This window comes from Rhizobium subbaraonis (assembly GCF_900220975.1).
GTDB classification, from domain to species: domain Bacteria; phylum Pseudomonadota; class Alphaproteobacteria; order Rhizobiales; family Rhizobiaceae; genus Mycoplana; species Mycoplana subbaraonis.
This window is the reverse complement of record NZ_OBQD01000011.1, coordinates 171,654-226,551: the sequence shown is the minus strand read 5'-3', so window position 1 is coordinate 226,551 and position 54,898 is coordinate 171,654. Positions and strand designations below refer to the sequence as shown.

At 63.9% G+C, this 54,898-nt stretch carries 56 protein-coding genes, 1 tRNA gene and 1 pseudogene (1 of these 58 running past the window's edge); 34 read left to right on the top strand and 24 right to left on the bottom strand.

Annotated elements, in window-relative coordinates:
• The 8 genes from CRO48_RS18365 to CRO48_RS18330 all read left to right on the top strand — a co-directional run.
• Positions 1-437 carry the 3' portion of a rhomboid family intramembrane serine protease gene (locus CRO48_RS18365; protein ID WP_097141314.1) on the top strand. 349 nt of this gene lie to the left of the window's left edge, so only the last 437 of its 786 coding nucleotides appear in the window; the start codon falls outside the window, past its left edge; its stop codon occupies positions 435-437.
• A gap of 189 nt (positions 438-626) precedes the next feature.
• Complete coding sequence (locus tag CRO48_RS18360; protein ID WP_097141313.1) at positions 627-1,376, top strand: electron transfer flavoprotein subunit beta/FixA family protein; 750 nt, start codon at positions 627-629, stop codon at positions 1,374-1,376.
• 163 nt (positions 1,377-1,539) lie between these two features.
• Positions 1,540-2,469: an electron transfer flavoprotein subunit alpha/FixB family protein gene (locus CRO48_RS18355; protein WP_097141312.1), complete on the top strand. Its 930-nt coding sequence runs from the start codon at positions 1,540-1,542 to the stop codon at positions 2,467-2,469.
• A 132-nt stretch (positions 2,470-2,601) separates the two neighbouring features.
• Positions 2,602-3,480 carry a 3-hydroxybutyryl-CoA dehydrogenase gene (locus CRO48_RS18350; RefSeq protein ID WP_097141311.1) on the top strand — a complete coding sequence of 293 codons (879 nt, stop codon included), beginning with the start codon at positions 2,602-2,604 and terminating at the stop codon, positions 3,478-3,480.
• Positions 3,481-3,639: 159 nt separating this feature from the next.
• A complete protein-coding gene (gene cysP / locus CRO48_RS18345; RefSeq protein WP_097141310.1) occupies positions 3,640-4,623 on the top strand; it encodes a thiosulfate ABC transporter substrate-binding protein CysP in 984 nt (327 codons plus the stop codon).
• 67 nt (positions 4,624-4,690) lie between these two features.
• Positions 4,691-5,518 (top strand): sulfate ABC transporter permease subunit CysT, encoded by an 828-nt coding sequence (cysT, locus tag CRO48_RS18340; RefSeq protein ID WP_097141309.1) that lies wholly within the window; start codon positions 4,691-4,693, stop codon positions 5,516-5,518.
• Positions 5,519-5,522: 4 nt separating this feature from the next.
• Positions 5,523-6,419 (top strand): sulfate ABC transporter permease subunit CysW, encoded by an 897-nt coding sequence (gene cysW / locus CRO48_RS18335; protein ID WP_097141308.1) that lies wholly within the window; start codon positions 5,523-5,525, stop codon positions 6,417-6,419.
• A complete protein-coding gene (locus CRO48_RS18330) occupies positions 6,416-7,438 on the top strand; it encodes a sulfate/molybdate ABC transporter ATP-binding protein (RefSeq protein WP_097141307.1) in 1,023 nt (340 codons plus the stop codon). The genes cysW and CRO48_RS18330 overlap by 4 nt, the downstream gene beginning before the upstream one ends.
• Positions 7,439-7,462: 24 nt before the next feature.
• On the opposite strand, the gene tlpA is transcribed toward CRO48_RS18330, so the two are convergent.
• Complete coding sequence (gene tlpA / locus CRO48_RS18325) at positions 7,463-8,149, bottom strand: thiol:disulfide interchange protein TlpA (protein WP_245423565.1); 687 nt, start codon at positions 8,147-8,149, stop codon at positions 7,463-7,465.
• Between the two features lie 25 nt (positions 8,150-8,174).
• On the opposite strand from tlpA, the gene argH reads away from it, so the two are divergent.
• From argH to CRO48_RS18300, 5 genes are all read left to right on the top strand, one after another.
• Positions 8,175-9,578: an argininosuccinate lyase gene (argH, locus tag CRO48_RS18320; RefSeq protein WP_097141305.1), complete on the top strand. Its 1,404-nt coding sequence runs from the start codon at positions 8,175-8,177 to the stop codon at positions 9,576-9,578.
• A gap of 117 nt (positions 9,579-9,695) precedes the next feature.
• A complete protein-coding gene (gene lptM / locus CRO48_RS18315; protein WP_097141304.1) occupies positions 9,696-9,875 on the top strand; it encodes an LPS translocon maturation chaperone LptM in 180 nt (59 codons plus the stop codon).
• Positions 9,876-9,887: 12 nt separating this feature from the next.
• A complete protein-coding gene (gene lysA / locus CRO48_RS18310; RefSeq protein ID WP_097141303.1) occupies positions 9,888-11,156 on the top strand; it encodes a diaminopimelate decarboxylase in 1,269 nt (422 codons plus the stop codon).
• Between the two features lie 170 nt (positions 11,157-11,326).
• A complete protein-coding gene (locus CRO48_RS18305) occupies positions 11,327-13,966 on the top strand; it encodes a TIGR02302 family protein (protein WP_407071938.1) in 2,640 nt (879 codons plus the stop codon).
• A gap of 118 nt (positions 13,967-14,084) precedes the next feature.
• On the top strand, positions 14,085-14,657 hold the full coding sequence (locus CRO48_RS18300; protein WP_210201999.1) for a DUF1349 domain-containing protein: 573 nt from the start codon (positions 14,085-14,087) through the stop codon (positions 14,655-14,657).
• Between the two features lie 2 nt (positions 14,658-14,659).
• Here the strand turns inward: CRO48_RS18300 and CRO48_RS18295 are convergent, their stop codons facing one another.
• The 3 genes from CRO48_RS18295 to CRO48_RS18285 form a co-directional block, all read right to left on the bottom strand.
• Positions 14,660-15,019: a response regulator gene (locus tag CRO48_RS18295; RefSeq protein ID WP_097141301.1), complete on the bottom strand. Its 360-nt coding sequence runs from the start codon at positions 15,017-15,019 to the stop codon at positions 14,660-14,662.
• A 137-nt stretch (positions 15,020-15,156) separates the two neighbouring features.
• Positions 15,157-15,702: a hypoxanthine phosphoribosyltransferase gene (gene hpt / locus CRO48_RS18290; RefSeq protein WP_097141355.1), complete on the bottom strand. Its 546-nt coding sequence runs from the start codon at positions 15,700-15,702 to the stop codon at positions 15,157-15,159.
• Between the two features lie 63 nt (positions 15,703-15,765).
• Entirely contained in the window at positions 15,766-16,458 is a 693-nt protein-coding gene (locus CRO48_RS18285; protein ID WP_141402071.1) for a hypothetical protein, read from the bottom strand.
• Between the two features lie 192 nt (positions 16,459-16,650).
• Between CRO48_RS18285 and ftsE the strand changes: the two genes are divergently transcribed.
• The 4 genes from ftsE to CRO48_RS18265 all read left to right on the top strand — a co-directional run bounded on the left by ftsE (position 16,651) and on the right by CRO48_RS18265 (position 19,959).
• A complete protein-coding gene (gene ftsE, locus CRO48_RS18280; protein ID WP_176526802.1) occupies positions 16,651-17,310 on the top strand; it encodes a cell division ATP-binding protein FtsE in 660 nt (219 codons plus the stop codon).
• Positions 17,303-18,310, top strand: coding sequence for a cell division protein FtsX (locus CRO48_RS18275; protein ID WP_097141298.1), 1,008 nt, complete (start codon positions 17,303-17,305; stop codon positions 18,308-18,310). The genes ftsE and CRO48_RS18275 overlap by 8 nt, the downstream gene beginning before the upstream one ends.
• 75 nt (positions 18,311-18,385) lie before the next feature.
• Complete coding sequence (locus CRO48_RS18270; protein WP_097141297.1) at positions 18,386-19,099, top strand: YdcF family protein; 714 nt, start codon at positions 18,386-18,388, stop codon at positions 19,097-19,099.
• 68 nt (positions 19,100-19,167) lie between these two features.
• Positions 19,168-19,959 carry a lysophospholipid acyltransferase family protein gene (locus CRO48_RS18265; RefSeq protein WP_097141296.1) on the top strand — a complete coding sequence of 264 codons (792 nt, stop codon included), beginning with the start codon at positions 19,168-19,170 and terminating at the stop codon, positions 19,957-19,959.
• Between the two features lie 40 nt (positions 19,960-19,999).
• Here the strand turns inward: CRO48_RS18265 and CRO48_RS18260 are convergent, their stop codons facing one another.
• On the bottom strand, positions 20,000-20,539 hold the full coding sequence (locus tag CRO48_RS18260; protein ID WP_280952676.1) for a gamma-glutamylcyclotransferase: 540 nt from the start codon (positions 20,537-20,539) through the stop codon (positions 20,000-20,002).
• Between the two features lie 196 nt (positions 20,540-20,735).
• On the opposite strand from CRO48_RS18260, the gene CRO48_RS18255 reads away from it, so the two are divergent.
• Positions 20,736-21,731, top strand: coding sequence for a DUF2125 domain-containing protein (locus tag CRO48_RS18255; RefSeq protein ID WP_176526800.1), 996 nt, complete (start codon positions 20,736-20,738; stop codon positions 21,729-21,731).
• A gap of 6 nt (positions 21,732-21,737) precedes the next feature.
• Here CRO48_RS18255 and CRO48_RS18250 read toward each other — a convergent pair whose 3' ends face one another.
• The gene (locus CRO48_RS18250) at positions 21,738-22,667 is read right to left on the bottom strand and encodes a prephenate/arogenate dehydrogenase family protein (RefSeq protein WP_097141294.1); all 930 of its coding nucleotides are present in this window, start codon (positions 22,665-22,667) and stop codon (positions 21,738-21,740) included.
• Positions 22,668-22,728: 61 nt separating this feature from the next.
• Positions 22,729-23,508 (bottom strand): class I SAM-dependent methyltransferase, encoded by a 780-nt coding sequence (locus tag CRO48_RS18245; RefSeq protein ID WP_097141293.1) that lies wholly within the window; start codon positions 23,506-23,508, stop codon positions 22,729-22,731.
• Between the two features lie 88 nt (positions 23,509-23,596).
• Between CRO48_RS18245 and gloB the strand changes: the two genes are divergently transcribed.
• A complete protein-coding gene (gloB, locus tag CRO48_RS18240; RefSeq protein ID WP_097141353.1) occupies positions 23,597-24,367 on the top strand; it encodes a hydroxyacylglutathione hydrolase in 771 nt (256 codons plus the stop codon).
• Positions 24,367-24,792: a cupin domain-containing protein gene (locus CRO48_RS18235; RefSeq protein WP_097141292.1), complete on the top strand. Its 426-nt coding sequence runs from the start codon at positions 24,367-24,369 to the stop codon at positions 24,790-24,792. The genes gloB and CRO48_RS18235 overlap by 1 nt, the downstream gene beginning before the upstream one ends.
• A 96-nt stretch (positions 24,793-24,888) precedes the next feature.
• Here the strand turns inward: CRO48_RS18235 and yddG are convergent, their stop codons facing one another.
• Both yddG and CRO48_RS18225 read right to left on the bottom strand, forming a co-directional pair.
• On the bottom strand, positions 24,889-25,779 hold the full coding sequence (yddG, locus tag CRO48_RS18230; protein ID WP_097141291.1) for an aromatic amino acid exporter YddG: 891 nt from the start codon (positions 25,777-25,779) through the stop codon (positions 24,889-24,891).
• A 33-nt stretch (positions 25,780-25,812) separates the two neighbouring features.
• Positions 25,813-26,583, bottom strand: coding sequence for a DUF3108 domain-containing protein (locus tag CRO48_RS18225; RefSeq protein ID WP_097141290.1), 771 nt, complete (start codon positions 26,581-26,583; stop codon positions 25,813-25,815).
• 280 nt (positions 26,584-26,863) lie between these two features.
• Between CRO48_RS18225 and rpmB the strand changes: the two genes are divergently transcribed.
• Positions 26,864-27,148 (top strand): 50S ribosomal protein L28, encoded by a 285-nt coding sequence (gene rpmB, locus CRO48_RS18220; RefSeq protein ID WP_097141289.1) that lies wholly within the window; start codon positions 26,864-26,866, stop codon positions 27,146-27,148.
• Between the two features lie 117 nt (positions 27,149-27,265).
• Positions 27,266-27,907: a queuosine precursor transporter gene (locus tag CRO48_RS18215; protein WP_097141288.1), complete on the top strand. Its 642-nt coding sequence runs from the start codon at positions 27,266-27,268 to the stop codon at positions 27,905-27,907.
• A gap of 57 nt (positions 27,908-27,964) precedes the next feature.
• On the opposite strand, the gene CRO48_RS18210 is transcribed toward CRO48_RS18215, so the two are convergent.
• Genes CRO48_RS18210 through CRO48_RS18195 form a run of 4 tightly spaced genes read right to left on the bottom strand, consistent with a single transcriptional unit; the run spans position 27,965 to position 32,624 of the window.
• Complete coding sequence (locus tag CRO48_RS18210) at positions 27,965-28,966, bottom strand: esterase-like activity of phytase family protein (RefSeq protein ID WP_097141287.1); 1,002 nt, start codon at positions 28,964-28,966, stop codon at positions 27,965-27,967.
• A 52-nt stretch (positions 28,967-29,018) separates the two neighbouring features.
• Positions 29,019-30,923, bottom strand: a complete 1,905-nt coding sequence (cobT, locus tag CRO48_RS18205) for a cobaltochelatase subunit CobT (RefSeq protein ID WP_097141286.1) — start codon at positions 30,921-30,923, stop codon at positions 29,019-29,021.
• 18 nt (positions 30,924-30,941) lie between these two features.
• Positions 30,942-31,940: a cobaltochelatase subunit CobS gene (cobS, locus tag CRO48_RS18200; RefSeq protein ID WP_097141285.1), complete on the bottom strand. Its 999-nt coding sequence runs from the start codon at positions 31,938-31,940 to the stop codon at positions 30,942-30,944.
• A 60-nt stretch (positions 31,941-32,000) separates the two neighbouring features.
• On the bottom strand, positions 32,001-32,624 hold the full coding sequence (locus CRO48_RS18195; RefSeq protein WP_407071937.1) for a J domain-containing protein: 624 nt from the start codon (positions 32,622-32,624) through the stop codon (positions 32,001-32,003).
• Positions 32,625-32,748: 124 nt separating this feature from the next.
• On the opposite strand from CRO48_RS18195, the gene CRO48_RS18190 reads away from it, so the two are divergent.
• Positions 32,749-33,030: a BolA family protein gene (locus CRO48_RS18190; protein WP_097141284.1), complete on the top strand. Its 282-nt coding sequence runs from the start codon at positions 32,749-32,751 to the stop codon at positions 33,028-33,030.
• A gap of 53 nt (positions 33,031-33,083) precedes the next feature.
• Here the strand turns inward: CRO48_RS18190 and CRO48_RS18185 are convergent.
• The 3 genes and pseudogenes from CRO48_RS18185 to CRO48_RS18175 form a co-directional block, all read right to left on the bottom strand.
• Positions 33,084-33,827, bottom strand: a pseudogene (locus tag CRO48_RS18185) (transporter associated domain-containing protein); the annotation flags it as partial.
• A 107-nt stretch (positions 33,828-33,934) separates the two neighbouring features.
• On the bottom strand, positions 33,935-35,068 hold the full coding sequence (gene aroB / locus CRO48_RS18180; RefSeq protein ID WP_097141282.1) for a 3-dehydroquinate synthase: 1,134 nt from the start codon (positions 35,066-35,068) through the stop codon (positions 33,935-33,937).
• A 9-nt stretch (positions 35,069-35,077) separates the two neighbouring features.
• Complete coding sequence (locus CRO48_RS18175; RefSeq protein WP_097141351.1) at positions 35,078-35,662, bottom strand: shikimate kinase; 585 nt, start codon at positions 35,660-35,662, stop codon at positions 35,078-35,080.
• A 124-nt stretch (positions 35,663-35,786) separates the two neighbouring features.
• Between CRO48_RS18175 and CRO48_RS18170 the strand changes: the two genes are divergently transcribed.
• The 8 genes from CRO48_RS18170 (at position 35,787) to CRO48_RS18135 (ending at position 43,010) form a co-directional block, all read left to right on the top strand.
• Positions 35,787-35,936, top strand: a complete 150-nt coding sequence (locus tag CRO48_RS18170) for a hypothetical protein (protein WP_097141281.1) — start codon at positions 35,787-35,789, stop codon at positions 35,934-35,936.
• A complete protein-coding gene (xerD, locus tag CRO48_RS18165) occupies positions 35,933-36,886 on the top strand; it encodes a site-specific tyrosine recombinase XerD (RefSeq protein WP_097141280.1) in 954 nt (317 codons plus the stop codon). The genes CRO48_RS18170 and xerD overlap by 4 nt, the downstream gene beginning before the upstream one ends.
• 77 nt (positions 36,887-36,963) lie before the next feature.
• Positions 36,964-37,917 carry an acetyl-CoA carboxylase carboxyltransferase subunit alpha gene (locus CRO48_RS18160; protein ID WP_097141279.1) on the top strand — a complete coding sequence of 318 codons (954 nt, stop codon included), beginning with the start codon at positions 36,964-36,966 and terminating at the stop codon, positions 37,915-37,917.
• Between the two features lie 203 nt (positions 37,918-38,120).
• A complete protein-coding gene (locus tag CRO48_RS18155; protein ID WP_342588281.1) occupies positions 38,121-39,710 on the top strand; it encodes a L,D-transpeptidase family protein in 1,590 nt (529 codons plus the stop codon).
• Positions 39,707-39,958, top strand: a complete 252-nt coding sequence (locus tag CRO48_RS18150) for a sulfurtransferase TusA family protein (protein ID WP_097141278.1) — start codon at positions 39,707-39,709, stop codon at positions 39,956-39,958. Before CRO48_RS18155 ends, CRO48_RS18150 begins: the two co-directional genes overlap by 4 nt.
• 87 nt (positions 39,959-40,045) lie before the next feature.
• A complete protein-coding gene (locus tag CRO48_RS18145) occupies positions 40,046-41,536 on the top strand; it encodes a sensor histidine kinase (RefSeq protein WP_097141277.1) in 1,491 nt (496 codons plus the stop codon).
• Positions 41,536-41,973: a response regulator gene (locus CRO48_RS18140; protein WP_097141276.1), complete on the top strand. Its 438-nt coding sequence runs from the start codon at positions 41,536-41,538 to the stop codon at positions 41,971-41,973. Before CRO48_RS18145 ends, CRO48_RS18140 begins: the two co-directional genes overlap by 1 nt.
• A complete protein-coding gene (locus tag CRO48_RS18135; protein ID WP_097141275.1) occupies positions 41,970-43,010 on the top strand; it encodes a histidine kinase dimerization/phosphoacceptor domain -containing protein in 1,041 nt (346 codons plus the stop codon). Before CRO48_RS18140 ends, CRO48_RS18135 begins: the two co-directional genes overlap by 4 nt.
• Before the next feature lie 51 nt (positions 43,011-43,061).
• On the opposite strand, the gene CRO48_RS18130 is transcribed toward CRO48_RS18135, so the two are convergent.
• Positions 43,062-44,240 carry a CobW family GTP-binding protein gene (locus CRO48_RS18130; protein WP_097141274.1) on the bottom strand — a complete coding sequence of 393 codons (1,179 nt, stop codon included), beginning with the start codon at positions 44,238-44,240 and terminating at the stop codon, positions 43,062-43,064.
• Positions 44,241-44,254: 14 nt separating this feature from the next.
• Complete coding sequence (locus CRO48_RS18125) at positions 44,255-45,349, bottom strand: D-alanyl-D-alanine carboxypeptidase family protein (protein WP_097141273.1); 1,095 nt, start codon at positions 45,347-45,349, stop codon at positions 44,255-44,257.
• A gap of 149 nt (positions 45,350-45,498) precedes the next feature.
• Here CRO48_RS18125 and CRO48_RS18120 point away from each other — a divergent pair, with 149 nt between their 5' ends.
• Both CRO48_RS18120 and CRO48_RS18115 read left to right on the top strand, forming a co-directional pair.
• Positions 45,499-46,671, top strand: coding sequence for a M20 aminoacylase family protein (locus CRO48_RS18120; protein ID WP_097141272.1), 1,173 nt, complete (start codon positions 45,499-45,501; stop codon positions 46,669-46,671).
• Between the two features lie 113 nt (positions 46,672-46,784).
• A tRNA-Arg gene (locus CRO48_RS18115) sits at positions 46,785-46,861 on the top strand.
• A gap of 233 nt (positions 46,862-47,094) precedes the next feature.
• On the opposite strand, the gene CRO48_RS18110 is transcribed toward CRO48_RS18115, so the two are convergent.
• Entirely contained in the window at positions 47,095-47,475 is a 381-nt protein-coding gene (locus CRO48_RS18110; protein ID WP_097141271.1) for a CAP-Gly domain protein, read from the bottom strand.
• 47 nt (positions 47,476-47,522) lie between these two features.
• Positions 47,523-48,239 (bottom strand): META domain-containing protein, encoded by a 717-nt coding sequence (locus CRO48_RS18105; RefSeq protein ID WP_245423564.1) that lies wholly within the window; start codon positions 48,237-48,239, stop codon positions 47,523-47,525.
• 183 nt (positions 48,240-48,422) lie between these two features.
• Here CRO48_RS18105 and dxr point away from each other — a divergent pair, with 183 nt between their 5' ends.
• Positions 48,423-49,616 carry a 1-deoxy-D-xylulose-5-phosphate reductoisomerase gene (dxr, locus tag CRO48_RS18100; RefSeq protein WP_097141269.1) on the top strand — a complete coding sequence of 398 codons (1,194 nt, stop codon included), beginning with the start codon at positions 48,423-48,425 and terminating at the stop codon, positions 49,614-49,616.
• A 39-nt stretch (positions 49,617-49,655) separates the two neighbouring features.
• Here dxr and hemA read toward each other — a convergent pair whose 3' ends face one another.
• From hemA to CRO48_RS18080, 4 genes are all read right to left on the bottom strand, one after another.
• Positions 49,656-50,870, bottom strand: a complete 1,215-nt coding sequence (hemA, locus tag CRO48_RS18095) for a 5-aminolevulinate synthase (protein ID WP_097141268.1) — start codon at positions 50,868-50,870, stop codon at positions 49,656-49,658.
• 241 nt (positions 50,871-51,111) lie between these two features.
• Positions 51,112-51,909, bottom strand: a complete 798-nt coding sequence (locus CRO48_RS18090) for an FAD binding domain-containing protein (protein WP_097141267.1) — start codon at positions 51,907-51,909, stop codon at positions 51,112-51,114.
• Between the two features lie 14 nt (positions 51,910-51,923).
• The gene (locus CRO48_RS18085; protein WP_097141266.1) at positions 51,924-54,275 is read right to left on the bottom strand and encodes a xanthine dehydrogenase family protein molybdopterin-binding subunit; all 2,352 of its coding nucleotides are present in this window, start codon (positions 54,273-54,275) and stop codon (positions 51,924-51,926) included.
• A 133-nt stretch (positions 54,276-54,408) separates the two neighbouring features.
• Entirely contained in the window at positions 54,409-54,897 is a 489-nt protein-coding gene (locus CRO48_RS18080; protein ID WP_097141265.1) for a (2Fe-2S)-binding protein, read from the bottom strand.
• Position 54,898: the final 1 nt, after the last annotated feature.

Here is a 54,898-nt window from a genome sequence, read left to right as displayed (position 1 = left end):
TCGCCTGTGCTGCAGCCGGCGCGCTCGTCCACGGGCTGTTCCAGCCCGCCTCCGAAGCGCCGCTGATTGGCGCTTCGGGCGCGATTTCCGGCGTGGTGGCAGCCTATCTGCTGCTGCATCCGAAGGTGCGCGTCTGGGTGCTCGTCTTCTTCCGCTTTCCCCTGCCGCTGCCGGCAGCCGTTCCGCTGGTGCTTTGGGTCGGTCAGCAGTTCTACATGCTGTTTCTCGATCCGAACGGCGACGTCTCGTGGGGCGCCCATGTCGGCGGCATCATCGCCGGCGCTGTTCTTGTCGTCTTTCTCAGGCGGCGTGGGGTGCCGCTGTTCGACCGTACCATCGTGACGCCGGATGCGGTGCGACACAAGGAAACGACCCCGACGAAGGAACAGGAGGAACGTCAGGCCTCCTCCGCGCCGCCCATCCGGTGGGGCAGATAACTCTGCCGCCCGGCAACGCGCCATTTATTGACGTTGACGTGAACGTCAATAATATGTCATCAGGTTTCTCCGCGAGAGCCCGTCGAAAGATTTGAACTTGCGAAAAAAACGCGTATCGATGTCGCCAACCGACAATCGGACCGCGCCCCGATGGCGCATTTTCCCACCCGGGCATTGGAAGGAGAAGCCATGAAGATTCTGGTCCCTGTAAAGCGGGTCGTCGACTACAACGTGAAGATCCGTGTGAAGGCGGATGGTTCGGGTGTCGAGCTTGCGAATGTGAAGATGTCGATGAACCCGTTCGACGAAATCTCGGTGGAAGAAGCGTTGCGGCTGAAGGAAGCCGGCAAGGCTGCGGAAGTGGTGGTCGTGTCCATCGGCCCGGCCAAGGCCGAAGAGACGCTGCGCACGGCACTTGCCATGGGCGCTGACCGCGCCGTCCTGATCGAGACCGACGACGCCGTCGAGCCGCTGGCCGTGGCGAAGATCCTGAAAGGCGTGGCCGAGGCCGAGCAGCCCGGCCTGATCATCGTCGGCAAGCAGGCGATCGACGACGATTCGAACCAGACCGGCCAGATGCTGTCGGCGCTGTTGGGCTGGGCCCAGGGCACGTTCGCCTCGAAGATCGAGCTCGGCGACGGCAGCGCCAAGGTCACCCGCGAGGTCGATGGCGGCCTGCAGACGATCGAGATCAAGCTGCCGGCGGTCGTCACCACCGACCTGCGCCTGAACGAGCCGCGCTATGCTTCGCTGCCCAACATCATGAAGGCGAAGAAGAAGCCGCTCGACAAGAAGACCCCCGGCGATTTCGGCGTCGACACCGCGCCGCGGCTGAAGGTGCTCAAGACCGAGGAGCCCTCGGGCCGCAAGGCCGGCGTCAAGGTCAAGTCGGTGGCCGAGCTGGTCGAGAAGCTGAAGAGCGAAGCCGGCGTGCTTTGACACCCTCCGTCATCCCGGCCTTGAGCCGGGATCCAGCCGCGCCGCGTCGGTGGACTTGCGCGCGCTGGATGCCGGAGCAAGTCCGGCATGACGGGATGAACAAGATTGTCGCGCGCCGGCCCCAAGGGAACCGTTGAGCGCAAACAGATAGGGAGACATCATCATGGCCATTCTTCTTCTGGCTGATCACGACAACGCCCATCTTTCCGACCAGACGGCCAAGGCGCTGACGGCGGCAACGAAAATCGGTTCCGACGTGCACATCCTCGTCGCCGGTGCCGGTGCCAGGGCCGCTGCCGAGCAGGCGGCCAAGCTTGCCGGCGCCTCCAAGGTGCTCGTCGCCGAGGACGCAAGCCTCGAAAACAACCTCGCCGAGCCGCTGGCAGCCCTGATCGTTTCGCTTGCCGGCAGCTACGACACGATCGTCGCCGCCGCCACCTCGGTCGGCAAGAACGTGCTGCCGCGTGTGGCAGCGCTCCTCGACGTCGCCCAGGTCTCCGAGATCGTCGAAGTGGTAGCACCCGATACCTTCAAGCGGCCCATCTATGCCGGCAACGCCATCCAGACGGTGCAGTCGACCGATGCAAAGAAGGTGATCACCGTGCGCACGGCAAGCTTCGCCGCCGCATCCGAAGGCGGCTCCGCTGCGATCGAGACGGTGGCCGCCGCCGCCGATCCGGGCCTTTCGACCCATGTGGGCGACGCACTGTCGTCGTCGGACCGCCCCGAGCTGACCTCGGCCAAGATCATCATCTCCGGCGGTCGCGCGCTCGGTTCGGCGGAGAAGTTCAAGGAGGTGATCCTGCCGGTGGCCGACAAGCTCGGCGCCGCCGTCGGCGCCTCGCGCGCCGCCGTCGACGCCGGCTATGCGCCGAACGACTGGCAGGTCGGCCAGACCGGCAAGGTGGTCGCCCCGCAACTCTACATCGCCTGCGGCATTTCCGGCGCCATCCAGCACCTCGCCGGCATGAAGGACTCGAAGGTCATCGTCGCCATCAACAAGGACGAGGAGGCCCCCATCTTCCAGGTTGCCGACTACGGCCTCGTCGCCGACCTCTTCGAAGCCCTGCCGGAGCTTGAGAAAGCGCTCTGAGCGGTTACGGCGACTGCGGCACCGGCGACGAATAATCGCTGGAAAAAAACGTCGCACACCATTATCACTTCACCGGGTCGACATTCGTCGGCCCGGTTTCCTTTTGGGCTTCGGCCAGTCGGTGAGCGGAAAATGAGCACGATCAGGAATGTCGGTATCGTCGGAGCGGGCCAGATGGGCTGCGGCATCGCCCATGTCTGCGCCTCCGCCGGCTACAAGGTCCAGATGTACGATCTTTCGATGGAGCGCATCGAGGCGGGCCTCGCGACGATCCACGGCAACCTGGCAAGGCAGGTATCCTCCGGCAAGATGACCGACGAGCAGCGCAAGGATGCGCTGTCGCATATCAAGGGCTCCAACGACGTCAACGATCTCTCCCAGGCCGACCTCGTCATCGAGGCTGCGACCGAAGACGAAACCGTCAAGCGCAAGATCTACGGACAGGTCTGCCCCGTCCTGAAGCCCGACGCGATCCTGGCCACCAACACGTCTTCACTTTCCATCACCCGCCTCGCCTCCGCGACCGACCGCGCCGAGCGCTTCATGGGCATTCATTTCATGAACCCGGTCCCCGTCATGAAGCTGGTGGAACTGGTTCGCGGCATCGCGACTGAAGAGGAAACCTTCAAGACCGCCAAGGAATTCGTGGCGAGCCTCGACAAGACGGTTACCGTTGCAGAGGACTTCCCGGCGTTCATCGTCAACCGCATCCTGCTGCCGATGATCAACGAGGCGATCTATACGCTCTACGAAGGCGTGGGAACGGTGGATGCGATCGATACCGCCATGAAGCTCGGCGCCAACCACCCGATGGGTCCCCTGCAGCTTGCGGACTTCATCGGCCTCGACACCTGCCTCTCGATCATGCAGGTGCTCTATGAAGGCCTGGCGGACTCCAAATACCGACCCTGTCCGCTGCTTGTGAAGTATGTCGAGGCCGGCTGGCTCGGACGCAAGTCCGGCCGCGGCTTCTACGACTACCGCGGCGAAGTGCCCGTCCCCACCCGCTGATATCCGCTGCGCTTATGTTGCGCATTTTCGCCGGCAGGCCTGGAGCGAAAAGATTTTCGCCGTATGCGCCCGTGATTGGTGACTGATTTCTCGGAAGCCCGCGTTCTGCCCGCTAGTTTGCGGACAGACAACGCACATGCCTTCCGGAGTAACATCACAATGAAGCGCCTTCTTTTGATCGGTGCCGCGCTCGCGGCCCTGGCGGTCCCGCTTTCGGCAAACGCTGCAGACAAGCTCCTCAACGCCTCCTACGACATCGCCCGCGAGTTGTTTGCCGCGGAGAACGAGGCCTTCGTCAAGCAGCATCCCGGCGTCACCGTCGATCAGTCGCATGGCGGCACCTCGAAGCAGGCGCGCGCGATCGTCGAGGGCCTCGAGGCCGACGTCGTCACCTTCAACCAGGTCACCGACATCGACTTCCTCGTCAAGAACGGCTTTGTCGCCGAGGACTGGCAGAAGAAATTCCCCAACAACGCCTCGCCGTTCTATTCCTTCCCGTCCTTCCTGGTTCGCGCCGGCAACCCGAAGAACATCAAGGACTGGGATGACCTCGCCCGCGACGACGTAAAGGTGATCTTCCCCAACCCGAAGACCTCTGGAAACGCCCGCTACACCTATCTCGCCGCCACCGCCTATGCCAATGAGAAGTTCGGCGGCGACGAGGCAAAGGTGAAGGAATTCGTCACCAAGATCTTCGACAACGTCCCGGTCTTCGACACCGGCGGACGCGCCGCCACCACCACTTTCGTCGAGCGCGAGATCGGTGACGTCATCATCACCTTCGAGGCCGAGACGAAGGCGATCGCCAAGCAGTACGGCACCGACAATTTCCAGCAGGTGGTTCCCTCCGTCAGCCTGCTCGCCGAGTTCCCCGTCGCCATCGTCGACAAGGTCGCCGAGAAGCACGGCACGCAGGAACTGGCAAAGAACTATCTCGACTTCCTCTATGCGCCGGAAGGACAGAAGATCGCCGCGGAATTTGGCCACCGCGTCCTGGACGAAAAGGTCGCAGCCGAGTTCAAGGACCAGTTTCCGGAGATCCGCCTCGTGAAGGTAGAAGACGTCTTCGGCGGCTGGCCGGAGGTTTCCAAGGAGCATTTCTCCGAAGGCGGAATCCTCGACAGCATCTACGGCAACCGATAAACACCACATCAATGTCGATCCGGGCCGGCGGGCGCAAACCCGCCGGTCCTTCGTTTGCGAAAGGACGATGATAGTGAAACGGCGCGTTCTGCCCGGCCTGCCACTCTCGCTGGGAATCACGCTTGTCTATGCGGCGATCATCATCGTCCTGCCGCTGATAGCGCTCGTCTTCAAGGCCGCCAGCCTCGGCCCCGCGGACTACTGGCGCATCATTTCGTCGGACCGGGCCGTGGCCAGCTATGTCGTGACGATCTCCTGCGCTTTCGTCGCAACCCTCTTCAACCTCGTCTTTGGCCTGGCGCTCGCCTGGGTGCTGGTGCGCTACCGCTTCCCCGGCCGTCGCATCGTCGACGCGCTGGTCGACCTGCCCTTCGCCCTGCCGACCGCCGTCGCCGGCATATCGCTGACCACGCTTTTCGCCGTGAACGGCTGGTTCGGCGGTCCGCTGTCCGCGCTCGGCATCAAGGTCGCCTATACGCCGCTCGGCATCATGATCGCCATGGCGTTCACCAGCCTTCCCTTCGTCGTCCGCACCGTCCAGCCCGTTCTGGAGGAGCTTGACCCGACACTAGAGGAGGCCGCGCAGACGCTGGGCGGCAGCGATCTCTCGATCTTCGCCCGCGTCGTCCTGCCGCTTCTGACGCCTGCCCTTCTCGCCGGCGTGTCGCTCTCCTTCGCCCGCAGCCTCGGCGAGTTCGGCGCCATCATCTTCATCGCCGGCAACCAGCCGTTCGAGACGGAGATCACCGCGCTTCTGGCCTTCATCCGGCTGGAAGAATACGACTATCCGGCCTCAGCCGCGATCGCTTCCGTCATGCTGATCGCAGCCTTCGTCATGCTGGCCGTGACGAACCTGCTGCAGGCGCGCGCCCTTCGCTATACCGTGAGAAACTGACCTGATGGCAAAGCATCTCTCCGGCCGCCGTCCGCCGCGTATCGGCGATGCCCCGAAATTCCGCCGCGCGCTCATCGGCATCGTCCTGTTCTTCGTGGCGGTCGTCGTCATCGCCCCGCTGGCGGTGATCGCGTCCCATGCCTTCTCCAAGGGCCTTCCCTATTTTACCGCCGCGATCGCCGAACCGGATACGCGGCACGCGATCATGCTGACCGTCCTGACCGCCCTGATCGCCGTTCCGATCAACACCGCCTTTGGAATTGCCGCCGCATGGGCGATCACCAAGCACGATTTCCCCGGCCGGCGGTTGCTGCTGATCGTCATCGAAATCCCCTTCTCGATCTCGCCGATCGTGGCCGGCGTCTCCTATCTCTTCGTCTATGGCCTGCAGGGCCTTTTCGGCCCGGTACTGGAAGCGGCCGAGCTGAAGATCATGTTTGCGCTGCCAGGAATCGTGCTTGCCAGCATGTTCGTCACCGCCCCCTTCGTCGCGCGCGAGCTGATCCCGCTGATGCAGGCGCAGGGACGCGACCTTGAGGAAGCGGCGACCTCGCTCGGCGCAAGCGGCTGGCGCACCTTCTTCACGGTGACGCTGCCAAACATCAAATGGGCACTGCTCTACGGCGTCGTGCTCTGCAATTCCCGCGTGATGGGCGAGTTCGGCGCCGTATCGGTGGTTTCGGGCAACATCCGCGGCCAGACGAACACGCTGCCGCTGCATATCGAACTTCTCTATCATGACTACGATGCCGTCGGCGCCTTCGCCGCGGCCTCGATCCTCGCCACGCTCGCCGTCATCACGCTTGTGGTGAAGGTGGCCCTGGAGCGGCAGGGTGCGGGTCGCCGCAGCCGCCCGGCTTCCCTTGCCGGCAACGATAGCCTTTCGGAGGTCAAGCCTTGAAAATCCGCCTCGACAACGTCGTCAAGACCTTCGACACCTTCCGCGCCGTCCACGGCGTTTCACTCGATATCGAGAGCGGCGAACTCCTCGCCCTGCTCGGCCCGTCCGGCTCGGGCAAGACGACGATCCTGCGCATGGTCGCCGGCCTCGAATATGCCGACGGCGGCCACATCTACTTCGGGACCGAGGACGCGACTGACATTCCCGTGCGCGATCGTGGCGTCGGCTTTGTGTTTCAGCATTACGCGCTGTTCCCGCATATGACCGTTTCGGAAAACATCGCCTTCGGCATGAAGGTGTCGAAGGTGAAGCGCTCGCCCGAGGCCATCCGCGAACGGGTCGAGGAGCTTCTGGCGCTCGTGCAGCTTTCCGGTCTCGGCGAGCGTTTCCCAGGCCAGATCTCCGGCGGCCAGCGCCAGCGCGTCGCACTCGCCCGCGCCCTTGCCGTCGATCCGCGCGTGCTGCTGCTCGACGAGCCCTTCGGCGCGCTCGATGCCAACGTCCGCCGCGACCTTCGCCGCTGGCTGCGCAGGATCCACGATGAACTCGGGATCACCACGCTCTTCGTCACCCACGACCAGGAAGAAGCGCTCGACCTGGCCGACCGCGTCGTCATTCTCGACAAGGGGATGATCGTCCAGCAGGGCACCCCCGAAGAGGTCTGCCGGCATCCGGAAAACGCCTTCGTCATGCGTTTTCTGGGGGACGCTAACAGCCTGCCGGCTACCGTGCGCGACGGCATGGCCTATGTGCAGGACGTGGCCTATGACGCTGCGGGTCTGGCGGACGGCACTGCGGAAGTGCTGTTCCGCCCCGCCGACGTGGCCTGGCGCGAGGACGGCCAGGGCGTGCCGGCACATATCGTCCGCGTTCTGGACAGGCCGGATTCGCGCCGGGTGCTGGCCAAGACCACCGGCGGCCAGTCGGTCGAGTTCGACACCGCGCCGGAATTTCCGCACCGCAAGGGCGAGGCTGGCTTCATCGACGTCCGCCGGCCGCGCATCTACAAGAACGGCTGATTGCCGCCCATCAGACGTCAGGCGTCAGGCATCCGGGGCCGCAGCAACGGCGGCCCTGATCAACGCCTTGGCATCGTCGCTGTCCCAGGCGGCGGGACCGTTCATCGCGGAAACGAGGCATCCCTTCTCATCCATCAACAACGTCACCGGCAGACCGAAGGCAAGCCCTTCCTTCTTCAGCGCATTGAAGACGCCCATCGAGCTGTCGCGATAAAAGCCGAGGTCGTGGACCCCTGTTTCGTCGAGAAAGGCCTTCGGCTTCTCGTCGGTCCCGGTGTCGATGTTGATCGCCACCACCTCGAAGCGATCGCTGCCGAGCTCCTTCTGCAGCGCGTTCAGCGCCGGCATCTCCTCGCGACATGGCACGCACCAGGTCGCCCACAGATTGACCAGCAGCGTCTTGCCGGCGAAGTCTGCGATCGTCCGCTTCTGCCCGTCGGGACCGTCGAAGGCGAGTGCCGGCAGCGGGCGCGGTTCGTCCACGGCCATCATCGCGGCGACCTGTCCGGCAAACAGCGGCGTCAGTGCCGCAGCCTTGTCCCTCGCCAGGGGGCACTGCTGGCCGCCGGCTGCGGCCGTCGCATCCTGCCCGGCATTGCCAGACCCGCTCTCCATCACGTATACCGCTGCCGCACCGGCGAGGATTCCGGCAAGTGCGGCAACCGCGATCAGTTTTCTGACCGGACGGCCCGGCCTCTTCTCGACTGTCATTTCATTCTCCAGGATAGGCAATCCCATGGCTGACGAAAAATCTGAGACCCAGTCCTCGAACCAGATGTGGGGTGGCCGTTTCGCTTCGGGCCCGGATGCGATCATGGAGGAGATAAATGCCTCGATCGGCTTCGACAAGAAGCTGTATGCCCAGGACATCCGCGGCTCGATCGCCCATGCGACCATGCTGGCCCATAAAGGCATCATTTCCGCCGATGACAAGGACAAGATCGTCGCAGGGCTGCAGCAGATCCTGGCGGAGATCGAAAGCGGCGTGTTCGAATTCTCCCGCAAGCTGGAAGACATCCACATGAACGTCGAGGCGCGGCTTGCGGCCCTGATCGGCCCCGCCGCCGGCCGGCTGCACACTGCCCGCTCGCGCAACGACCAGGTGGCGCTCGATTTCCGCCTCTGGGTGAAGGAGGAACTACAGAAGACGGAGAAGATGCTGTCGGCGCTGATCGCCGCCTTCCTCGACCGCGCCGAAGAGCACGCCGATACCGTCATGCCCGGCTTCACCCATCTCCAGACCGCCCAACCGGTGACCTTCGGCCATCACTGCATGGCCTATGTGGAGATGTTCGGGCGCGACCGGGCCCGTGTGCGCCACGCCATCGAACACCTGGACGAAAGCCCGATCGGCGCAGCAGCGCTCGCCGGCACCGGCTTCCCGATCGATCGCCACATGACCGCCCAGGCGCTCGGTTTCCGCGAGCCCACCCGCAACTCGATCGACACCGTGTCAGACCGCGACTTCGCGCTGGAATTCCTCTCCATCGCCGCGATCGCCGCCACGCACCTGTCGCGGCTTGCCGAGGAGATCGTCATCTGGTCGACGCCGCAGTTCGGCTTCATCCGCCTTTCGGACGCGTTCTCGACCGGCTCCTCGATCATGCCGCAGAAGAAGAACCCGGACGCAGCCGAGCTCGTGCGCGCCAAGACCGGCCGCATCAACGGTTCGCTGGTCGCTCTGCTGACGGTGATGAAAGGCCTGCCGCTCGCCTATTCCAAGGACATGCAGGAGGACAAGGAGCAGGTCTTCGATGCCGCAGAGAACCTGGAGCTTGCGATCGCCGCCATGACCGGCATGGTTCGCGACATGACGGTCCGCACCGACCGGATGAAGGCAGCAGCCGGTTCGGGTTACTCGACGGCGACCGATCTGGCCGACTGGCTGGTGCGCGAGGCCGGCCTTCCCTTCCGCGACGCTCACCATGTTACCGGCCGCGCAGTGGCGCTGGCCGAGCAGAAGGGGTGCGAGCTATCCGCGCTCGCGCTCGACGAGCTGCAGGCGATCAATCCCGCAATCACCGAAAAGGTCTATGACGTGCTGACCGTCGAGGCGTCTGTCGCAAGCCGCACCTCGTTCGGCGGAACCGCGCCGGCGAACGTCCGCCAGCAGATCGCCTGGTGGCGCGGGCGCAACTGAACGGGCGACGGATCGCCCCTTGTGTGATTCATCAGAAGAATCAGGGTGCACAAACGCATCCCGCTTCTGCTAAGTGTTGCACACCCAATCGAGACCGCTTTCGGAGCCGCGAACCGCATGACACTCAAGACCACTGCCAGGCTGGCCTTCGTCCTTGTTCTTTCGGCGACGGTGATTTCGGCCTGCGGCCGCAAGGGTGATCTCGAAGTACCCGGCGCGGCATCCAGCAAGCCGGCCGAAAAGGGCAAGAAACAGCAGGTCGAGGACAGACCCTTCCTGCTCGACCCGCTTCTCTGACGGAACAGACACGTGAACCATTTCGAATATCGCGACGGCGTTCTCCATGCGGAGGACGTGCCCGTTCCGGAAATCGCCAAGGCGGTCGGCACGCCCTTCTATTGCTATTCGACCGCGACGCTGGAGCGCCATTTCAAGGTGTTTTCCAAGGCGTTCGACGGCGTGGATGCGCTGGTCTGCTACGCCGTGAAGGCCAATTCCAACCAGGCGGTGCTGAAGACGCTTGCGCGCCTCGGCGCCGGTATGGACGTGGTTTCCGAAGGCGAGCTGCGACGCGCGCTCGCAGCAGGCGTACCCGCCGAGCGCATCATGTTTTCCGGCGTCGGCAAGACGCCGCGGGAAATGGATCTTGCGCTGGAAGCCGGCATCTACTGCTTCAACGTGGAATCGGAATCGGAACTGGAGGTTCTCAACGCCCGCGCTGTGAAGGCAGGCAAGAAGGCCCATGTCTCCTTCCGCATCAATCCCGATGTCGATGCGCGCACCCACGCCAAAATTTCGACCGGCAAGAAGGAAAACAAGTTCGGCATCACCTGGGAACGGGCGCGTGCCGTCTATGCCCGCGCCGCCGAATTGCCGGGCATCAAGGTGACCGGTATCGACATGCACATCGGCAGCCAGATCACCGAATTGCAGCCCTTCGAGGATGCCTTCCGGCTTCTGCGGGAACTGGTGCAGACGTTGCGCGCCGACGGTCACACTATCGACCACGTCGACGTCGGCGGCGGTCTTGGCATTCCCTACAGGAGCGACAATTCGCCCCCGCCACTCCCCGATGCCTATGCGCAGATCGTCAAGAACGAGCTCCAGGGCCTGGATTGCAGGATCGTCACCGAACCGGGACGCCTGATCGTCGGCAATGCCGGCATTCTTGTGACCGAGGTCATCTACGTGAAGGATGGCGGCGAGAAGACCTTCGTCATCGTCGACGGCGCGATGAACGACTTGATCCGGCCGACGCTCTATGAGGCCTGGCACGAGATCCGCCCTGTCGTGATTTCCGCCGCAAACGCGCCGCGCGTCCGCGCCGACGTCGTCGGCCCTGTGTGCGAGACCGGCGACTATCTCGCGCTCGACCGCGAGATGGCCATGCCCAAGCCGGGCGAACTCATCGCGGTCGGTTCGGCCGGCGCCTACGGTGCGGTCCAGGCCGGCACCTACAATTCGCGTCTGCTGGTGCCCGAGGTCCTGGTCAAGGGTGGCGAATTCCACGTCATCCGGCCACGCCGGACCTACGAGGAGCTGATCAGCCTCGATTCGGTACCGGACTGGCTCAGCTGAAACGGCTAACCGGCCGGGCGACCGCTCGAGCCGGGCGGTCGCATAGCCTGCGTCTCCGCAAAGTGATCACGATTTCGCGCGCGCCCTCGCCTTCGCCACAAAGGATGTTATCCTTGGCGCTCAATGGCCGCGTAGCGTGCCGACTGCAAGCCTGCGCGAATCGAGGATGAATGCACGAAGACGCCGAAAACGCCTCCGGCATGGATCGTAGCGACAGCCTCGCGGCACGCCTTCGCCGCAAGCGTGCACTGGCGCGCGCAGTCTTGTTCGCCGAACGCCTCCTGCCGAAACTGCTGCCGGTGGCCCTGCTCGTCGCGACCTTCCTTGCGCTGACGTGGTTCGGCTATTTCCGCTACGTGCCTGCGTGGCTTCATCTTGCGACGCTCGGCGGCTTTGCGCTCGCGTTTGTCGTGCTGGCCGCCCGGCTTCGGCACGCCGTCTGGCCGCAGGCCGAGCAGGCGGACCGGATGCTGGAGCAGCGCAACGGCCTCTCCCATCAGGCGATCCAGGTGCAGACGGATCGTCCCGCCGGCGGCGGGCCGGTCGCAGACGCGCTTTGGCGCGAGCACCGGGCCCGCATGGCCCGGACGATCGGTTTGCTCCAGCCAGGCCTGCCGCGCCCCGATATTGCACGCTTCGACCGGTACGGTCTGCGCGCGATCCCGGTCCTGCTGGTCGTCATCGCGTTCGCGTTCTCCTATTCCAACCGTGCCGGCCTTCTGATCGACGCCCTCCACCTGCACCAGCCGGCAGCCGACAGGCCGGACGTCCGTATCGACGCCTGGGTCACTCCGCCGGCCCATACCGGCCGTGCGCCGATGTTCCTGACCGGCACCGCGGAACCGGCGGAAGGACAGTTGAGGGTACCGCAGTTCAGCGAATTGACCGTGCGGGTCACCGGTGGCAACCTTACAGGCGACGTCACCTATCGACCGGACGGCGAAGAGGCGGCCATCATCCGCCCCGAGCAGCCTAAAACCGATGACGACAAGCCCGAGGCGGGTGACGGGACCGAAACCGCCGCCCCCGCAAACGCCGAACCGCAGCAGGCTGCGGACAACCAGCCCAAGACGCTGCGCTACAAGATCCTCAAGAACGGCACCCTTTCGCTCGATGGTCGGGAATGGGCCTTCAGCGTTATCCCCGATCACGTCCCTGAGATCGCCTTTGACGGCGTGCCCCGCAGGACCGTCGCCGCGGCCCTCGAGATCAGCTTCATCGCCAGGGACGATTACGGCATTCAGGAGGCGCATGCGGAGATCCTGCCGGTGGACGAGCCGGCGAAAGACGCACGCCCCCTCTATCCGCCGCCGGAATATCGTCTCGACCTTCCTCGCCGCAATGGCCGCGAAGCGAAGGGCACGACGAGCCGCAACCTCAGTGAGCACCCGCTGGCCGGCAAGCGAGTCCGCATCACGCTCGTGGCACGCGATGCCGCTGGACAGGAAGGCCGCAGCCAGCCGCAGGAGATGGTTCTGCCGGCCAGGGCCTTCTTCGAGCCGCTCGCCGCCGCCGTCGCCGAACAGCGCCAGACCTTTGCGCTCGATGCCAACCAGCTTCCGCGGGCGATTGCGCTCAACGAGGCGCTGATGATGCGGCCGGAAGAGACGATCCCCGACCCGATCCATTTCCTCCTGATCAAGTCGGCACAGGAACGTATGCGGCTTGCCCGCAACGACGATCAGCTGCGCGAGACCGCCGACTATCTCTGGGAAATCGCCCTCGGGATCGAGGACGGCAACCTCTCCCTCGCCGACCGCCGCCTGCGCGAGGCGCAGCAGGCGCTCTCCGAAGCGCTGGACCGCAACGCCTCCGACGAGGAAATCGCCAAGCTGATGCAGGAACTGCGTGAGGCCATGCAGGCCTACATGCAGGAACTGGCCCGCCAGGCGCAGAAGAACGGCCAGATGCAGCAGAGCGCGCAGCAGGGCCAGATCCTGCGCCAGCAGGATCTGGAACGCATGATGGACCAGATCGAGAACCTCGCACGCTCAGGCGCCAAGGATCAGGCCCAGCAGATGCTCTCCGAAATGCAGCGCATGCTCAACAACCTGCAGGCTGGACGGCGCCCGCAGCAGCAGGGCCAGCAGTCGGATGCCATGCGCCAGCAGATGGACAAGCTCGGCAAGCTGATGCAGGAACAGCAGAAGCTGATGGACCAGACGTTCAACTTTGATCAGGCGCTGCGCGACCGCATGCAGCGTGGCGACCCGTTGCCGGGCGAAGAGGAGATGTTCGGCGATCCCGGCGACGAGGGCCAGCAGCGACAGCAGGGCCAGCAGGAGCAGTCTCCGACCGACCAGATGACGGAAGAGCAGCTGCGTCAGGCGTTGAAGGATTTGAAGGCCCAGCAGGAGGCGCTTTCCAAACAGCTCGGCGAGCTGCAGAAGGGCCTGAAGGAAATGGGCATCGAGCCCGGCGAGGGCTTCGGCCAGGCCGGTCGCGAGATGGACGGCGCTTCGCAGTCGCTCGGCAAAGGCCAGGGCGAGGCCGCCGTCGGCAGCCAGGGACGGGCGCTTGAAGCGCTGCGTCAGGGCGCCCAGGACATGATGAACCAGATGCAGGCGATGGGGCAGGCCGGCGAAGGCCAGGGCCAGCCGCAAATGGGACGCAACGGCCGCGATCCCCTCGGGCGCGAGCGTCCCGACACCGCCGAAGGCCCCGATTACGACGGACGCACCCGCGTTCCGGAAGAGATCGACATTCAGCGCGCCAGGGAAATCCTGGAAGAGATCCGCCGCCGCCTCGGCACCGGCAGCGCGCCCGTCATCGAGCGCAACTACCTGGAACGCCTGCTCGGAATCGAATGACGCTATCAGATCGATCCCGATGCAGGCGCCTTTCCTCCGGCTCCACGATTGGATGCCGCCGATCGGCAAGTCGCAGGCCATTTTCTCGGCACATCTCCCTCACATGAAAGGACCACAGATGAAGGGTGGCATCTGGCTCAACGAGCCCGAGACATGGAGCGAGCACGACGGCGTTATCGAAGTGACGACGGATCGCGGAAGCGATTTCTGGCGTGAGACGCACTACGGCTTCACGCGCGACAGTGGGCATTTTCTCGGCTTTCGAACGGGCAGCGCCTTCACGGCGCAGGTGCGCGTGAAAGCGGGATACGATGCGCTCTATGATCAGGCAGGCATCATGGTTCGAGTGGACGAGGCGCACTGGGTCAAGGCGGGCGTCGAGCTGTCGGACGGACGGGCAATGCTCAGCAGCGTCCTGACCGATGGGCAATCCGACTGGGCAACGGCTGCCTGCCCCTTCGACCCGTCGGATTTTCGAATTCGGGCAACGGTGTCGGGGGGCGTATTGCGCCTCCAGGTCTCGGCCGATGGCAAGCAATGGCCGCTCGTCCGCCTGGCCCCGTTTCCGGTCGCAGCATCCTACCTCGTGGGCCCGATGTGCTGCACGCCGGAGCGCGCCGGGCTCAGGGTCGAATTTTCCGAGTTCAGCCTGTCGCCTCCGCTCGGGAAGGACCTGCACGACCTCAGTTGAGCTTAAGCAGCCAACGCGCGGGCGACGGCGGTGCGGATATCAGGCAGGCTGAATGGTTTCGCGACCACATCGACGATCTTTTCGGCAAGATCCTCTGCGCGCTCGCGCTGCTCGGCATACCCGGTCATCAGCAGGATCTTGAGGTCCGGATGCGCCTGTGCGGCGCGATGGGCAAGCTCGATGCCGTCCATGACCGGCATGCGGATGTCGGACAGAAGCAGGTCGAACCGGCTCTCCGCCAGCGTCTCCAGGCCCTGCGCGCCGTCGGCCGCCTCGACCGTCTCGTGCCCGTCGAGCCGCAGCGCGCGCGCAACGAAGATACGAAGCGAATCCTCGTCTTCCGTGATCAGAATTCTTGCCATGGTGTTCCCTTCGAGCCGTCCATCCGGCCCTGTCCTTCGGGCGCAAGACGCGCCGCCGTTAGCGCTGCCCCGTGCCAGAAAAGACCAGAGTTTCGTTTGCGATCGGTAAACAGCGGAAAGGGAAATCGAGGGGCCGGCTACTCGGCGTCGCCCGTCACCACGCCGACGAAGGGCAGTTCGCGGAAGGCATAGGCCACGTCCATCCCGTATCCGACGACGAAATGATCCGGACACTCGAAGCCCACATAGTCCGCCTCGAGGTCCGTCTGACGCTTGACGCGCTTGTCGAGAAGGACGGCAATCGTCACGTGATTGGCGCCACGTTCGAGCAGAAGTTCCTTGGCGAACTGCAGGGTACGACCGGATTCCAGAATATCATCGATCAGCAGGATGTCGCGGCCATGGACGTCGCTGTCGATGTCCTTGACGATCTTGACGGTCTGCGACGTCGTTCCCTTGCCGTAGCTGGAAAGCGTGATGAACTCGACCTCCGGCGCAAGCCCGGTCGCGTGCATGGCGCGAATCAGGTCGGCCGCGAAGATGAAGGAGCCCTTGAGGATCGAGATCACCAGCAAGTCCTTCGTCGGACCCGACTTGATCTGCGCGGCCATCTCCGAATTCCGCCGGGCGATTTCCTCGGCGCTATAGAGCGTTTCGATTTTCTTCCCGCGCACTACCTGCATCGCGATCTGGCTCCCACGGCGTTTCGTCTTGCGGCGTCTGCCGCTCGCTGCCGCATAGCACAATCACCGTTGCAACGCATCCTCGGACGCGAGCGAAACCGCGACTTTCGGCAGTCCTGCGCCCGTATGTGGTATTTTCAGCGCGAATGGGCGGCTCGCTCCGGCGGGCATGCTGCCGTCCGTCAATTCAATCCGGTGCCGCGCAGCCCCCCTGCCGCCGCCGACGACGTCCACGAGGATCGACGGGACGGCACGCTCCTCGCGCGACCGGTTTTCCAGCGTTCCGTAGATGGAAAGAACCTTCATTCCGTCCCGGTCGTCAAGCGAATAGGTCACGCCGCCAACCTGCAGCCGGCCGGGCTCGCCTCCGGCGGAAAAGACGGTTGCAAGGGCCGAAAGCCCTCCCGCGAAAAAAAAGGAGCCGGCGACGCTGCCAGCCACGATGGTCCCGAATGCGCGCGCCGGCAGGATCTGTAGAGCCTGCTCCACAAGCCGCACCGCCCGCACCAGCCCCCTCACCGTCATTCCTGCGCCAGAAGAAGCGAAAGTCCGCAGTCCCGAGGTACCCGGCAGACCATTATCGTTGCGTGCAATGCCTCGCGGTGCTGCCGGAGAATCCGTTACGACGACAAAATCGGCGTCGACGATCTCGGCCATTTTTCGGCGCGGAACGGGGCTTCTCCGTTGCCGGCCGGGCTCCGGCGGCAGGAGATCGAACGGGACGCTTCTCTCGCGCCTTGCGCCGAATGCTGTCATGGCGGTGCTCCTGTCGTGCTCGTCCGACGAGTTTCACCCGCTAAAAGTCGGGCATTGAATCGATTGCTTACCAAACGTAAACCATACTGGTTAATGCTTCGGAAACCGGCCTTGGATGGGCCTTGATTCCGTGCCATCGGCAAGATGCGAATGGCGCGTCACGCGCGCGAAGACGAAAACCGGATTGTCCCTTTGATACACTTCGAGAATGTCGGCCTGAGATACGGGATGGGTCCGGAAGTGCTCCGCGACCTCACCTTCGACATTCCGCGTCGTTCCTTCCAGTTCCTGACGGGGCCCTCGGGGGCGGGAAAATCGACGCTGCTGAAGCTCCTGTTCCTGTCGTTGCAGCCAACGCGCGGCCTCGTGCGCACCTTCGATCGCGACATCGCCACGATCCCGCGCGACGAGCTGCCGATGCTGCGGCGGCGGATCGGCATCGTTTTCCAGGACTTCCGCCTGCTGGACCATCTGACGACCTATGAGAACGTCGCCCTGCCCTTGCGCGTGCGTGGCAAGGAAGAGGCGAGCTACCGCGCCGACGTGCTCGATCTTTTGAAATGGGTAGGCCTCGGCGAGCGGATCAACGTCCTGCCTCCGGTACTTTCCGGCGGAGAGAAACAGCGTGCGGCCATCGCCCGCGCCCTGATCGACCGCCCGGAACTGCTGCTCGCCGACGAACCGACCGGCAACGTCGATCCGCCGATGGCGCGCCGCTTGCTGAGCCTGTTCATGGAACTGAACCGCCTCGGAACCGCCGTCGTCATCGCTACCCACGACCTGTCGCTGATGGATCAGGTGGATGCGCGGCGCATGATCCTCTCGCAAGGGCGGCTCGACATCTATGAGTGAGGCAGCCACACGCCCGCAGCCGCAGGAGGGCAACCAGAAGCGCCCGGAGATGCGCGTCCGCCCGACTGCCCCCATCGTGCCGCCGGCGAACGTCTCTGGCAACGCACTGATGTTCGTGATCGCCATCATGGCTTTTCTGGCCTGCCTGACATACGGGGCCGTGAGCATGGTGCGGGCAACCGCGGCCAGCTGGCAAAGCCAGATCTCCCGCGAGATTACCATCCAGATCAAGCCGGACGACGGGCTGGACATGGAGGCGGCGCTGCGTGACGCCCGCGATCTGGCACTCACCTTCACCGGCACGAAGGACGGCACGATCGTCGACCGCGCCGCAACCGCCAGGCTGCTCGAGCCCTGGCTCGGCGAGGGTCTCGACCTGGACGAACTGCCGGTGCCGCGGCTCGTCATCATCACCATCGACGAGCAGAACCCGCCCGATTTCGGCGCGATGCGACAGGCGCTGACGGAAACCATTCCGCAGGCCTTTCTCGACGATCACAGGACCTGGGTGAACAGGCTGGTCACCATGGCGAGAACGACGGCCTGGATCGGCATGGGCGTTTTGATTCTCGTCTTCTCCGCCATGGTCCTGACGGTCGTCTTCGCCACCCGCGGTGCTTTGTCCGGCAACCGCCACATCATCGAGGTGCTGCATTTCGTTGGTGCTGAAGCGGGGTTCGTCGCCTCCGAATTCCAGAAGCATTTCCTGAAGATCAGCCTGAAAGGCTCCTTTGCGGGCGGCGCGCTGGCGGCAATCGTCTTCGCCATCGCCGGATACTGGCAGAACCGAACGCTGGCCACGCCGGAAAGCGACCAGGCCACCGCCCTGTTCGGAAACTTCTCCGTGGGGGTGAGCGGCTATCTCGGCATTGCCGCAACGATGATCGTCATCGCGTTGCTCACGACGCTGACGGCGCGCTTCACCGTGATGCGCACGATCTTCGAGATCGACCGCATCCGCTCCGACCCCGCGCGCACCGACGACCTGCCTGACACATGACCAGGACCGGCCATCGCATGTCTACGGACTCGTCCTTGCCGCAATCCCGGGTTAAATAGAAGAATCATGGCTACCATGGACGAAACGAGACACCTGACGCAGAAGGACGGGCAACCGGCGCGCAAGCGCTGGCGAATTCGCCCTATACGTCGGTTTGTCCGCGTTTTCCTGGCATTCCTGCTCGTCTTCTGCGGCAGCATGCTCGGGGGGTTCCTGTATTTTGCAGAAACGATCGCCGCCATGGAAACCCCGAGAAATCCCCGCGCGGATGCGATCGTGGTCCTGACGGGCGGCTTCCAGCGCATCGATCAGGCGATCGGTCTACTGAAGCAGGGCGCAGGCAAGCGTCTGCTGATCTCAGGCGCCAATCCAAGCACGTCCGGCACGCAGATCCGCAAGTTCACCCAGAGCTCGACCAGCCTGTTCGATTGCTGCGTCGATATCGGCTACGACGCGATGGACACGATCGGCAACGCCAACGAGACGGCGCAGTGGATCAGCGACCATGGCTATCGATCCGTTCTGGTGGTGACCAACAACTACCACATGCCGCGCAGCCTTCTGGAACTTCGGCGCAGCGATGCCGAGACGGAATTCGTCTCCTACCCGGTGATCAATTCCGACCTGAGGAACGGCAGCTGGCTCGGCGAGCCGCACGTGATGAAGGCGATGCTTTCAGAGTATGTGAAGTACTCCGCCGCGCTGGTGCGCGACATGATCGGCGCCGGCACGGCGAGCGGCCTGCGCCGCGACGCCCAGACCCACGCAGCGCTTGTGGAAGAGAACTGAGCAGCCCGGTTTCCGACGCGAAAAATATCGTGTAGTCAGGCGTGTCTTCCTCAGAGAGCTCTTGCCTGATGATCGTTCTGCGCTCCATCCTTTTCAACATCGCCTTCTATCTCAATCTGATTGCGCAGATGATCGTGTTGACGCCGGTCTATTTTCTGCTTCCGCGCAAGAAGGCCTATGTCATCGCCAAGAACTGGGCGCGCAGCAATCACTGGCTCTTCGCCAAGATCGTCGGCGCCACCTTCGAAATCGAGGGCCTGGAGAACATTCCAAAGGACCAGGGCTACATATTCGCGCCGAAGCACCAGTCGTTCTGGGACGCCTATGCGCTTTTGCCCTGGCAGGACGACCCCTTCTACATTCTCAAGCGCGAGCTGACGTGGATCCCCTTGTTTGGCTGGTATCTTATCAAGCAGCGCATGGTGCCGGTTGATCGCGGCGCGCGCGGCAAGGCGATGGCGGCGGTGATGGAGCGGGCCAAAGCCGAGATGAGAAGCGGCCGCCAGCTCATCATCTATCCGGAAGGCACGCGCCGCCCGCCGGGCGCGCCGCCGGAATACAAATACGGTATCGCCCGCCTCTACCGCGACCTGCAGGTGCCCGTCCTGCCGGTCGTCATGCATCCCGGCCTGTTCTGGCCGCGACGCAAGTTCCTCCGCTATCCTGGCCACTTCAAGGTCCGCATCCTGCCGCCCGTGCCCGCCGGGATGGATCCGGACGCGTTCCTGGCCCACCTGATCGACGTGATGGAGACGGCGAGCGACAAGCTGCTTCTGGAAACCGTGGAGGCAAATCCGAACCTGCCGCTGCCGCCCACGGCAGCCGCCCGGGTGGCAGAACTGCGCGCACGTCATGCCTGATGGGTCCCCACGCCTGGCAGGTCGGTGAGCCTGACGCGCCTCAGCCGCCGTTCATGAGGCGTTCGACCGAGCGTCCGACCTCTTCCAGCCAATGGTCGCGGATGCCCATCTCGCGCAGGTGGGCAAGCGTATTGGCAACGTATTCGGCATTCGGGCCGGACTTGCCACGCGCAGTGCTGACGGTCGCCGCGGCGTCTTCCACCGTCAACGCCCCCGCATACTGGTGGTGCGCCCGATCGATCACGTAGGCGAGCGCCGGCTTGCGGACGCCGCCTGCGAGTGTGACGGGGAGCGTGCGTTCCTTGTAGACGTGCGTGACGAGTTCGCGCTCACGCAGATAGTCGAGGACCGCATGCCATCGCTGCGGCGCCACGCGAAAGGCCATGCCGCGGCAAGATCCGCCACGATCCAGGCCGAGGACCAGCCCCGGCTCCTCCGGCGTTCCCCTGTGAACCCAGGAGCGCACGCAAAGCGAGCGTCGAAAGCCGTGCAGGCGGGCGGGCTGGCTATCCTCGATCTCGAACCCCGGATTCCACATCAGCGAGCCATAGCCGAAAACCCAAAATTCTTCCGTATCCACCGCGCCTTACCGTTTCCACCTGAATGCCGCCGCAATTGCCGGCTCTCTGCCGGCATCGGTGCAATCTAAGGCGGATCCCGAAAACTGCGAAGCGGTTTTCGGTCAGGATTCGCGATAAAACAAACCGCTGGAACTGCGAATCGCCATGGTCGTTTCGCGTCCCGGTCCATTTCCTTTCGTCCTACGGAGTGCAAGCATGACATCGACGAACGGGGCCACGACATCGCGCATTGCCCGTAGGTTCTGGCTTCTCGGCCTGGGCATCGTCCTGTTCGTCGCAGCGTACACCGCAGCCTGGTTCTACGGCGCCAACCGGCTCGGCAACTATGTCAGAACCCAGATGTCCGAAGCCGACGTCTCGCTGGCCTGCTCCGGGCTGGACGTTAAGGGATACCCCTTCCGCATCGGCGTCTTTTGCGATGCGATCGGCGTCGACGACAAGCGGACCGGCACGTCCGCAAGCTTCGGCGCCCTGCGCTCCGCAGCCCAGGTCTACCGTCCGGGCCATGCCGTCCTCGAAATAGACGGCCCCGCGCAGATTCGCGTCTCGCCGGATCTCGCGCTGACAGCGGACTGGGATCTCCTGCACGCCAGCGCGGTCGCCGGGACCGGCGGCCTCGAACGCACTTCGATCGCCCATGACGGGATCAAAGGGACGTTCACCGCGGGCAGGACCGACGTCAACCTCGCCTTTTCCGCCCGCCACGGCGAGGTCCATGCTCGCAGGAATGACGAAGCGCTCGACATCGCGCTATCGGCCGACGGGCTGAACCTGAATGTGTCCGACACGACCATGCCGCAGGTGGACGTGGTTCTCGATGCGACGATCGAAAACGCCGCCGACTGGCTGAACGACGGGCCGCCGACGACTGCCCCGCACGGCACGAAGGGAGAGCTTCGCAATTTCAGCCTCGCCTTCGTCAACGGCAGCAATGCGGCGCTTTCCGGACCCTATGAAGTCGATGACAAGGGGCGGCTGTCGGGCAATTTCCAGGTTCAGTTGAAGGGTATCGACACAGTCCGCGATGCCGTCGCCGAGGCTTTTCCCGAGATTGCTGAGACCGCCTCGAGTGTTGCAAGCACCATCCGCAGCCTTTCCGGCGGCAAGGACGAGGCGAGCGTCAGGCTCCGGGTCAGGGACGGCGTCGTCTATCTCGGAATCATTCCGCTCGCCGCGATCCCGCCGCTTTGATAGCGGCTACTTTTCCGGTGTGGCATCCGGGCGGCCGAAGTTGGCCGCCGCCGTGTCCTGCCCCGCGTCGATGATAGACCGGCGGATGGCGCGCGTGCGTGTGAAGAGATCGAAAAGTTTCTCGCCGTCGCCCCAGCGGATCGCGCGCTGCAGATAGGCCAGATCCTCGGAGAACCGCGCCAGCATCTCAAGAATGGCATCCTTGTTGTGCAGGCAAACGTCGCGCCACATCGTCGGATCGGACGCAGCCAGACGGGTGAAGTCGCGGAAGCCCGAGGCGGAATACTTGATTACCTCGGATTCGGTTACCGTCTCCAGGTCGTCCGCCGTGCCCACGATGTTGTAGGCAATGATGTGCGGCAGGTGGGACACGATCGCCAGCACCTTGTCGTGGTGCTCGGTATCCATCTCGTCGACCTTCGAACCGAGCGCTTCCCAAAAGGTGGCGAGACGTCGCTTGGCGGCCTTGTCGGTACCGTGCACCGGCGTCAGGATGCACCAGCGCCCGCGGAAAAGCTCCGCAAAACCGGCATCGGGACCGGAATGCTCGGTACCGGCGAGCGGATGGCCCGGAATGAAGTGGACGCCCTTCGGGATATGCGGCAGCATCTGCGCGACCACGGACGCCTTGGTGGAGCCGACATCCGTGACGATGGCGCCGGGCTTGAGATTGGGCGCGATCTGCTGGGCGACGCTGCCCGACGCACCGACCGGAACCGAGACGATGACGAGATCGGCGTCGCGCACCGCTTCCGCCGCATCCAGGTGGTATTCGGTACCGAGCTCCAGTTCACGCGCTCGCTCGAGCGTCTCTTCGCTGCGCGTTGCGATCGCCACCGACGAGGCAAGGCCCTGCGCCTTCACCGCCCGTGCGAGGGACGAGCCGATGAGGCCGATACCGATCAGCGCAATCTTGTCAAACTGTTGATCCGCCATGCCTGCCGCCCTTTTTCCGGATAGGAGCCCGCCTGCGTCGAGGCGGATGGTGGAGCAGCCATTACCGGCGCGGCGGAGGATTGTCGAGGGGCCTGCGCGGCAAGGACGACCGCGTCGACGGCACACCCGATGGCGCAAGGACGGGAACGAAGACGCGCCGCGAAGCGCGGGCGGCCACCGGCAGCCCCTGGTAGAGCCGCTTCTGCGCCTCGACGATGAGGACGCCGGAAAACATCGGCCAGAGCCATCGCCCCAGCCGCTCGAAGGCGCCGCGCAGCTTCTGGATGCTGCGGTGCTTGGACGGCGGGAAGAACAGGGCCTCGGCGCTGGCACCCGGCGTGAAGTTGGTCTCGCGCAAAAGATGCGTCAGCTGCCCGCGCGAATAAGGACGGCCCGAGCCGAAGGGGGTGTGTTCCATCCGCGCCCAGACGCCGCGACGGTTCGGCACGACGATGACCAGCCGGCCACCGGGAGCCAGCACCCGCCAGAGTTCCTTCATCGTCTCACGCGGGTTTTCCGCAAATTCCAGCGAGTGCACCATCAGGATGCGGTCGATGGACGCGTCAGGCAGCGGCAGTTCCTCGTCGAAGACCAGCGCGGTGGCGGATGCCTCGCCTACCGGCCAGTTCACTGCCCCCTGCCCCGCCGGCATGAAAGCGAAGGTTCGCTCCGTGTCACCGCGAAACCGATCGAGATACGGCACCGCATAGCCGAGCCCCACCAGCCGTTCTTCCGGCAGGCGCGCCCAGATCGAACCTAGCGACATCGTGATCGAATGCTCCGCGAGGTGCCCGAGGGGAGAGTGGTAAAATTCGCGGAGATCGACAATATCTGCATGCATTTGCGAGATGTTAGCGACGGGACGATGGACTTCAAGGCCCATCCCGCTAGATTCCGCGTTTGCGCGCAACGGGAAAGGAACAATGCCCATGGCATCGCTCGAAATCGAACTCTTTGGCTGCCGCACCGACAATTTCGGCGTGCTTCTGCACGATGCAGCCAGCGGCGCCACGGCCAGCATCGACGCGCCTGAGGAAAAGCCGATCCTCGATGCGCTGGCCCGGCGCGGCTGGAAGCTCACGCACATTCTGACCACGCATCATCATCAGGACCATGTCGAGGCGAACGAGGCGCTGAAGGCGCAATTCGGCGCCGTGATCATGGGTCCGGCACGGGAAAAGGACAAGATTCCCGGGATCGACAAGGCGGTGGACGATGGCGACCGCTTCGACTTCGCCGGCAGGCCCGTCGAGGTCATCTGGACACCCGGCCACACCGCAGGCCACGTCTGCTACCACCTGCCGGACGACGGACTGCTTTTTGCCGCCGACACGCTGTTCGCACTCGGCTGCGGCCGCCTTTTCGAGGGAACCCCCGTGCAGATGTGGCAGTCGCTGTCCCGCCTTGCAGCGCTTCCCGATGATACGACCGTGTATTTCGGCCACGAATACACCCTGTCCAACGCCCGCTTCGCGCTTTCGGTCGATCCCGACAACGTCGCGCTGAAGGAGCGCGCCACGGAGATCGAGCGCATCCGCGCCGCCGGCCGCTTCACGGCACCGACGACGATCGGGCTGGAAAAGCGGACGAACCCGTTCCTGCGCGCCGCCGATCCGGGCATTCGCAAGGTCCTTGACATGCCGGACGCCTCCGACAGCGAGGTCTTTGCCGAAATACGCCGCCGCAAGGACCGCTTCTGATGACCCCGACGCAGATCATCGCCACCCTCGGCATGGAGCGCCACCCGGAGGGCGGCTGGTACGTCCAGACCTTTCGCGACACCGACGGCGGCGCGCGCGGTCACTCCACCGCCATCTACTATCTGCTCGAAAAGGGCGAACGCTCGCACTGGCACCGCGTGCGGGATGCCGCAGAGATCTGGCACTACTATGCCGGCGGCCCCCTGCGGCTGTCGATCTGCGGCGACGGCCAGACCAGCACCAGTCAGGTGCTGGGGCCCCACCTCGCCAATGGGGAGCGGCCCCAGGTCATCGTGCCCGCCGGATGGTGGCAGTCGGCAGAACCATTGGGCGAATGGACGCTGGTCGGCTGCACTGTAGCACCCGGCTTTTCCTTCGACGCTTTCGAGATGGCGCCGCCCGGCTGGCGGCCGGGCGCTAACTAGCTAGCTGGAGTCTGTCAGGGAAGGAAAACGAAAACCAAGATGGCCGGAGCCTGTGTGATTCAGAGCCTGTGTGATTCAGAATGAACCGGGCAGGCCCTAGACAGGGTCAGCAGTAGCCACAGGCTTCGCGCGGAAAATCATGTCCTTGGCCGCCAGAACCGCGCCGCCGGTGACGAGCACGCAGGCAATCGCGATCCGCCAGGACGGCTCCGCGTATCCCATCAGGATGAGGTTCAGCGTCGAAAGCAGGGGGGCGGCATAACTTGCGGCGCCAAGGATCTGGATATCGCCGTTCTTCACGCCAAAATCCCACGCATAGAACGCCGCCCCGACCGGCAACAGGCCGAGACCTGCGACGGCGAACCATTCGAAGCCCGTCTCCGGCCAGACCGTCGTCTCCAGGCCGAGATGGCACAGTAACGAAAGGACCGAGGTTGCAAGGCAGAAGCCGGTGACGACATCGGTCGACGCCGCTTCGAAACGGCGGGTCAGAAGCGAATAGCCCGCCCAGGTGAAGGCGCAGAGGAAGGCGGCGGCATAGCCGATCGTATAGGCGCCATCAAAGGACAGGCCGTTGCGGGCGACGATCAGGAAGGTTCCCGCCAGGCCCGCGAGCGCACCCGAAATATGGTACCAACGCAGCTTTTCACCCGGCAAGGTCGCCGAGCCGACGACGATCAGCAGCGGCCAGAGGTAGGCGATAAGCCCCGCCTCTACGGCGGGCGCGTTGCGCAGAGCGGTGAAGTAAAGGAAATGATAGCCGAAGAGCCCGGCAATCCCGACGACCCAGACCTTCGCCGGCTGGCGCAGAAGCGCCATTCGTTTCGGCCGCAGCGCAAGCACGACAAGGCCGGGCAGGCTGCCGATCAGAAAGCAGATCGCGGAAAGCTGGAAAGGCGGCATCTTGCCGGACGCTGTGGTGAAAAGCGCCAGTAGCGACCACATCAGGATCGCGGAAAAACCAATAAGCGTCGCTTTCAATTTCACGTGCAAGGGCCCCGCATGCGCTATTTCGACGGCTCAGCCGCCGAAGCGGGTAGCCGAAACGGTGACCGGACCGAGCGAAGTCGGAATCCGGACGAAGACCGGGGCATATACATCGACGGGATCGGCCTTTGCAAACCAGATCTCCATCGTCGTCAGCTTGCGCAGGTACTCGACGTCACGGCGTCCCTTGCGATAGCCGGCCTTCGGCACGAACCGCACGCCGCAGACCTTCACTTCGCCATCGAAGCCCTTGGTGGAGAACGGGCGCGTGCCCTTGTCCACCAGCCTGATGTCCATCCGCGATTCCCCGTCGAAGATCGGCAGCGTTTTGGAGCAGACGTTCTTCGTCGCGGGAATGATCAGCCCCGAGATCGGGTCGACCACCGAGCGCATGTCGCCGGCGCGCACCGGCACCCAGTTTTCCGGCGACCGCCGGCGCTCGGGCCGGATGGAAGCGCTGGCAACATTGCCGTTGCGGAAGGTGACGTCGATGGCACGGGCACGCTTGCCGCTGCGATAGGACATGGAATATCGGTTGGCGCGCAGCTTGCCGTCCGAGACCGTGCCGGAAACCGACGTCCGTCCGTGCGTGCTGGAGAGGATGTCGGCGAGACCGGAGGAATCCATGCGGCCCGAGATCGTGTAACGCCTGCCGTCGAATTCGGAACGGAAGCTCGCAGTCGCGACCGGGAAGCCGGCGAGACGGATGCTGTAGTCGGTGACGTGCTCGACCTCCGTCGCGCCAGCGACGCTTGCCGTCACCGCCGCGATGGTACCTGCCGCGATCCAAGCCCTCAAGCCCATCTTTCATCCGCTCCTTCGTGGGAAAGACTATAATTACTTTTGCGGCATTTCTGCGCCGCTGCTATCTCGACGGACGGCGAACGCTGGCGGATACCCTTGCGGTATTGGGCGCAATTCGCAGCGATTTGCAATAGTTTTCCAGCCGACCCCAAGGTTTGGCTTGACGCCGCAAGCGCGGGTGACTATAGAACCGCAACTTTTCCAATAAGGCCAGACGGACTGCGGCCGGACACGGCGCCGGAAACGTGTTGTCCGAAACCAAAGAAGAATAGGTGCATCCATGTCCCGTAGTTGCGAATTGACCGGCAAGGGCGTCCAGTCTGGCAACAATGTCAGCCACGCCAACAACAAGACCAAGCGCAAGTTCCTGCCGAACCTGTGCAACGTCACGCTCATCTCGGACTCCCTCGGCCAGCGTTTCCGCCTGCGCGTTTCCGCAGCAGCCCTCCGCTCGGTCGAGCACCGCGGCGGCCTCGACGCCTTCCTGCTGAAGGCCGACGAGAACGAGCTGTCCATGCGTGCGCGCCTGCTGCGCCGCCAGATCGTCAAGAAGACTGCCGCCTGATCTTTCAGCGCGACTTTCTCTGACAGTTTATGAGGCTTGGCCGGACGTCCGGACAGGCCTCATTTCATTGAAAACATCGTTATTCCTCCAACTGGTGGCATCACCCAGGATAAAAAAATGCAGGCGAACCGCATTACCCTCATCTACGTCCTCCTGATGACGCTCGTCGTCGTCGCCTCGAACATCCTCGTGCAGTATCCGCTGCCAGGCATGCTTTTCGGCATCAGCCTCGGCGACATCCTCACCTTCGGCGCCTTCACCTATCCCGTCGCCTTCCTCGTCACCGACCTGACCAACCGCCAGTTCGGCCCGCGCACCGCGCGCAAGGTGGTCGTCGCAGGCTTTGCCGTCGCGATTGTCTTCTCCTTCGCCGTCGCCAGCCCCAGGATCGCCATCGCATCCGGGACCGCCTTCCTGCTCGGCCAGTTGCTGGACATCTCCGTCTTCAACAAGCTGCGCCGGCAGACCTGGTGGCGTGCACCGCTCGTCGGCTCACTGGTCGGCTCCGCGCTCGATACGCTGATCTTCTTCTCCATCGCCTTTGCCCCCGCCTTCGTGGTGCTCGGCCCCAACGAGCCCTTCGCAATCGAGCATGCGCCGGTCCTCGGCCTCTTTGCCGTCGAAGCGCAGCGCTGGATCTCCTGGGCGATCATCGATTTCGGCGTAAAGTTGCTGATGGGCCTGGTGATGCTCCTGCCCTATGGCGCGCTGATGAGCACGCTGAAGCCCATGCCGGCTGCGGAGAAGGCCTCGGCCTGACCAGTCGAAGATGCTTCCAGCGGGCCCGCCCGGGCAACCGGGCGGCCCGTTTGCGTTTCAGAGGCCGCCTGTCAGGCGGAATTCCAGCATCAGGTTCCGCTGCAGGATCGAGTGGTTGTCGTCGGAAACGAGGATGATGCGGACGTCGCCGTCCGGCAGCTGCATCACGTCGATCCCTTCCATGTTGTCGATCTGATGGCTCATGTCCGCATCCATCAGCACCTCCCCGTCCACCACCGCGCCCGGGCGGATCTCGGCACCCTTGATGCGGCGTATGCGCATGCCGATCCCATCGGAAAGCCGGAAGCGGCGTTCGAGCAGCAGCAGGTCCCCATCCGGCAGGAAGGCTCCGTCGGTGACATCGTAGGGATCGTTGCGGACGACGGCGAAGGTGCCTTTCGCCGGTCCGTCGAGAATGGCTCCGAACAGATTCCCCTGCCGGTCGAGACTGCGTTCGGCAACGATCACCGGCGCGCCGGCGAGTGGTCCGTCGACGGGAGCCATCGCCAGCGTCTCGAAACCGCGATTGTTGCGCAACTCCGAACGCGGGAACGGAAGCGGATAGCTGGCCTTCGGCGCTGAAGCCTCAAAGCCGGGATCAGGATAGACGTCCACGCGATGGCGCTGTTCGAAGCTGACGATCGCCGCTCCCGGCGCCAGCGCCAGCCCCTCCGCATCGACGAGCGTCTTGGCCTTCTCGGGTTCACCCCTGGCGTTGAGCATCGGTGTGATCTTCACCTCGGAAAGGCCCGACAGCGCGCCCTCTCCGTCTCGTTCGATCGCCCCCGTCATCCAGTGGCCGGTATCGAGCGCGGCGACGAAATGCTTCTGGTCAGGACGGAACCGGATCGAGGACATCGCCCCCACGAGCTTGTCCGGCGATGTGAAGGTTATGCCGCCGACGAATTCCAGCTTGCCGAAGGCCCGTTGCCCCGAGCCCACGGCGAAATGCTGGATCGTGCTGCTGTCGATTTCGAGCGAGACGCTGGTCGCAGAACCGGGTGCGGCAAAGACGCTCGCGGCCAGCACCAGGGCAAAGAGGGCGGACAGTCGCGTCATTGGCTCCCCGTGCCAAGCAAGCGCGCAACGCCGCCCGGATTGAAATTTCTCGTCAGCCGGCCCGGCGCAGGCCGGCCGGTCGTCTGCGGCTCGTCGTCTCGTCGGCGAAGAGCGCAGCCAGCTGTTCGGTCATGGCGCCCGCAAGCTCGTCCGCATCGACGATCGTCACGGCGCGCCGATAGTAGCGCGTGACGTCATGGCCGATGCCGATGGCCAGCAGCTCGACAGGCGAGCGCGTCTCAATCTGCTCGATCACCGCGCGCAGATGCCGTTCCAGGTAGTTCCCGGGATTGACGGACAGCGTGGAGTCGTCGACCGGCGCGCCGTCGGAGATCATCATCAGAATGCGGCGTTGTTCGGGCCGGGCCAGCAGCCTGTTGTGCGCCCAAATCAGCGCCTCGCCGTCGATGTTCTCCTTCAGAAGACCCTCGCGCATCATCAGTCCGAGATTGCGCCGGGCGCGCCGCCAGGGGGCATCCGCCGACTTGTAGATGATGTGGCGAAGGTCGTTCAGGCGGCCGGGCGTCTGCGGCTTGCCGCTGGCAAGCCACTTCTCGCGCGACTGCCCGCCCTTCCAGGCCTTCGTCGTGAAGCCGAGGATTTCCGCCTTGACGCCGCAACGCTCCAGCGTGCGGGCCAGAATGTCGGCGCAAGTTGCGGCCACCGTGATCGGCCGGCCACGCATCGATCCGGAATTGTCGATGAGGAGCGTCACCACCGTGTCGCGGAAGTTCGTATCCTTCTCGCGCTTGAACGACAGCGGCTGCATCGGGTCGATGATGACGCGCTGCAGGCGGGCCGGATCGAGATAGCCCTCTTCCAGGTCGAATTCCCAGGAGCGGTTCTGCTGCGCCATCAGCCGGCGCTGAAGGCGGTTTGCAAGCCGCCCCACCGCGCCCTGCAGGTGCGACAGCTGCTTGTCGAGGAAGGCCCGCAACCGATCGAGTTCGGCTTCATCGCACAATTCTTCGGCAGCGATCGTCTCGTCGAATTCCTCGGTGAAGACCGAATAGTCCACCTTCTCGTTGAAATCGCCGAAGATGCTCGGACGCCGGACCTCGCCTGGCGTCTCGCTGTCTTCGCTGTCCTCGTCGGCGAGTTCGTCGTCGGAAATCTCCGCGCCGTCCATCTCGCCTTCTTCCATCTGGTCCTGGGCGGTCTCGTTCTCGTCCGCAGGCGCTGCCTCTTCGCCGGCCTCTTCCTGCGATTCGCTCTCGTCTTCCTCGTTGCTGCGCGGCTGGTCCTCGTCTGTCTCGCTGTCCTGGTCGTCCTGTTCCGTATCCTCCTCGCCGATGTCCTCGGCGACGTTCATGGAGGCGAGCATGTGCCGGACGATCTTGGCGAAGGCCTGCTGGTCGTTGATCGCAGCCGACAGATCGCCGAAGTCGGCGCCGGCCTTGTCTTCGATGAAGCCGCGCCACAGGTCCAGCACCTGGCCGGCCGATTCAGGCGCCTTCTGGCCGGTCAGCTTCTCGCGCACGAGCAGCGCCACCGCTTCTTCCAGCGGGGCGTCCGCCTGGCGCGTAATCGCACCGAAATTCGCGCGGGCATATTTCTCGCTCAGCATCGAGGAGATGTTCTGCGCCATGCCGCTCATGCGGTTGGAACCGATCGCCTCGACGCGAGCCTGTTCCACCGCGTCGAAGATTGCGCGCGCATCCGTGCCTGGCGGCGACATGGTCGCGTGGATGCGGGGGTCGTGACATGCCTTGCGCAGCGCCATGGAATCGCCAAGCCCGCGCGTGACGGAAAGCTCCTCGCGTGTCGGCCGCTTGGAGAGTTCCGGCAGGCGCATGCTCTCGCCGGTCAGGCCCGGCCGCTCATTGGCGAACACCACCTCGATCTCGGCATCGCCGGCGACCGAACGGATGCAGCCGGTCAGTGCCCGCCGGAAAGGCTCGACATCGACCGGAGCGCCGGGTCTCGGCCTGGAATTGTCACCGCGAGCTGCTGCCATGTTTCACCTGTGCGGCCCTCAGGCCGTCGCCTCCAGCACGATGTTGGCAGCACTTTCCTTCAGCTCGACGCCAAAGGCGCGCTGATAGTGCTCGGCCACAAGCGGCCGCTCCAGCTCGTCGCACTTGTTGAGGAAGGTGACGCGGAAGGCAAAGGCGATGTCGCCGAAGATCTCGGCATTCTCGGCCCAGGTGATCACCGTGCGCGGGCTCATCACGGTCGAAAGATCGCCGTTGATGAAGGCGGCGCGCGTCAGGTCGGCGACGCGCACCATGCGCGAGATCGTATCGCGGCCGTCCTTCCGGCCGGACAGCGTCTTCACCTTCGCTGCGACGATATCGACTTCATTGTCGTGCGGCAGGTAGTTCAGCGTCGTCACGATCGACCAGCGGTCCATCTGCGCCTGGTTGATCTGCTGTGTGCCGTGATAGAGGCCGGTCGTGTCGCCGAGGCCGACGGTATTTGCAGTCGCGAACAGGCGGAAGGCCGGGTGCGGGCGGATGACGCGGCTCTGGTCCAGCAGCGTCAGGCGACCGGACGATTCCAGCACGCGCTGGATGACGAACATGACGTCCGGGCGGCCGGCATCGTATTCGTCGAAGACGAGCGCGACATTGTGCTGGTAGGCCCAGGGCAGGATGCCGTCCTTGAATTCGGTGACCTGCAGGCCGTCCTTGACCACGATCGCATCCTTGCCGACGAGGTCGATACGGCTGACATGGCTGTCGAGGTTGACGCGCACGCACGGCCAGTTGAGACGGGCTGCAACCTGCTCGATATGAGTGGATTTACCGGTCCCGTGATAGCCGGAAACCATGACGCGGCGGTTGTGGGCGAAGCCGGCAAGGATGGCAAGCGTCGTCTGGCGGTCGAACAGGTAGTCCGGATCGAGATCCGGGACATAGGCGTCGGCCTTCGAATAGGCCGGCACGCGCAGGTCCGTGTCGATGCCGAAGACCTCCCGAACCGAAACGGTGGTGTCCGGGAGGTTGGAAATGTCGAGGTCCATCTTGCTCATAATGTCTCCGCAGCAGACGCCGCTCGCATCCGCCCTATGTCCTGTTGCTGCCGACCTGCTCTAGCAGAAGCCGGCCTGCTTTAACAATTGATATGCTTGAATGACGGCCCGAAAACGCTCCTCGGATCCTCTGTCTCCGCCATTTGCGTCGGGATGGTGTTTTTTGACAAGCCCCTTGTAGGCGGCCTTGATGTCTTCGGTCGTCGCGTTTGCATGGAGGCCGAGCGTGTCGAAGGCCTTCGCCTCCAGCGTCTTCAGCTTGCGGGCCCTGGGCTCCATGCGCGGCGCTCTCCCGCGGCCCTCGTTGACGAAGCCGAAGGGATCGCGAATGCGCTGGTTTGCGCCGGCCGTGCCCGAGCGCACATTGCCATGCGCAGGACCGTTCTTCGAGGACTTGTTGACGCCGATCGTCCAGGTCGGGCGATGGCCGGTGATCGCCTCTTTCTGGTAGCGGGCGATCTCCGTATCCGACAGGCCGGAGAAGTAGTTGTAGCCCTTGTTGTATTCCTTCACGTGCTCGAAGCAGAACAGGAAGAACTGGCCCTCGGCATTGCGGCCGACCGGCGCCCGGTGGGCACCGGGCTTGTCGCAACCATCCCATTGGCACGTCGGCGCGACGGGTTCAGGCCGCTCGACACGCCGACGCGTCCGGATCCGGTCGAAGTATTTGGAATCGAGTTTCATGGGTCCAATTATGGGGCTCGCAGACGAGCACAACAAGAATTGACAAAGCGGATTGTTGCTGGCTTTTTGGGACCATTTTCGTGCAGAAAGCCCGCGTTCCAACACGCGCTTCGAAGGCAGACGAATGTCAGTGAAATCCCGGATCGAATATAGGTTGGCACAGGCGCTTTCGCCAGAGCGGCTCGAAGTGATCAACGAGAGCCACCTGCATGCCGGCCACCAGCCGGCGTTCGATGGCGGCGGCGAAACTCATATGCGCATCCGCATCGTCTCGGCGAGCTTTGCCGGCGTCAGTCGCGTCGCACGGCACCGAATGGTCAACGACCTCGTCAAGCCGGAGTTCGACGCGGGCCTGCATGCGTTGGCGATCGAGGCTGCGGCACCGGGCGAGCCGGTGCGGTGGTAGTGGCGCGCTGGTAGTCAGGGCTGGTAATCAGGGCTGGTGGTCAGGCCTGGTGGTCAGGTCTGCCGCTCGGCAGCCTCGGCCGTACGAATACGCAGGCGCGTGATCCGGTTCTTCACCCGCTTCATGACGATGAAGCGCTTGCCGTGGAAGGTGAAGGCCTGCCGCTCCTCGGGAATCGACTTCGATTCGTGGATCACCAGGCCCGCGATCGTCGTCGCCTCCTCGTCCGGCAACGACCAGTCCAGCGCACGATTGAGGTCACGGATGGCAACGCTGCCCTCGACGACGATCGAGCCGTCCGCTTCCTGGCGCACGCCCTGGATGTCGATGTCGCGCTCGTCCGACACATCGCCGACGACTTCCTCCAGAATGTCGCTGAGCGTCACCAGACCCTGCACCTCGCCATATTCGTCGACGACGACGGCAAGATGCCTGTTGCGCCGCAAAAAGGCGTTGAGCTGCTCGCGCAGGCTGGTCGTATCAGGCACGAACCATGGCTTTTCCGCAATCCGGGCGATATCGATCGTGGCAGGCTCCGCGCCTGGCTCCACCAGCGCGCGCAAGAGGTTCGTGCGATGGACGACGCCGATGATGTTGTCGGCCGACCCGCGCCAGAGCGGAAGGCGCGTGAAGGGACCGTCGAGCACCGCCCGCACGATGGCTTCGGGAGCGTCGTCGGCGTTCAGGCCGCGCATGGCGGTCCGGTGCACCATCACGTCGGAGACTTCGAGCTCATCGAGGTCGGACAGCCCCTGCCCCTTGTCCCGCTCCGCTTTTGAAGCGGCACCTTCCCGGCCGGCAGCCTCCCCCGCGCGCCCGTCGACAAGAGAAAGCGGGGCCGCATCCCGCCCGGCCGTCAGGCCGAACAACCCGAATAGCCGCTGCAGGATGCCGGTTCGCCAGATCATTTCGGATGCTTGTCCTTGAGGAAGGCCAGGACTTCCGAGGCCGGCACGTCGTCGGCGACGAAGGACTGCCCGATACCGCGCGTGAGGATGAAAGTCAGCTTGCCGGATTTGACCTTCTTGTCCTGCGCGATCGCGTCCATCAGGGTTTCGACCGGCGGCAGGACGCCCGGGATCTGCGCCATCGATATCGGCAGGCCGACCTCGCCCAGATGCGCCTCGACCCGACGCGCGTCGTCGGGGCTTGCAAGGTTCATCCGCGCGGAAAACTGATGCGCCAGCACCATGCCGATCGAGACCCCCTCGCCGTGCACCAGACGATGGCTGTCATATTCCGTTGCCGCCTCCAGCGCATGGCCGAAGGTATGGCCGAGATTGAGCAGGGCGCGCAGGCCGTTTTCCCGCTCGTCGGCGGCAACGACGTCGGCCTTCGCCTGGCAGCTGGTTGCGATCGCCTCTATGCGGGCATCGCCTCCGGCAAAAATGTCGCGCCAGCTCCTTTCGAGCCACGCAAAGAACTCCGGCTTGTCGATCAAGCCGTATTTGGCGACTTCCGCATAGCCGGCACGGAACTCGCGCGGCGATAGCGTGTCCAGAACGTCGGTGTCGGCAAGCACGAGGTCGGGCTGGTGGAAGACGCCGATCAGGTTCTTGCCGTGGCGGGAGTTGATGCCGGTCTTGCCGCCGACGGAAGAATCGACTTGGGCCAGAAGCGACGTCGGAACCTGGATAAAGCGCGAGCCGCGGCGCACGATCCCGGCAGCGAAGCCCGTAAGGTCGCCGATGACGCCACCGCCGAGCGCCACCACCGCATCGTTGCGTTCGATGCGCGCGCCGAGCACGCCGTCGCAGACATCCATCAGGTGCGGGAAGCTCTTGGTTTTCTCGCCCGCTGGCAGCACCTGCGACACGGCTTCTATTCCGCTTGCCGAGAGAGAGCGCATGAACGGCTCAAGATAGATCGGGGCGACATGCTCGTCGGTGATCACCGCGACCCGCCGTCCCTTCATCCGGCTACCGATTTCCGCGCCCGCAGCAGCAATAAGCCCGGGGCCGATCAGGATGTCATAGGAGCGCTCGCCAAGAGCGACGCGAACGCTGCGCCGGACGGGGGAGGATGGGGCTTGGGTCATGGGGATCCGTCACATCTGTTTGCCGGCGCTGGCGGCGATCGCAGCCAGAACGGCCTCTGCTATGATTTCCTTCCGGACATCACGCGACTGGACCGTGAGATCCGCCTCCGCATAGATCGGATAGCGCGTGTTCATCAGGTTTTCCAGGGTCTGCCGGGGGTTTTCGGTCTTCAGGAGCGGGCGGGTGTCGCGCTTGTTGACGCGCTCCCACAACACGTCGATGTCGGCCTTCAGCCAGACGGTCAGGCCACCGCGCTTGATGTGCCGGCGCGTCCGCTCGTTGATGAAGGCCCCACCACCGGTGGAAACGACGCGCGGCCCGGTCTTCAACAGTCGCTTCAGCACCCGCCCTTCCAGCGCCCGGAACTCGTCTTCGCCATAGGCTGCAAAGAGGTCGGTGATCGACATGCGTGAAACACGCTCGATCTCGTGGTCGGAATCGATGAAGGGCACGGAAAGCGATTGTGCCAGAAGCCTGCCGATGGCAGATTTTCCAGCACCCATCAACCCGACCAGGACAAGGTTTCGGCCACCGAGCGCAATGCGCGCTCTCTGCACGAGGTCTGGGTGGGCGGTTTCCAGCAGGCCGTTCATCAGGTGGTTCCGATTATCGCTCGAACCGGTATCTGCAAAACCGGCGAAAGCGTCAAGTGGCAGCCGCGCCTTGCGCTTGCTGCCTTGCAGCGCGATATAGGGAGACGGTTCCACGGAGTGCGCAATGCCCACCCTCTTCCGGTTTCTATTCTTCTGCGCGGTCGTTGCGGGCATCGTCTACGGCATCATGGTCGCATTGGTCACATTCGTCGAACCCCGTCCACGCGACGTCACCATTCGAATTCCCTCCGAACGGGTCAACCCCCAGCCATGAACGACCCCTCCGCTGTCCGGATCGAAGCCTTTCTGGAGATGATGAGCGCCGAGCGCGGCGCGGCCGCAAACACGCTCGCCTCTTACGAGCGCGACCTGGAGGACGCCCGCTCGTTCCTGATGGAACGGTCCGTGCGGATGATCGACGCCGTGCCCGACGATCTGCGGGCCTACCTGGCCCACCTCGCGCGCCAGGGTTTCAAGGCGTCCTCGCAGGCCCGCCGGCTCTCCGCGCTGCGTCAGTTCTACAAGTTCCTCTATGCCGAAGGCATGCGCGCAGACGATCCTACCGGCATTCTCGACGCGCCTCGAAAAGAGCGGTCGCTGCCGAAGACGCTCTCCACCGACGACGTGACGCGACTGATCGGCTTGGCCGAGCAGGAGGCGGCAGCCCCTGGAGAAACCCGCCTGCAGCGTCTGCGCATGTACGCGCTGGTGGAGCTTCTCTATGCGACAGGAATGCGGGTGAGCGAGCTTGTCTCGCTGCCGGCGACCGTGCTGGCCCAGAGCGGGCGCTTCCTGGTCATCAAGGGCAAGGGCAACAAGGAACGTCTGGTGCCGCTGTCGCGCTCGGCAATCGCGGCGTTGCAGGCCTATGGGGCGGCGCTTGCAGCCGACCGCGAAGGAAAGGGGGATCAGAAGGAAAGTGCCTTTCTCTTTCCTTCGGCAGGCAAGGAAGGCCATTTGCCCCGCCAGGTGTTCGCGCGCGACCTGAAGGCGCTCGCATCGCGCGCCGGCATCCGCGCCGCCACGCTCTCCCCTCATGTGATCCGCCACGCCTTCGCCAGCCATCTCCTGCAGAATGGCGCCGACCTTCGCGCGGTGCAGGAACTGCTCGGCCATTCGGACATTTCGACCACCCAGATATACACACATGTATTGGAAGAGCGCCTTCATCAGCTGGTGCAGGAACACCACCCCCTTGCCAAACAGGCAAAAAACCAGGAATAGAGCCGCCATTCCGCCGCTATCGCCTGTGATAGGTCGCGCGACGGAAGAGTTGGAGCAAACGATCGGAAACGCATCTCATGCACAATTACCTCGACTTCGAAAAACCTATCTCGGACCTCGAAGGCAAGATCCACGAGCTGCGCAAGCTCGCCGAAGAGGACGAGAGCATCGACACGTCGGACGAGGTTGGTCGGCTTGAGGCTCGCTCGCGCGAGGCGATGGTCGACATCTACTCAAAGCTGACGCCCTGGCAGAAGACGCAGGTCGCGCGCCATCCGCAACGCCCGCACTTTCTCGACTACGCGGCGAAGCTATTCGAAGAGTTCACCCCCCTTGCCGGCGACCGCAAGTTTGCCGAGGACGAGGCGATCCAGGCCGGTCTCGGCCGTTTTCGCGGCCAGTCGGTTGCCATCATCGGCCAGGAAAAGGGCAACGACACCAAATCTCGTCTGCGTCACAATTTCGGCAGCGCCCGGCCGGAAGGCTACCGCAAGGCGATCCGCGTGATGGAGATGGCGGACCGCTTCGGCCTGCCGATCGTAACGCTGGTCGACACGGCCGGCGCCTATCCCGGCATCGGCGCCGAAGAGCGCGGGCAGGCCGAAGCAATCGCCCGCTCGACAGAAATGTGTCTGAACGTCCGGGTTCCGATCGTCTCGATCATCCTCGGCGAAGGCGGTTCGGGCGGCGCCATCGCGATCGCAACCGGCGACCGCGTCTACATGCTTCAGCATGCGATCTACAGCGTGATCTCTCCGGAGGGTGCCGCCTCGATCCTTTGGCGCGACTCCACCCGCGCGAAGGAAGCGGCAAGCAACATGAAGATCACCGCCGACGACCTGAAAGCGCTGGGCATCATCGACGGCATCATCCAGGAACCGGTCGGCGGCGCCCATCGCGATCCTGAAGCTGTGATCGCCGCGACCGGAAACGTGATCGCCGATGCTCTGCGCGATCTCTCCGCAAAGCCGGGAGACCAGCTGCGCCGCGACCGCCGCCAGCGCTATCTCGACATCGGCCGGCAGCTCTGACGGGTACCAATACGAAGGAAATTTGCATGGGTTGCGGGAATATGGCCAAATCTTGGACATATTCCCGTGTTTTCAGCGTATCCACAGATCGCCGCATGCGCGAAGATTTGCCGTTTACACTGCATTAAGTATAAACGGGCATGATTCCGCGTCCGCCGCGCCGGTGTGACGTACTGCCTTACCAGCTATTTTGGAACTGACGCATGCGCCTCAAGGTACTCGCCGCTGTTTCATTGATCGCCCTGACCGTCGCGGGCTGCACCAACGACACGCTGGACGAAGTCGGCAGCGGCGTCGACGTGCGCAAGGTTTCCAACAAGACGCAGTACCAGCTTTCCGGCCAGGTTCTTTCGAAGATGGCGTCGATGAACATCGACCGCAACGCGCCGGTCACATTCCGCATCTTCAAGGAGGAAGGCAGGCTCGAAGTCTGGAAGGCGGACCGATCGAACCGCTTCCAGATGATCAAAAGCTACGAGATCTGTGCCTGGTCGGGCAAACTCGGCCCGAAGATCAAGGAAGGCGACCGGCAGGCGCCGGAGGGCTTCTATCCGCTCGGCCCCCAGCACATGAACCCGAACTCGCAATATTACCTTGCGATCAATACGGGCTTTCCCAACCGCTTCGACCAGTCCAACGGCTTCTTCGGCACCAATCTGATGATCCATGGGGCATGCTCGTCATCCGGCTGCTATTCCATGACCGACGAGCAGATCATCGAGATCTTCGCGTTCGCCCGCGACGCCTTCAAAGGCGGACAGAAGACGATCCAGCTCCAGGCGTATCCCTTCCGCATGACCGCGGAGAACATGGCGCGCCACCGCGACAATCCGAACATCGAATTCTGGAAGATGCTGAAGGTCGGCTACGACCATTTCCAGCTGACCAAGCGCCCGCCCGAAGTCGCCGTCTGCGACAAGAAATATGTTTTCAATCAGGTGAAGGCGGACGGGACTCCGTTCACCGGCGGCCAGTGCGAGGGGATTTCCACCGCGCCGCAATTGCAGGCAGCCCTGGCAGCCCGCGAGAAGTCCTATGCGGCCGAATATACCAAGGCCATGAAGAAGTACGACGGCACCGTGTGGCTGGAGCCGTCGGAAGCCCAGCGCAAGGCCATCGTCGCCGACAAGCGCAAGGGCCGCGAACTCGCCTATGCGCCGACCGGCAACTCGATCGATGCCGGCAAGCTCATGACGGTGCGCGAGATCGAAGCCCAGAAGAAGAGGGCCGAAGAGGAAGCGCAGCGCAAGATTGAGATGGCCGAGAGGGCCAAGCAGCAGGAAGAGGCGCGCAAGGCAGCCGAGCTGAAGAAGCTTGCAGACGACGTCGCCGCGCAGAAGGCGCAGCAGACGGCAGGGACCGACGTGGCCGTCCCGATCGCCAATCCCGGCCTGGCCTCCGTCCAAGCGGAAGCCGAAGCGGCGAAGAAGCCGTTCTGGAAGCTCTGGTCCAGCAAGGGCACCGCAGCGTCCGGCGCCTCCGGCGAAGCCACGGCGACTGCGACGACAGGTGCTGCTGCCCCGGCCGCCAACCCGACTCAAAGCAGCACCGCCGACGCCCCCCCGACCACCGCCGCCGACTCCACAGCCACCGACTCCACCGCGACCACAGGCGCCGTTGCGCCCGCGCCCCGGCAGCAGGAACAGCCCGCAGTGCCCCAATCGGCGCCGGCTGCGACCGCCGACTCCATTGCCGGCGCCGAAGGTAGCGAAGGCGCCGCGCCTGCGGAAACGACGGCGGACGCGAGCGGGTCGGAGAAGGTCCCCTTCTGGAAATTCTGGAAGAAGCAATGACCGCGGGCGCGAGCGGCGCGGGCGATGTCTATGACCTCAAGGGGCTGAAATGCCCGTTGCCGGTGCTGAGGACGCGCAAGCGCTTGGAGCAACTGCCCACCGGCGCCTCGCTCTGGATCGAGACCACCGACCCGCTGGCCGTGATCGATATCCCGCATTTCTGCAACGAGTACGGCCATACGCTCGAGGCGGACGAGCGCATCGACGGCGGCCACCGCTTCCTGATCCGCAAAGGCAACGCACCCTGACACAGGCCATGGCGCTATGGTTTCATTGGCGCTATCCGATCCCGCTGCGCCTGTGTACAGTCGCCCACGACACTTGCAGGAACATTCATGACCTCATCGGCCGCATTTCTTCGCTCAAGCCTGCTCATGCTGGGTCTGGGCATCCTCCTTCTTCTGGGCATCGTCGGCTATTCCCTGTGGCTCGTCGAAGTCAACCGGTCCTATTCCGACGAGACTGCCTCCCTTCGCCGCATCCGAAGCGCCATCATCGGCGTGCTGACGACGGTACAGGACGCCGAGACGGGGCAGCGCGGCTACCTTCTCTCCCGGGAAAAATCCTATCTTGCGCCCTACGACAAGGCCGTCGCAGACCTGCCCGCACGGTGGAAGACGCTGGAGGAAAATCTCCGTTCCCGGCCCGACTACGCGTCGCAACTGGACGAACTGAAGCGCGCCGTCGACGGCAAGATGGCCGAGCTGGCCAATAGCGTGAGCCTGACGGAGCAGGGCAGGTTCGATGAGGCCTATGCGCTCTTGGGCACGGATGCCGGCCTGCAACTGATGAACCGCATCCGGGAAATTCTCAACGGATTTCTGGAACACACCGACGACCAGCTGCGCGTGTTGATCGAGAGGCAGCTTGCAGCGGCGGAGAATCTGCAATGGGTCACGATCGGCGGCGCCATTGCCATTATCACCGTACTCGGCGGTGCGGTTCTGGTCATTTTCCAGCACGTGCGCGATCTGGCCCGGGCACGGGAGGAAGTCATCGCGCTCAATGCGGGACTGGAAGAGCGGGTCAACGAGCGGACGCAGGACCTCATCCGCGCCAACCAGGAGATCCAGCGCTTCGCTTACATCGTCACCCACGACCTGCGTGCGCCTTTGGTCAATATCATGGGCTTCCTGAGCGAGCTGGAGACATCAATGAAGGCCGTCACGGCCTATGTGATTGCGGACGAGCGTACACCCAGCGAAGACGATATCCGCGAGGCCCGGCTCGCCGTCACCGAGGACCTGCCGGAAGCGATGGGCTTCATCCGCTCCTCGACCCGCAAGATGGATGCGCTGATCAACGCGATCCTGAAAATCTCGCGCGACGGACGGCGCAAGCTGCAGCCCGAACGCATCGACGTGAAGGCGCTGATCGAGGCCAGCGTCGCGTCCGTGCAGCACCAGCTGAGCGAACAGGGCGGCAAGGCGACCATCTCCGGCCATTTCGGCGCTATCGTCACAGACCGCTTTTCCCTGGAGCAGATTTTCGGCAATCTGTTCGACAATGCGGTGAAGTACCAGATGCCCGGCCGGCCGCTGACGCTTTCGATCGCGCTTCGCCCGCATGGTCCGCGACAGGTCAGGATCGCCGTGACGGACAATGGCCGCGGCATCGGCGAGCAGGATCTGGAGCGCGTCTTCGAGCTCTTTCGCCGCGCGGGCGCACAGGACCAGCCGGGTGAGGGAATCGGCCTGGCACATGTACGTTCGTTAATACGGAATTTGGGTGGAGACGTTACGGTGGAGTCCGAACTGGGCCGCGGAAGCACGTTCATGCTCACGCTGCCGACCGATCTCACCAAAGTTTTCAGGAGTAACGAGTAATGAAAGCCACCGGTCAGGAAGTCACCATCGTCATGATCGAGGACGACGAGGGCCATGCGCGCCTCATCGAAAAGAACGTCCGCCGCGCCGGCGTTCACAATGAGATCGTGCCGTTCACCCTTGGCAGCCAGGCGCTGGACTTCATTCTCGGCGAGAAGCGCGACGGTGTGGCCAACAAAGACCGCTATCTGCTGGTCCTGCTCGACCTGAACCTGCCGGACATGTCCGGCATCGACATCCTTCAGCAGATCAAGAGCAACGAGCATTCACGCCGCCTGCCCGTCGTCGTCCTGACCACAACCGACGACGAGCGCGAGATCCAGAAATGCTATGATCTCGGCGCCAACGTCTACATAACAAAGCCCGTCGACTATGAGGGTTTCGCAACCGCGATCCGCAATCTCGGGCTCTTTTTCTCAGTGATACAGGTTCCATGACGGCAAGTCGCAAAGTTCGTGTTCTCTACGTCGACGACGACCCGGCGCTGGCGCGGCTGGCGAGCAAGGTGCTCGCCCGCAGCGACTTCGAGGTCGTGCATGCCCCCTCGATTTCGGCCGGCCTCGATCTTTTCGGCGCCGAGGAATTCGCAGCCGTCGTCCTCGACCACCATTTCGAGAACCAGACCGGATTGAACTTCCTCGAAGCGGTCGCCGAAAGTCGGTCCAAGGCACCGATCCTGTACGTGACCGGTTCCAGCGACGCCGAAGTCGCGATCAAGGCGCTGAAGGGCGGGGCGGCCGACTATGTGATGAAATCCGCCACCGACGATTTCTTCCCGCTGCTTGCCAGCGCCCTGGAGCAGGCCCTGGAGAACGCGCGCCTGCGCAAGGCGAAGGAGGAAGCAGATCGGCAGCTCCTGATCGCCAAGGAGCGGGCTGAGCTTCTGCTGTCGGAGATGAACCATCGCATCGCAAACAGCCTGTCTCTCGTATCGGCGATGATCCGCATGCAGGTGCAGATCGCAACGAGCGAGGAGACGAGGACGGCGCTCGCGGAAACCCAGAGCCGGATTTCAGCGATCGCCGGCGTTCATCGCAGCCTCTACACCTCCGACAATGTCGAGGCGGTGGAACTGGGTGCCTACATGAGTTCCATCATCGCCGAATTTCAGCGCGGCAGCGGATTTGCAAACGCCATTACGGTCCGCTCCGATATCGCCAATATCGCCACGACAGCCGACAAGGCCGTGTCGCTTGGCGTGATCCTGACCGAACTTCTGACCAACGCTGCGAAATACGCCTATCCCGACGGCTGCGGCGAGGTACGCGTCGTGCTAGGAAAGAAAGGCGACGACAGCTACCATCTTACCGTCGAGGACGACGGGGTCGGCCATGATCGCAAGGAGCGCCCCAAAGGGACGGGCCTCGGTACCCGCCTGATCAACGCCATGGCGCTCAATCTCGGGGCGACGGTCGCATACGACCGCCCGGACAAGGAGTCCGGAACGTTTGTCGGCGTCACCTGGAAGCAGTGACGCAATCGGTTTCATAAGAGCTGCGGGCCAAGCCCGACCGGCGCGGCCGGTTCAGCGCATGCGCATGCCCGGGACCGCGAGCGGATTGTCCTCCAGCGCCGCTCGATCCGGCCGATCGACGCGCGGCGTTCCGACGAACGCATCGAACAGATCCCGCACGAACGCTTCTGGCAGGTCGTCGGTAATCAGCACCATGCGCGTACGCCGGTCGGCCGGGTCGGGCCAGGCGGCAAGACGCTGCGGTGGATGGAACACGGCCTGCACACCATGCAGGATCACCGGCCGTTCCGGATTGTCCGACAACGCCACGATCGCCTTCATCCGCAGAAGCTTCTCGCCATGCGCGGAACGCAAAAGATCGACGAACATGTCGAGCGCCATGGGATCGATCGGCCGGTCGTGCACGATCGCATAGGAGCGGATCGAGGCGCTGTGGCGGTTCACATCATGAGCGTGCTGGTGGCCGTGCCGGCCGCCATGGGCTTCATCGTGGGCATGCCCGTGCTCGTGGGAATGGTCATGTTCGTGGTGATGGTGGCCGTGCTGGTCGTGTCCCGCTTCGTCATTGAGCCAGCGGCCGACATCGGCAATCTTCGAGCCGGGATCGAAGAGCCCGCAGGCGAGAAGCGATGGGCCGGTTGCGGCAGGATCGTCGCCGTCGACGATCATGGCCCGCGGATTGAGGTCGAACAGCGCCCGTTTCAGCGCGGAGACCGTCTCCTCATCGCAAAGGGTTGCCTTGCTCAGCACCAGGCGGTCGGCGACCGCGGCCTGCTTGACCGATTCGGGATGATTGGAGAGCGTTGCCAGCCCGTTCACGGCGTCGACCAGCGTGACGACCCCGTCGAGACGGAACGAATGCGCGATCACCGGATTGCCGATCACAGCCTGGATCACCGGCGCAGGATCGGCAAGGCCTGTGGTCTCGATCACCACCCGCTTCAGCGGCCTGATCTTGCCGGTCTGCATGCGGTCCATCAGGTCGGCCAGGGTATCCACGAGTTCGCCGCGAATGGTGCAGCACAGGCAGCCGTCGGCCAGCTCGATGATGCCGTCACTCGAGCGCTCGACCAGAAGATGATCGATGCCGACCTCGCCGAATTCGTTGATGATGACGGCGGTATCTGTCAGGTCCGGATGCTTGAGCATCCGGTTCAGGAGCGTCGTCTTTCCCGCACCGAGAAATCCGGTCAGAATCGTGACCGGAACGGTGCGCTCGGCAACAGACATGTCGATATCCTGTCTTAGAAGGTCGGACGGGGGACGGGGATCGGAACGTTGCCGCCGTCGCCCATATCCGCCGAGGCCTGCTCGTTTGCACCAGCCTTTGCGGTGCCGCCGGCGATCAGGCCGGCAAAGACATAACGCGGAGGGCGATTCATCTCATGGATATACGGCGACAGCAGCTTCTGGCGGCCGGCCTCGTCGCGGCCTTCGCTGCGCACCTTGGCCGCATGCTGGTTGCAAATCTGCTGCGAGATGTCGGCGACCTGTGTGGTGTCGCCATAGGGGGCAAGCCCGGCAAGCGTCGGCCCGCCGCCGCGCTCGGTCAGGCCCTTCTGCAACATTCTCGCCGATTCGTCCGCCCGCGCGCCCAAGCTTTCCTCGCCGAGCACGACGGAGACCACGCTGCGGCCGTTTCGAACCGCCGAAGAAACCTGATTGAAGCCGGAGGCGCAGATGAAGCCCGTCTTCATGCCGTCGGCCCCGTCGAAGCGGCCGATCAGCATGTTGTAGTTCGAATATTGCTTCTTGCCCGTGGTGAAGCCTTCCAGCGAAAAATAGGACGCATACTGCGGGAACTCGCGCTTCAGCATCACGGCAAGCACTGCGAGGTCACGCGCAGTCGTGTACTGCCCCTTGCCCGGCAGGCCGTTGGGATTGATGAAATGTGAGGAGCTCATCCCAATGCGGGCCGCTTCCGCGTTCATGCGACCGATGAAGGCCTGCTCGGAGCCCGCGACCGCCTCGGCGATCGCCACTGATACGTCGTTCGCCGACTTGACCAGCATGATCTTCAGCGCGCTGTCCAGCGTGAGCGCCTGCCCCGGCTTGAAATACATCTTGCTCGGCGGTTCCGCCGCCGCATTCTTCGTCATCACGACGGGCGTATCGAGCGTGATCTCGCCAGCCTTGATCGCCCGGAACACGGTGTAGGCCGTCATCAGCTTGGTCAGCGAAGCCGGGTACCACTTGCGAAACGCATCGCGGTGCTCGATCACCTTCAGCGTGTTGACGTCGACAAGCAGGCGCGGCCCGCTATCGGCATGTGCCGCATTCGCCAGGAAGGAGGCAGCGAACACCGTGGCTGCTCCAATGCTTGCCGACGCACGGCGCATGAACCGTCCAGTAATGTGCAATGGCCTATCCTCGGAAAATCGGGAGTTGTCTCGTACGCTCCGCCTATTTAGCCTATATGGCATGCTGATGGCAAAGCCCCCGGTAAAGATACGCCGATTTTCGGCTGCAACAGTGACAGGAAAAGCGCATGCCCGTTTTGAACCGCGCCGCAGAACTTCAAGATGAGATCGCCGCCTGGCGTCGCCAGATCCACCAGCACCCGGAAACGATGTTCGCGGTCGAGAAGACGGCGGCCTTCGTGGCCGACAAGCTGAAGGAGTTCGGTGTGGACGAAGTGGTCACCGGCATCGGCCGCACCGGTGTCGTCGGCCTGATCAAGGGGCACGGCAGCGCCGACGGCGGCGTTCGCACGATCGGCCTGCGCGCCGACATGGACGCCCTGCCGATCACAGAGACATCCGGCAAGCCATGGGCCTCCACGGTGCCCGGCAAGATGCATGCCTGCGGCCACGACGGACATACCGCCATGCTGCTGGGCGCCGCCAAGTATCTCGCCGAGACGCGCAATTTCGCCGGCAACGTGGCCGTCATCTTCCAGCCGGCGGAGGAAGGCGGTGGCGGCGGGCGCGAAATGGTCAAGGACGGGATGATGGAGCGCTTCTCCATCGCCGAGGTCTACGGCATGCACAACATGCCGGGCATGCCCGTCGGTCAGTTCGGCACCCGCACCGGCGCGATCATGGCGGCCACGGACGAGTTCGACATCGTCATCAACGGGCGCGGCGGCCACGCAGCCCAGCCGCACCGCACCGTAGACACCATTGTCATCGGCGCGCAGATCGTCAGCGCGCTGCAGACGATCACCTCGCGCAACACCGACCCCATCGCCTCGCTCGTCGTCTCGGTGACCAAGTTCAATGCCGGCTTCGCCTACAATGTCATTCCGGAGCAGGCGACCTTGTGCGGCACGGTCCGCACCCTGAGCAGCACGGTCCGCGACGAGGCGGAAGAGCGCATCCGCCAGCTCTGCGCCGGCATCGGTGCCGCGAACGGCGCCGACATCACGGTCCGCTACCAGCGCAACTACCCCGTCGTGGTCAACCATGCCACAGAGACCGGCCACGCCATCTCCGTTGCAACTGACATCGCCGGCAGCGGCGGCGTGAATGCGACGATCGACCCGATGATGGGCGGCGAGGATTTCGCCTACATGCTCGAGGCGCGTCCTGGCGCCTTCGTCTTCATGGGCAACGGCGACACCGCCGGCCTCCATCATCCGGCCTATGACTTCAACGACGATGCCATCCCCCACGGCGTTAGCTACTGGGTGAAGCTCGCGGAGACCCGCCTCCCCGCGTGAGGACGCGGCCGGCCGGCCAGACGATCGCCGGCCGCCGGCCCTTGGCCGCAAGACCATCGCAAGCCGAAAAAGACTTGGCTTCCGGCGCAGGCTTTTGTATGGGTTCTTGCAGTGGTCCCGTAGCTCAGCAGGATAGAGCACCAGATTCCTAATCTGGGGGTCCCGCGTTCGAATCGCGGCGGGATCACCATTTAAATCAATACCTTAGGCATCGGCAGACCCACCAATCACGTGCAGGGTCGCTACGCACCGCCGAACACCCTCACCACCGGCAAGAGAAATGCTACGTTTTTGGGCATGCCTGTCGAGCCCCCCGCTAGCGCACAGCCGAACCGTATCCAAAGAGGTCTAAAGATCTGGCAACGGCAACGGTTTTCAAACCGTTGCGGCCGAATCATCCCGCAGGCGGCACAAAAGCGAGGTTTAGACCTCTTCCTTCTCGCGCGCCGGCGTCGTGACGCGCGGCTTCGGCTTTACGGACGGAACGATGGAGGGGCGCGCCTCGACCTTCGGCGCGGGCGCCCTCATGCCGAGCATGGATTTGATGCGGTCGGACACCAGTGGCCGAAAGCGGCTGGCGCGGAAAGGCATGTCGACGGCGCCATAGCCTTCCGGACCATCGTCGTTGCCGCGGTAGAGTTCCATCAGCTTGATGCCGTAGAAGTCGCCGTCGACATAGTGACGGTAGTGGCCGACCCAGCGGACGGTATAGATCGTGCCCTTGCGAATGCCCTGGTCGATCGAGACATTCTTGAACTTGTCGTTGATGCAGACGACTTTCTGTCCGACGTGAAAAGTGGGCATTGCGATCTCCGAAAAGCAGTCGGTTGCGGCTGCGTCGCCTTGGACGTTCAGGGTGCCTTTCGGCAGGCGATGCCCGGTACGACGGCGCCGCTGGTCATGTCGCGCAGGGTGCCTTCGTCGCCCTTGGTCCACCATTCGAACTGGCCGCCGGCATAGCGGGCACCGGAACCGGCAATCACGTTGCTCGCGATGACGAAGTTTTCCCCGAAGGTCAGGATCGCAAGAGAAACGGACTCGGCGTTGATGTAGTCCGCCTTGACCTTGAGGTCGCCGTCGCAGTCATAGGAAACCGTCTGGCGGTCGACCGTGACGGTATTGGGTATCTGCAGCACTATGTCCGTGGTGTTCCGCAACATCGCAAGCCGCATCGCATGGCCGCCGTCCTTGTCGGCAAGGAGCAACAGGCCGTTTTCCAGCTTCCACGACTTCACCGTGCCCAGCGCATCGAAAAAGCGCTGCTCCTGGTCCATTACGGCCGGGGCACACATCTTGCGCGTGGCCGCGGCCGGCGCGAAGGTTACCGAGCCATCGGCCTCGAACTTCAGGTTGCCGCGATAGGTGTTGCAGCCGCCGTTGCCGCCATAGGAGCCGTCCGTGCGAATTTCCAGCGTCGTCTGGAGGTTGTCGATCACGCCCTTGCCGCTGAGGTCTTCGACGACCCAGGTTGCGCTCAGTCCCGGCGGAAGCGCTTCCGCAGCGAAGAGGCCCGTAGCAGAGCCGAGGGACAGCAGCACAGCTGCCAGCGCATTCACAGAAAACCGCACGGGCATCCTCCAAAACGAATAGGGCGAACCGGTCGCCAGCGGCGACGTTATGGCCGCTCCGATGAAAACGTCAAGCGCTGTACGCGCTGCCGCGACGGCCGATGGCGAAACTCGACACCTTGTTGCGCGTGGCAATCGGCTGTAGAGCCTCTTCAAGACAATAAAAAGATCGCGGAAACAATCATGGCACCCAGCGACAAGAACAAGCGCCGCGTTACCATCCTCGGTTCCACCGGCTCGATTGGCACGAATACCCTGGACGTGATCCAGCAGCTCGGTGGCCAGGACGCATTCGATGTCGTTGCCGTCACCGGAAACGGCAACGTCGCCCTTCTGGCGGAACAGGCCAGGACCGCGGGCGCATCGCTGGCGGTCACGGCCGACGAGCGCCGCTACGAAGACCTGAAGCAGGCACTGGCGGGCAGCGGCATCGCTGCTGCCGCCGGCCGCACTGCCTTGCTCGAAGCAGCCGCCATGCCCTCCGACTGGGTCATGGCCGCGATCGTCGGCACTGCCGGGCTGGCACCGACGCTGGCCGCCGCGCGGCGCGGCGCCGACATTGCCCTCGCCAACAAGGAGTGCCTCGTTTCCGCCGGAAGCCTGTTCGTCGAAGCCGTGGCCGCAGGCGGCGGCCGGCTGATCCCCGTGGACAGCGAACACAGCGCGATCTTCCAGGCGCTGGAGGACGACCAGCGCCACGCCGTCGAGCGGATCGTGCTCACCGCCTCCGGCGGGCCGTTCCGCACCTGGACGCGCGAGCAGATGGCCGGCGTCACCGCCGCGATCGCCCGCGCGCACCCGAACTGGTCGATGGGCTTGAAGATATCCATCGGCAGCGCCTCGATGTTCAACAAGGCGCTGGAGATGATCGAGGCGAAGCATCTGTTCGATGTACGTCCCGATCAGATCGAGGTCGTCGTGCATCCGCAATCGGTGGTCCACTCCATGGTGGGCTACACGGACGGCTCGGTGCTGGCGCAGTTGGGATGCCCGGACATGCGCACGGCGATCGGCTACGCGTTGACCTACCCTGCCCGTCCGCGTCTCAACGTCGACAGGCTGGATTTCGCCAAGCTGGCGCGGCTGGATTTCGAGGCGCCGGACGAAAAACGCTTTCCTGCGCTGCGCCTTGCCAGGACCGCGCTCGAACGTGGCGGCGCACAGGGCGCAATCATGAATGCTGCCGAGGAAACCGCCTTCAACGCTTTCGTCGACGGTCGGATCGGCTTCCTGAACATGGCCGACATTGCAGAGATCGTGATGGATGCGATGGCCGGCTGGCCGGCCGCCACGACGATGGAGGATGTCTTTGCCACCGACGCCGAAGCGCGCAGGCAGGCAAGCGAGGTCATTGCAAAAATGGAAATGGCCGCGTAAGTCGCGGCCATCGCATCCAATCTAGATTTGCAGCAACGGTCAGGCGACCGCGCGGGCAAGCGCGCAGCGCGACCAGAGCGAGTGCAGCGCACCGACGAGATGATCGATATCAGCGTCCGAATGCATCGGCGTCGGCGTAATGCGCAAGCGTTCGGTCTTCTTCGGCACCGTCGGATAGTTGATCGGCTGCACGTATATTCCAAAATTGTCGAGCAGCAGGTCGGAGATCCACTTGCACTTGGCGGCGTCACCGACGAGCACAGGAACGATGTGGCTCGGATTGGGCATGTGCGGAATGCCGTTGCGGTCGAGCAGCGAGCGCAGGCGGCGAACGCGCTCCTGATGCGCGAAACGCTCGATCTGGCTTTCCTTCAGATGACGGATCGAGGCCAGCGCACCGGCGGCAAGTGCCGGCGGAAGTGCGGTGGTGAAGATGAAGCCGGAGGCAAACGAACGAATGAAATCGCAAAGCGCCGCCGACGCGGCTATATAGCCGCCCATCACCCCGAACGCCTTGCCGAGCGTACCCTCGATCACCGTAAGGCGGTGCATCAGCCCCTCGCGTTCGGCAATCCCGCCACCCCGCGGACCATACATGCCGACGGCGTGAACCTCGTCGAGATAGGTCATCGCGCCGTATTTGTCGGCCAGATCGCAGATCTCCTTGATTGGCGCGATATCGCCATCCATCGAATAGACCGATTCGAAGGCGATGATCTTCGGCGCCTTCGGATCGGCAGCCGCAAGCTTTGCCTCGAGATCCTTCAGGTCGTTGTGCTTCCAGATCACCCGCTCGCACTTCGAATGGCGGATGCCTTCGATCATGGAGGCGTGGTTTCCGGCATCGGAGAACATGATGACGCCAGGGATCTTGGAACAGAGGGTGCCGAGCGCCGCCCAGTTGGAGACGTAGCCGGATGTGAAGAGCAGCGCCGATTCCTTGCCGTGCAGGTCGGCCAACTCGCGTTCCAGAAGGACGTGGTAGTGGTTGGTGCCCGAGATGTTCCGGGTGCCGCCAGCACCCGCGCCACACTGGTCGATGGCAAGCTTCATCGCCTCGGTGACCTTCGGATGCTGCCCCATGCCGAGATAGTCGTTGGAGCACCAGACGGTGACTTCCTGCGTGCCCGAATCGGTGTAGCGCGTCGCCTTGGGGAACCCGCCGCTGTGACGCTCCAGTTCGGCGAAGACGCGATAGCGGCCTTCCTGGTGCAGCCCGTCCAATTCGTTTTTGAAGAAAGCCTCGAAATCCATCACTGTCTCCAGACCGGTAACCCGGCATGCTCAGGCGAAGGGTGCCTGTATCGCTCCTCGACTACACGGCGGTAGCCACTGCTGCAATGCAAAGGAACTGCGGCAAATCCGCACCCACCTTTGAACCATTCCAAGGTTTCACACAAGCGCAGAAACAACTGCGATATGATGATTTATATCAAGTCGAAACAAATTTGGGGCGGCCTTCGCCGCCCCGATGGTGTGCGATCCGTGCCCGAATTCAGGTTGCCGCGGCGACGGCGCGCCGGGCCATCACGTTGACGAGATTGGCCCGATACTCCGCGCTGCCATGCAGGTCCGAGAGCATGTCCGCCGGATCGGTCGTCACGCCTGAAAGGGCGTCGGGCGAAAAATTGCCCGCAAGCGCCTGCTCCATCCCGCTGTGCCGGAAGACGCCGTCCGAGCCTGCGCCCGTCACGCCCACCCGAACGCCGCCGGCGCTCTTCGCCACGAAGACGCCAGTCATCGCGTAGCGCGAGGCCGGGTTCGGGAACTTGCTGTAGCCGGCTTTCTCCGGTGCTTCGAATTCCACGGCCACGATGATTTCGTCATCGTGAAGCGCCGTCTCGAACAGGCCGGTGAAAAAGTCGTCCGCGACAATGCGCCGCCTGTCGGTGACGATCGTGGCGCCGAGGGCGAGCATGGCGGAAGGATAGTCGGCGGCCGGATCGTTGTTGGCCACAGAACCTCCGACCGTTCCCATGTGGCGCACATGCGGATCGCCAATCAGCGACGCGAGATGGGACAGTGCGGGACAGGCCGCCTTGATCTCGGCCGAGGAAGCCACCTCGGCATGCGTCGTCGCCGCTCCTATTCGCACCGTTGCGCCGGAAACGGTGATCCCTTTCATCTCGGCGACGTGCCTGAGGTCGACAAGGTCGGACGGCGCGGCGAGCCGCTGCTTCATCGTCGGGATCAGCGTCATCCCGCCCGATACATACTTCGTTTCGTCACCAGACCCTTTCAGCCGAACCGCGTCGGCGACCGAGAATGCGCGATGATAGTTCGTTGCATACATGGCCGTTCGCTCCCTCAGTGCGCTGCATGGATCGCCGCCCAGACCTTTTGCGGCGTGGCGGGCATGGACAGGTCGTTGTTGCCGATCGCGTCGGTAATCGCGTTGATCAGCGCCGGCGGCGAGCCGATGGCGCCAGCCTCGCCGCACCCCTTGATGCCGAGTGGATTGCCCGGGCACGGCGTGTTCTGGTGCGAGACCTGGAAGGACGGGAGGTCGTCCGCCCGCGGCATGGCGTAGTCCATGTAGCTCGCCGTCAAGAGCTGCCCGGACTGTGCGTCATAGTGCACGCCTTCGAGCAGCGCCTGGCCGATGCCCTGGGCGATGCCGCCATGCACTTGCCCCTCGACGATCATCGGATTGATGATGTTGCCGAAGTCGTCGGCCGCGACGAACTGGATGATATCGGTCTTGCCCGTTTCCGGATCGATCTCCACCTCGCAGATGTAGCAGCCGGCCGGGAAGGTGAAGTTGGTCGGATCGTAGAACGCTCCTTCCTTCAGCCCCGGCTCCATGCCGCCCGGCAGGTTGTGCGCGGTGTAGGCTGCCAGCGCCACCTGGAACCACGGCACCGTCTTGTCGGTGCCGGCGACCTTCGCCTCACCGTTCTCGATGACGATGTCGCTTTCGTCCGCCTCCATCAGATGGGCAGCGATCTTCTTCGCCTTCGCCTCGACCTTGTCGAGCGCCTTGACAATCGCCGACATGCCGACGGCGCCCGAACGAGAACCATAGGTTCCCATCCCCATCTGCACCTTGTCGGTATCGCCGTGAACGACCGAAACACTGTCGATCGGCACCCCGAAACGATCGGCGACGAGTTGGGCAAAGGTGGTCTCGTGTCCCTGGCCATGGCTGTGCGAGCCGGTCAGGACTTCGATCGTACCGACCGCGTTGACCCGAACCTCGGCCGATTCCCACAGCCCTACACCCGCCCCGAGCGAGCCGACGGCGGCAGACGGCGCGATGCCGCACGCCTCGATGTAACAGCTCATGCCGATGCCGCGCTTCTTGCCGCGCTTTTCCGCCTCGGCCTTTCGCGCGGCAAACCCCGCCCAGTCGGCCTGCTTCATCGAAGCCTCCAGCGAGGCTTCGTAGTTGCCGGCGTCATAGTTCATGATGACCGGCGTCTGATAGGGGAACGAGCGGATGAAGTTCTTGCGCCGCAGTTCCGCCGGCGAGACGCCGAGTTCGCGCGCCGCCGTCTCGATCGTCCGCTCCAGAAGATAGGTGGCCTCCGGCCGCCCTGCCCCGCGATAGGCATCGACGGGCGTGGTGTTCGTGTAGACCGCCCGAACATTCGCATGGATCGCCGGGATGGCATACTGGCCGGACAACAGCGTCGCGTAGAGATAGGTCGGCACCGACGAGGAGAACAGCGACATGTAGGCGCCGAAGTTGGCGATCGTATCGACCTTGAGCGCGGTGATGCGGTTGTCCTTGTCGAAGGCCATCTTAACCGTCGAGCGATGATCGCGGCCATGCGCGTCCGTAAGAAACGCTTCCGTCCGGTCGGAGGTCCATTTCACTGGCACGCCCGCGCGCCTTGACGCCCAGAGACAGACGATTTCTTCCGGATAGATGAAGATCTTCGACCCGAAGCCGCCACCGACGTCCGGCGCGATCACACGCAGCTTGTTTTCCGGCGCCACATTGTAGAAGGCGCTCATCACCAGCCGTGCCACATGCGGGTTCTGGCTGGTCGTGTAGCAGGTGTAGTGATCCTCAGCGCTGTCATAGACACCCAGCGCCGCGCGCGGCTCCATCGGGTTCGGCGCGAGGCGGTTGTTGAGGATCGTCATTTCGGTGACGTGCGCGGCGGCGGCGATCGCCGCATCCGTCTCCGCCTCGCTGGTGCCGATCGCCCAGTCATAGATGAGATTGCCCGCAGCTTCGGGATGAAGCTGCGGCTGGCCGGCCGTAAGAGCCGTCGCCGCGTCCGTGACGGCCGGCAGTTCCTCGTAGTCCACCACCACCTGCTCGGCGGCGTCCCGCGCCTCGCCGACGCTGTCGGCAACGACCACGGCGACGGCATCGCCCACATACCGGACGGTCTCGTGAGCGATCGGGCGCCAGGCACCCATCTTCATCGGGCTGCCGTCCTTCGAGTGGATCATCCAGCCGCAGATCAGGTTGCCGATACCGTCGTCGAGCATCTGCTTGCCGTTCAGCACGGCGATTACGCCCGGCATCCTTTCGGCCGCGGAAACGTCGATGCTCTTGATTTTCGCATGTGCATGCGGCGACCGCACGAAGGCGGCATATTTCATGCCCGGCACGACCATATCGTCCGTATAGCGCCCCTTGCCTGTCAGAAACCGCTTGTCTTCCTTTCGCGCCACCCGCGCGCCAATACCTTCCACACCCATCAGTCATCTCCTCCCGGAAAACGTCACGCAGACGAAAGGCAGCCAGCCGGATTTCACTGTCAGGAAACCTCACCCGGCCGCCGGCGTCCGCAAAAATCGAACCTGCCGGCGTCCTGCGAACCAGGGCCTGCGCTTACTCCGCCGCCTGCCGGCCCGCGCCCATTTCCGCAGCCGCGGCAAGGATGGCCTTGACGATGTTATGGTAGCCAGTGCAGCGACAGATGTTGCCTTCGAGGTTTTCGCGCACGGTCTTCTCATCGAGAGCGCCGCCATAGCGATTGATCATGTCGACCGCCGTCATCACCATGCCGGGCGTGCAGAAACCGCACTGGAGGCCGTGATGCGCCTTGAACGCGGCCTGCACCGGATGCAGTTCGCCGTCGCGCGCCAGGCCTTCGATCGTCAGGATTTCGGAGCCGGCGGCCTGGACCGCCAAGGTGGAACAGCTCTTGATCGACCTGCCGTCCATATGCACGACGCAGGTGCCGCACTGCGAGGTGTCGCAGCCCACATGCGTTCCGGTCAGGCCCAGCTTGTCCCGGATAAACTGGACCAGCAAGGTCCGGTCCTCGACCTCGCCGCTGACCTGTCGGCCATTGACCGTCATCGTAACTTTCGTCATT

What these genes read in the sequence shown, in the direction of transcription:
- CRO48_RS18235 (WP_097141292.1), top strand. Translation starts at nt 24,367, where the DNA reads ATGACCCCGACGCAGATCATCGCCACCCTCGGCATGGAGCGCCACCCG.
- CRO48_RS18225 (WP_097141290.1), bottom strand. Translation starts at nt 26,583, where the DNA reads ATGGGCTTGAGGGCTTGGATCGCGGCAGGTACCATCGCGGCGGTGACG.
- CRO48_RS18270 (WP_097141297.1), top strand. Translation starts at nt 18,386, where the DNA reads ATGGACGAAACGAGACACCTGACGCAGAAGGACGGGCAACCGGCGCGC.
- rpmB (WP_097141289.1), top strand. Translation starts at nt 26,864, where the DNA reads ATGTCCCGTAGTTGCGAATTGACCGGCAAGGGCGTCCAGTCTGGCAAC.
- cobS (WP_097141285.1), bottom strand. Translation starts at nt 31,940, where the DNA reads ATGAGCAAGATGGACCTCGACATTTCCAACCTCCCGGACACCACCGTT.
- CRO48_RS18360 (WP_097141313.1), top strand. Translation starts at nt 627, where the DNA reads ATGAAGATTCTGGTCCCTGTAAAGCGGGTCGTCGACTACAACGTGAAG.
- CRO48_RS18350 (WP_097141311.1), top strand. Translation starts at nt 2,602, where the DNA reads ATGAGCACGATCAGGAATGTCGGTATCGTCGGAGCGGGCCAGATGGGC.
- CRO48_RS18175 (WP_097141351.1), bottom strand. Translation starts at nt 35,662, where the DNA reads ATGAACGGCCTGCTGGAAACCGCCCACCCAGACCTCGTGCAGAGAGCG.
- CRO48_RS18080 (WP_097141265.1), bottom strand. Translation starts at nt 54,897, where the DNA reads ATGACGAAAGTTACGATGACGGTCAATGGCCGACAGGTCAGCGGCGAG.
- CRO48_RS18090 (WP_097141267.1), bottom strand. Translation starts at nt 51,909, where the DNA reads ATGTATGCAACGAACTATCATCGCGCATTCTCGGTCGCCGACGCGGTT.
- cysP (WP_097141310.1), top strand. Translation starts at nt 3,640, where the DNA reads ATGAAGCGCCTTCTTTTGATCGGTGCCGCGCTCGCGGCCCTGGCGGTC.
- CRO48_RS18085 (WP_097141266.1), bottom strand. Translation starts at nt 54,275, where the DNA reads ATGGGTGTGGAAGGTATTGGCGCGCGGGTGGCGCGAAAGGAAGACAAG.
- CRO48_RS18120 (WP_097141272.1), top strand. Translation starts at nt 45,499, where the DNA reads ATGCCCGTTTTGAACCGCGCCGCAGAACTTCAAGATGAGATCGCCGCC.
- CRO48_RS18145 (WP_097141277.1), top strand. Translation starts at nt 40,046, where the DNA reads ATGACCTCATCGGCCGCATTTCTTCGCTCAAGCCTGCTCATGCTGGGT.
- CRO48_RS18355 (WP_097141312.1), top strand. Translation starts at nt 1,540, where the DNA reads ATGGCCATTCTTCTTCTGGCTGATCACGACAACGCCCATCTTTCCGAC.
- CRO48_RS18155 (WP_342588281.1), top strand. Translation starts at nt 38,121, where the DNA reads ATGCGCCTCAAGGTACTCGCCGCTGTTTCATTGATCGCCCTGACCGTC.
- CRO48_RS18285 (WP_141402071.1), bottom strand. Translation starts at nt 16,458, where the DNA reads ATGACAGCATTCGGCGCAAGGCGCGAGAGAAGCGTCCCGTTCGATCTC.
- dxr (WP_097141269.1), top strand. Translation starts at nt 48,423, where the DNA reads ATGGCACCCAGCGACAAGAACAAGCGCCGCGTTACCATCCTCGGTTCC.
- CRO48_RS18245 (WP_097141293.1), bottom strand. Translation starts at nt 23,508, where the DNA reads ATGCATGCAGATATTGTCGATCTCCGCGAATTTTACCACTCTCCCCTC.
- hemA (WP_097141268.1), bottom strand. Translation starts at nt 50,870, where the DNA reads ATGGATTTCGAGGCTTTCTTCAAAAACGAATTGGACGGGCTGCACCAG.
- hpt (WP_097141355.1), bottom strand. Translation starts at nt 15,702, where the DNA reads ATGCAGGTAGTGCGCGGGAAGAAAATCGAAACGCTCTATAGCGCCGAG.
- CRO48_RS18130 (WP_097141274.1), bottom strand. Translation starts at nt 44,240, where the DNA reads ATGTCTGTTGCCGAGCGCACCGTTCCGGTCACGATTCTGACCGGATTT.
- CRO48_RS18215 (WP_097141288.1), top strand. Translation starts at nt 27,266, where the DNA reads ATGCAGGCGAACCGCATTACCCTCATCTACGTCCTCCTGATGACGCTC.
- CRO48_RS18160 (WP_097141279.1), top strand. Translation starts at nt 36,964, where the DNA reads ATGCACAATTACCTCGACTTCGAAAAACCTATCTCGGACCTCGAAGGC.
- xerD (WP_097141280.1), top strand. Translation starts at nt 35,933, where the DNA reads ATGAACGACCCCTCCGCTGTCCGGATCGAAGCCTTTCTGGAGATGATG.
- lptM (WP_097141304.1), top strand. Translation starts at nt 9,696, where the DNA reads ATGACACTCAAGACCACTGCCAGGCTGGCCTTCGTCCTTGTTCTTTCG.
- CRO48_RS18210 (WP_097141287.1), bottom strand. Translation starts at nt 28,966, where the DNA reads ATGACGCGACTGTCCGCCCTCTTTGCCCTGGTGCTGGCCGCGAGCGTC.
- cysT (WP_097141309.1), top strand. Translation starts at nt 4,691, where the DNA reads ATGATAGTGAAACGGCGCGTTCTGCCCGGCCTGCCACTCTCGCTGGGA.
- CRO48_RS18265 (WP_097141296.1), top strand. Translation starts at nt 19,168, where the DNA reads ATGATCGTTCTGCGCTCCATCCTTTTCAACATCGCCTTCTATCTCAAT.
- CRO48_RS18300 (WP_210201999.1), top strand. Translation starts at nt 14,085, where the DNA reads ATGAAGGGTGGCATCTGGCTCAACGAGCCCGAGACATGGAGCGAGCAC.
- CRO48_RS18170 (WP_097141281.1), top strand. Translation starts at nt 35,787, where the DNA reads ATGCCCACCCTCTTCCGGTTTCTATTCTTCTGCGCGGTCGTTGCGGGC.
- aroB (WP_097141282.1), bottom strand. Translation starts at nt 35,068, where the DNA reads ATGACCCAAGCCCCATCCTCCCCCGTCCGGCGCAGCGTTCGCGTCGCT.
- CRO48_RS18305 (WP_407071938.1), top strand. Translation starts at nt 11,327, where the DNA reads ATGCACGAAGACGCCGAAAACGCCTCCGGCATGGATCGTAGCGACAGC.
- CRO48_RS18125 (WP_097141273.1), bottom strand. Translation starts at nt 45,349, where the DNA reads ATGCGCCGTGCGTCGGCAAGCATTGGAGCAGCCACGGTGTTCGCTGCC.
- CRO48_RS18195 (WP_407071937.1), bottom strand. Translation starts at nt 32,624, where the DNA reads ATGAAACTCGATTCCAAATACTTCGACCGGATCCGGACGCGTCGGCGT.
- tlpA (WP_245423565.1), bottom strand. Translation starts at nt 8,149, where the DNA reads ATGACAGTCGAGAAGAGGCCGGGCCGTCCGGTCAGAAAACTGATCGCG.
- cobT (WP_097141286.1), bottom strand. Translation starts at nt 30,923, where the DNA reads ATGGCAGCAGCTCGCGGTGACAATTCCAGGCCGAGACCCGGCGCTCCG.
- argH (WP_097141305.1), top strand. Translation starts at nt 8,175, where the DNA reads ATGGCTGACGAAAAATCTGAGACCCAGTCCTCGAACCAGATGTGGGGT.
- CRO48_RS18190 (WP_097141284.1), top strand. Translation starts at nt 32,749, where the DNA reads ATGTCAGTGAAATCCCGGATCGAATATAGGTTGGCACAGGCGCTTTCG.
- CRO48_RS18140 (WP_097141276.1), top strand. Translation starts at nt 41,536, where the DNA reads ATGAAAGCCACCGGTCAGGAAGTCACCATCGTCATGATCGAGGACGAC.
- CRO48_RS18255 (WP_176526800.1), top strand. Translation starts at nt 20,736, where the DNA reads ATGACATCGACGAACGGGGCCACGACATCGCGCATTGCCCGTAGGTTC.
- CRO48_RS18275 (WP_097141298.1), top strand. Translation starts at nt 17,303, where the DNA reads ATGAGTGAGGCAGCCACACGCCCGCAGCCGCAGGAGGGCAACCAGAAG.
- CRO48_RS18250 (WP_097141294.1), bottom strand. Translation starts at nt 22,667, where the DNA reads ATGGCGGATCAACAGTTTGACAAGATTGCGCTGATCGGTATCGGCCTC.
- cysW (WP_097141308.1), top strand. Translation starts at nt 5,523, where the DNA reads ATGGCAAAGCATCTCTCCGGCCGCCGTCCGCCGCGTATCGGCGATGCC.
- CRO48_RS18150 (WP_097141278.1), top strand. Translation starts at nt 39,707, where the DNA reads ATGACCGCGGGCGCGAGCGGCGCGGGCGATGTCTATGACCTCAAGGGG.
- gloB (WP_097141353.1), top strand. Translation starts at nt 23,597, where the DNA reads ATGGCATCGCTCGAAATCGAACTCTTTGGCTGCCGCACCGACAATTTC.
- CRO48_RS18110 (WP_097141271.1), bottom strand. Translation starts at nt 47,475, where the DNA reads ATGCCCACTTTTCACGTCGGACAGAAAGTCGTCTGCATCAACGACAAG.
- CRO48_RS18295 (WP_097141301.1), bottom strand. Translation starts at nt 15,019, where the DNA reads ATGGCAAGAATTCTGATCACGGAAGACGAGGATTCGCTTCGTATCTTC.
- CRO48_RS18135 (WP_097141275.1), top strand. Translation starts at nt 41,970, where the DNA reads ATGACGGCAAGTCGCAAAGTTCGTGTTCTCTACGTCGACGACGACCCG.